Annotated in this window: 39 protein-coding genes (1 of these 39 cut by a window edge); 23 read left to right on the top strand and 16 right to left on the bottom strand. The window is 62.4% G+C overall.

All coding sequences use genetic code 11. The features are described from left to right. The first annotated feature begins 179 nt into the window (after positions 1-179). Positions 180-1223, top strand: a complete 1044-nt coding sequence (locus tag C1N62_RS20950; RefSeq protein WP_137765661.1) for a type II asparaginase — start codon at positions 180-182, stop codon at positions 1221-1223. Between the two features lie 117 nt (positions 1224-1340). On the opposite strand, the gene C1N62_RS20945 is transcribed toward C1N62_RS20950, so the two are convergent. Next, complete coding sequence (locus C1N62_RS20945; protein WP_137765660.1) at positions 1341-1583, bottom strand: hypothetical protein; 243 nt, start codon at positions 1581-1583, stop codon at positions 1341-1343. Between the two features lie 535 nt (positions 1584-2118). On the opposite strand from C1N62_RS20945, the gene C1N62_RS20940 reads away from it, so the two are divergent. After that, a complete protein-coding gene (locus tag C1N62_RS20940; protein ID WP_370465614.1) occupies positions 2119-3222 on the top strand; it encodes a porin in 1104 nt (367 codons plus the stop codon). Between the two features lie 42 nt (positions 3223-3264). Here the strand turns inward: C1N62_RS20940 and C1N62_RS20935 are convergent, their stop codons facing one another. Continuing rightward, positions 3265-4152, bottom strand: a complete 888-nt coding sequence (locus C1N62_RS20935) for a LysR family transcriptional regulator (RefSeq protein ID WP_137765658.1) — start codon at positions 4150-4152, stop codon at positions 3265-3267. Between the two features lie 108 nt (positions 4153-4260). Between C1N62_RS20935 and C1N62_RS20930 the strand changes: the two genes are divergently transcribed. Beyond that, positions 4261-4644 carry a DUF4440 domain-containing protein gene (locus tag C1N62_RS20930; RefSeq protein ID WP_137765657.1) on the top strand — a complete coding sequence of 128 codons (384 nt, stop codon included), beginning with the start codon at positions 4261-4263 and terminating at the stop codon, positions 4642-4644. 1 nt (position 4645) lies between these two features. On the opposite strand, the gene C1N62_RS20925 is transcribed toward C1N62_RS20930, so the two are convergent. Both C1N62_RS20925 and C1N62_RS20920 read right to left on the bottom strand, forming a co-directional pair. Further along, positions 4646-5263: a LysE family translocator gene (locus C1N62_RS20925; RefSeq protein ID WP_137765656.1), complete on the bottom strand. Its 618-nt coding sequence runs from the start codon at positions 5261-5263 to the stop codon at positions 4646-4648. Positions 5264-5347: 84 nt separating this feature from the next. Continuing rightward, a complete protein-coding gene (locus C1N62_RS20920) occupies positions 5348-6007 on the bottom strand; it encodes a TetR/AcrR family transcriptional regulator (protein ID WP_137765655.1) in 660 nt (219 codons plus the stop codon). A 224-nt stretch (positions 6008-6231) separates the two neighbouring features. Here C1N62_RS20920 and C1N62_RS20915 point away from each other — a divergent pair, with 224 nt between their 5' ends. From C1N62_RS20915 to C1N62_RS20870, 10 genes are all read left to right on the top strand, one after another. Then, positions 6232-7383: a Gfo/Idh/MocA family protein gene (locus C1N62_RS20915; protein WP_137765654.1), complete on the top strand. Its 1152-nt coding sequence runs from the start codon at positions 6232-6234 to the stop codon at positions 7381-7383. Between the two features lie 10 nt (positions 7384-7393). After that, positions 7394-8227 (top strand): sugar phosphate isomerase/epimerase, encoded by an 834-nt coding sequence (locus C1N62_RS20910; protein WP_137765653.1) that lies wholly within the window; start codon positions 7394-7396, stop codon positions 8225-8227. 65 nt (positions 8228-8292) lie between these two features. Next, on the top strand, positions 8293-9534 hold the full coding sequence (locus C1N62_RS20905) for an MFS transporter (protein WP_137765652.1): 1242 nt from the start codon (positions 8293-8295) through the stop codon (positions 9532-9534). 26 nt (positions 9535-9560) lie between these two features. Further along, positions 9561-10730: a dihydrodipicolinate synthase family protein gene (locus C1N62_RS20900; RefSeq protein ID WP_137765651.1), complete on the top strand. Its 1170-nt coding sequence runs from the start codon at positions 9561-9563 to the stop codon at positions 10728-10730. A gap of 174 nt (positions 10731-10904) precedes the next feature. Beyond that, positions 10905-11444 (top strand): sugar dehydrogenase complex small subunit, encoded by a 540-nt coding sequence (locus tag C1N62_RS20895; RefSeq protein ID WP_137765650.1) that lies wholly within the window; start codon positions 10905-10907, stop codon positions 11442-11444. A 22-nt stretch (positions 11445-11466) separates the two neighbouring features. Beyond that, positions 11467-13095, top strand: coding sequence for a GMC family oxidoreductase (locus C1N62_RS20890; RefSeq protein WP_137765649.1), 1629 nt, complete (start codon positions 11467-11469; stop codon positions 13093-13095). Continuing rightward, positions 13092-14492 carry a cytochrome c gene (locus tag C1N62_RS20885; protein ID WP_137765648.1) on the top strand — a complete coding sequence of 467 codons (1401 nt, stop codon included), beginning with the start codon at positions 13092-13094 and terminating at the stop codon, positions 14490-14492. The genes C1N62_RS20890 and C1N62_RS20885 overlap by 4 nt, the downstream gene beginning before the upstream one ends. 52 nt (positions 14493-14544) lie before the next feature. Then, positions 14545-15048, top strand: a complete 504-nt coding sequence (locus C1N62_RS20880; protein WP_137765647.1) for a sugar dehydrogenase complex small subunit — start codon at positions 14545-14547, stop codon at positions 15046-15048. A gap of 18 nt (positions 15049-15066) precedes the next feature. After that, a complete protein-coding gene (locus C1N62_RS20875; RefSeq protein ID WP_137765646.1) occupies positions 15067-16671 on the top strand; it encodes a GMC family oxidoreductase in 1605 nt (534 codons plus the stop codon). Further along, on the top strand, positions 16664-17983 hold the full coding sequence (locus tag C1N62_RS20870) for a cytochrome c (RefSeq protein WP_137765645.1): 1320 nt from the start codon (positions 16664-16666) through the stop codon (positions 17981-17983). The genes C1N62_RS20875 and C1N62_RS20870 overlap by 8 nt, the downstream gene beginning before the upstream one ends. 150 nt (positions 17984-18133) lie before the next feature. On the opposite strand, the gene C1N62_RS20865 is transcribed toward C1N62_RS20870, so the two are convergent. Continuing rightward, a complete protein-coding gene (locus C1N62_RS20865; protein ID WP_137765644.1) occupies positions 18134-18343 on the bottom strand; it encodes a DUF1508 domain-containing protein in 210 nt (69 codons plus the stop codon). A gap of 322 nt (positions 18344-18665) precedes the next feature. Between C1N62_RS20865 and C1N62_RS20860 the strand changes: the two genes are divergently transcribed. After that, positions 18666-19472 (top strand): MBL fold metallo-hydrolase, encoded by an 807-nt coding sequence (locus tag C1N62_RS20860; protein ID WP_137765643.1) that lies wholly within the window; start codon positions 18666-18668, stop codon positions 19470-19472. Positions 19473-19590: 118 nt separating this feature from the next. Here C1N62_RS20860 and oxlT read toward each other — a convergent pair whose 3' ends face one another. From oxlT to eat, 3 genes are all read right to left on the bottom strand, one after another. Next, complete coding sequence (oxlT, locus tag C1N62_RS20855) at positions 19591-20880, bottom strand: oxalate/formate MFS antiporter (RefSeq protein WP_137765642.1); 1290 nt, start codon at positions 20878-20880, stop codon at positions 19591-19593. 83 nt (positions 20881-20963) lie between these two features. After that, the gene (locus C1N62_RS20850; protein WP_137765641.1) at positions 20964-22304 is read right to left on the bottom strand and encodes an aspartate aminotransferase family protein; all 1341 of its coding nucleotides are present in this window, start codon (positions 22302-22304) and stop codon (positions 20964-20966) included. A gap of 70 nt (positions 22305-22374) precedes the next feature. Further along, the gene (eat, locus tag C1N62_RS20845; RefSeq protein ID WP_137765640.1) at positions 22375-23736 is read right to left on the bottom strand and encodes an ethanolamine permease; all 1362 of its coding nucleotides are present in this window, start codon (positions 23734-23736) and stop codon (positions 22375-22377) included. A gap of 212 nt (positions 23737-23948) precedes the next feature. On the opposite strand from eat, the gene C1N62_RS20840 reads away from it, so the two are divergent. The 4 genes from C1N62_RS20840 (at position 23949) to C1N62_RS20825 (ending at position 28740) form a co-directional block, all read left to right on the top strand. Beyond that, positions 23949-24980 carry a phosphotransferase enzyme family protein gene (locus C1N62_RS20840; RefSeq protein WP_137765639.1) on the top strand — a complete coding sequence of 344 codons (1032 nt, stop codon included), beginning with the start codon at positions 23949-23951 and terminating at the stop codon, positions 24978-24980. A 132-nt stretch (positions 24981-25112) separates the two neighbouring features. Next, entirely contained in the window at positions 25113-26186 is a 1074-nt protein-coding gene (locus tag C1N62_RS20835) for an AraC family transcriptional regulator (protein ID WP_137765638.1), read from the top strand. Between the two features lie 127 nt (positions 26187-26313). Next, a complete protein-coding gene (locus C1N62_RS20830; protein ID WP_137765637.1) occupies positions 26314-27828 on the top strand; it encodes a sodium:proton antiporter in 1515 nt (504 codons plus the stop codon). Between the two features lie 72 nt (positions 27829-27900). Next, positions 27901-28740: a PhzF family phenazine biosynthesis protein gene (locus tag C1N62_RS20825; protein ID WP_137765636.1), complete on the top strand. Its 840-nt coding sequence runs from the start codon at positions 27901-27903 to the stop codon at positions 28738-28740. Here the strand turns inward: C1N62_RS20825 and C1N62_RS20820 are convergent. Next, on the bottom strand, positions 28737-29678 hold the full coding sequence (locus C1N62_RS20820; protein ID WP_137765635.1) for a LysR family transcriptional regulator: 942 nt from the start codon (positions 29676-29678) through the stop codon (positions 28737-28739). The genes C1N62_RS20825 and C1N62_RS20820 overlap by 4 nt on opposite strands. Before the next feature lie 129 nt (positions 29679-29807). Between C1N62_RS20820 and C1N62_RS20815 the strand changes: the two genes are divergently transcribed. Continuing rightward, complete coding sequence (locus C1N62_RS20815) at positions 29808-30197, top strand: tautomerase family protein (protein WP_137765634.1); 390 nt, start codon at positions 29808-29810, stop codon at positions 30195-30197. A 46-nt stretch (positions 30198-30243) separates the two neighbouring features. Here C1N62_RS20815 and C1N62_RS20810 read toward each other — a convergent pair whose 3' ends face one another. The 7 genes from C1N62_RS20810 to opgC all read right to left on the bottom strand — a co-directional run bounded on the left by C1N62_RS20810 (position 30244) and on the right by opgC (position 41105). Continuing rightward, a complete protein-coding gene (locus C1N62_RS20810; protein ID WP_137765633.1) occupies positions 30244-32079 on the bottom strand; it encodes an ABC transporter ATP-binding protein in 1836 nt (611 codons plus the stop codon). A 190-nt stretch (positions 32080-32269) separates the two neighbouring features. Then, positions 32270-36058 (bottom strand): FAD-dependent oxidoreductase, encoded by a 3789-nt coding sequence (locus C1N62_RS20805; RefSeq protein ID WP_137765632.1) that lies wholly within the window; start codon positions 36056-36058, stop codon positions 32270-32272. A gap of 650 nt (positions 36059-36708) precedes the next feature. Then, entirely contained in the window at positions 36709-37155 is a 447-nt protein-coding gene (locus C1N62_RS20800) for an ATP-binding protein (protein ID WP_137765631.1), read from the bottom strand. A 10-nt stretch (positions 37156-37165) separates the two neighbouring features. Further along, entirely contained in the window at positions 37166-37507 is a 342-nt protein-coding gene (locus C1N62_RS20795; RefSeq protein WP_137765630.1) for an STAS domain-containing protein, read from the bottom strand. After that, a complete protein-coding gene (locus tag C1N62_RS20790) occupies positions 37504-38796 on the bottom strand; it encodes a PP2C family protein-serine/threonine phosphatase (protein WP_370465613.1) in 1293 nt (430 codons plus the stop codon). Before C1N62_RS20790 ends, C1N62_RS20795 begins: the two co-directional genes overlap by 4 nt. A 10-nt stretch (positions 38797-38806) precedes the next feature. Continuing rightward, positions 38807-39670 carry a hypothetical protein gene (locus C1N62_RS20785; RefSeq protein WP_370465619.1) on the bottom strand — a complete coding sequence of 288 codons (864 nt, stop codon included), beginning with the start codon at positions 39668-39670 and terminating at the stop codon, positions 38807-38809. Between the two features lie 223 nt (positions 39671-39893). Beyond that, positions 39894-41105 carry an OpgC domain-containing protein gene (gene opgC / locus C1N62_RS20780; protein WP_137765629.1) on the bottom strand — a complete coding sequence of 404 codons (1212 nt, stop codon included), beginning with the start codon at positions 41103-41105 and terminating at the stop codon, positions 39894-39896. A gap of 352 nt (positions 41106-41457) precedes the next feature. Here opgC and C1N62_RS20775 point away from each other — a divergent pair, with 352 nt between their 5' ends. The 4 genes from C1N62_RS20775 to C1N62_RS20760 form a co-directional block, all read left to right on the top strand. Beyond that, entirely contained in the window at positions 41458-43284 is a 1827-nt protein-coding gene (locus C1N62_RS20775) for a glycosyltransferase (protein WP_137765628.1), read from the top strand. A gap of 1 nt (position 43285) precedes the next feature. Continuing rightward, on the top strand, positions 43286-44647 hold the full coding sequence (locus C1N62_RS20770) for a DUF3131 domain-containing protein (protein ID WP_137765627.1): 1362 nt from the start codon (positions 43286-43288) through the stop codon (positions 44645-44647). 65 nt (positions 44648-44712) lie between these two features. Continuing rightward, positions 44713-46230 (top strand): DUF3131 domain-containing protein, encoded by a 1518-nt coding sequence (locus C1N62_RS20765; protein WP_137765682.1) that lies wholly within the window; start codon positions 44713-44715, stop codon positions 46228-46230. Next, positions 46215-46300, top strand: partial view of a DUF3131 domain-containing protein gene (locus C1N62_RS20760; RefSeq protein WP_137765626.1) — the beginning only. 1315 nt of this gene lie beyond the right edge of the window; the window shows 86 of its 1401 coding nt (coding positions 1-86); it begins with the start codon at positions 46215-46217; the stop codon falls past the right edge of the window. Before C1N62_RS20765 ends, C1N62_RS20760 begins: the two co-directional genes overlap by 16 nt.

Here is a 46300-nt window from a genome sequence, read left to right as displayed (position 1 = left end):
TGTGTGATCCCTCGCCAAAACAAAAAACCATAGTTATGGCTTTTGCGCGGAAGGTCAATCTTTCTGCCGTCCGCCCGCGCCCATAATGAAATTTCCAGTGAATAACTGGAATATCAAAGACCTGGCCTGATTTTTGCTGGGCTTATTGACCATAACTGGAGTTTTTAAGAGGGAACACAATGAAATTCACATCACTTCTTGCCGCCGCACTGCTGGCGCTCACCTCCTGTGCGTTTGCCGCCCCCCAGCAACCCCATATCGTGATTCTGGCGACCGGCGGCACCATCGCTGGCTCTGCGGCCAGCAACACCCAAACCATCGGCTACAAGGCCGGGGCGATCGGGGTGCAGGCGCTGATTGACGCGGTGCCGGAGGTCAAGTCGATCGCCAGAGTCGATGGCGAGCAGATTGCCAATATCGGCAGCAATGACATGACCAGCGACATCATCCTGACCCTGTCCAAACGGGTGAATGCCCTGTTGGCGCGTGACGACGTGGATGGCGTGGTGATCACCCACGGCACCGATACGCTGGATGAGACGCCCTACTTCCTTAACCTGACGGTCAAAAGCGACAAACCGGTGGTGTTCACCGGCGCGATGCGGCCAGCAACGGCGATCAGCGCCGATGGGCCGATGAACCTGCTGGAGGCGGTCACGGTGGCTGCCGATCCCAACGCCAGGGGACGCGGCGTGATGCTGGTGATGAATGACCGCATCGGCGCGGCGCGCTTCATCACCAAAACCAACGCCACCACGCTCGACACCTTTAAGGCACCGGAGCAGGGCTATCTGGGGGTGATTGTCGGCGGCAAGCCACACTTTGAGACGCGGGTGGAGAAGATCCATACCCTGCGCTCGGTGTTTGACGTGCGCGATGTGAACAGCCTGCCGAAGGTGGTGATCATCTATGGCTATCAGGATGACCCGGAATATATGTATGACGCCGCGATCGCGCACCACGCGGACGGCATCATCTATGTCGGCACCGGCGGCGGTTCCACCTCGGTACGCAGCGAAGCGGGCATCAAGAAAGCTGAACAGGCGGGCATTGTGGTGGTACGCGCCTCACGCACCGGCAGCGGCGTAGTGGCCCCAGACGACAATATGCCGGGGCTGGTGGCGGACTCCCTGAACCCAGCCAAGGCGCGTATCCTGCTGATGACCGCCCTGACCCAGACCCACGATCGCGCCCTGATTCAGGACTATTTCCAGAATTATTAATAGGCGGCCGCCCTGCCCATTCGCGGCGCATCAGGCAAAAGCCTGCACCGCGCCGGTGCGGCAGAGAGATAAACACAAAAAACGGTGGCAGTGGGCGAGAACGCCCACTGGCCGGGATCAGTGGTAGGTCACGTCCTGAATGTCATCCCTGGAGTAGCCCTCACGCTCCAGATGGATCTTCGCCTCCTGCAACATCTCCTCATCAGAGTAGTTCTTGGGCAGGGTGTTCTGCATCAGGCACTCGCCCTCCAAACGCTTCTCACCCTGCTCTTCGGTCGGCGTGGTGAAGATCTTATAGGTGCGGCCGGTATGCTCATCGACTGAATAGATCTCAACGCGAATATAAGTAGATTCTGGCATTTAACTCCCCCATCAATAGGTTAGGTATGAGTAAACCGTAGTCGTGATCGGCGGGTAAATCAATGTCATGGCCTTCTCAGGTAGCGAGCATCCATCCGCGTGCCCCCCTTTAACCTGCTTTTGCCAACCGGGCACCAAGGTGTTAACCAGACGCCCTATTCTGAATCTGCCAAACCCCATTTTTAGGCTTTCCGGTGTTGATGCTATAGATAGAGGGCAAAAGCAATGGCTTAAAAAAACATCAGCTCAAATTTTGCTTAAGTTCATTTTCTGACTTAAGCCAAATTAGCCTTTTTTATTCTACACTTAACCAAAATAAGCCAAAAAATCGCCAGAGTTGTTAATTCCTGAAACAAAGGAAACATTTATTTAATCTTTCTACCGCAACAAACCCCAAATAGGGCCTCTTCAAACGATTTTCTGTCATGATTCTCACGCTATTATCCGCCCGCGATACACAAAGCAATTTACACAGGGCTACTTAATGTTAACAACAAAGCAAAAAAATCTGTCCCTGGCCATTGGCCTGGGTCTGATGATCGGCAGCGCATCTTTTGTGACGAACGCTGAAGTCACCTTGATTAAGCAAGATCCGCAGGCAGGCAACCCGCTGAGCCGCCTGAACTTCACCGTCGGCGGCAGTATCCGCCCGCAGTTCGACAACATGACCGGTGATGGCGATAAAGGCTCCTATAAGCGCAACGGCTTTGACGGCGGCACCCGCTTCCGTTTCCTGGCGGACTACTACCTGTTTGATGACGTAAGCTGGGTGGGTTACTACGAGCTGGGCGTGAACATTCCGGCACTGTTTGACTGGGATCACCACTACGCCGAGGGCGCGCACGACACCAGCCGCCGTATGCTCTACACCGGCTTCCAGAGCAAAACCTGGGGTAAACTGACCTTCGGCCAGCAGAACAGCGTCTACTACGATGTGATCGGCTCCAAGACCGACATCTGGGACTACGACATGAAGGCGCAGGCACCGGGCAACGGCATCAACGGTGACTACGACGGCTCCTACCGCTCCCGCAAAATGCTGAAGTACAAAAACACCTTCGGCGACGCGGATGTTTACGCCTCTTACCTGTTCGCGGACAACGAGTACCTGCCGGGCAAAGGCCTGCGCTACAAGCGCAAGGGCGGCGGCTCACTGGGCGTGGATTACCACCTGAGCAAAGACCTGACCTGGGGCGCGGCCTGGAACTACACCCGTGCTGACATGCGCAACCCGACCAGCGGCGACTCCAAGAACTACGACCAGAACATCTACGGCACCTCCCTGACCTGGAAGCCGGACAACTGGACCTTCGCCTTCGGCGGCGGCTACTACCAGAACTTCCTGACCACCAAGAAAGCGGACGTGAATAACTACTTCGCGGGCGACGCGTGGGGCATCGAGTATCTGGCCGGTTACACCATTCCGGTTCGCCAGTATGGCCTGAAGTCTGTCATGCCTTACTTCATGGGCGACCGCCTGGAGTACGTCAACGATCGCAACTACCAGCGCATCGACAACGGCGTCGGCGTCACCTTCCAGCTGGATTACGGTTTCCGTGTGGACTACGAGCACGTCTTCACCTCCAGCACCGACAACCTGGGCGACATGAACGTGGTGCGTCTGCGCTACGACTTCTAATCCCTCACCCGGTGATTCAGGCGCGCACTCTGCGCGCCTTTTTTATTTCTGGTGCGTGCGCAAAAAGTCGATGAACGCCCGAACCTTCTCCGGGACGTGGCGGGTATTCGGGTAGAGCGCATAGATCCCCTGCTGCGGGAAGGCAAAACCGGGCAGCACTTCACACAGCGTGCCCGCCGCCAGCGGTGCCGCCACCAGCCATGCTGGCAACAGCGCCACCCCACTCCCCGCCAACGCAAAGCTCATCAGCGCCTCTGCGCTGTCCGCTGAGACATGCACCGGGCCGGTGATGTCAAAGTCCACCTGTTGTTTGTCCGGTGTCGTCACCCGCCAGTGCAGCGGCGTGCGCAGGCGGCGGTGGATAATCCACTCGGCCTCCGCCAATGCCGCCAGCGAGGCGATCGGGCGATCGGCCAGCCAGCCGGGCGAGGCCACCGGTAGCACGGCGAAGTGGTCAATCAGCGCCGCATGGTAGCTGGAGTCGGTGAGCGTGCCGAGCCGGATGGCGACGTCAAAGCGCTCAGAGACCAGATCCGCCAGATGGGAGGAGGAGACATGGCTGATGCGCAGGGCCGGATGCAGGCGCGCGAAGGCAGCCAGCGCCGGGATCACCCGTTGCACGCCATACTCCGGCGTGCTGGTGATGCGCAGCTCGCCCGTCAGCCCGCGGTGGTTGCACTGGACGTCATGCAGCAGGCTTTGCGCCTCCTGCACCAACTCCCGGCTACGCCGATAGAACGTCTCGCCGGCATCGGTCAGTGCCAGGCGGCGGGTGGTGCGCAGCAGCAAGGCGACCCCCAGTTCCGCCTCCAGCTGGCGCACATTAAAGCTGAGCACCGCCTTGGTCTGCCCTTGGGTGGCCGCCGCGGCGGTAAAACTGCCCGCCTCCACCACGGCGATAAACATCGCCGCACGTTGTAAATTGAGCATCGCGTCCCTGCCTATTGTCAAAATCAGTTTGACAGTATATCAGCCGCGGCGCGGCTTATGCGCGCCCGGCCAGCGGGGTAGATTAGCGCCTCACCCAAAGGAGAGACGATGAACCGCTATTTCATGGAAGTGATGGACGCGCACACCGCGATTGAACAGTGGCTCGGCGAGGGCGCGGGCGAGCAGCAGGCGCTGCTGGGTCGTTTCAGCCAGGGATTTTCGATGGTGACGCTGGGCGGGCAGTTGCTGGATTTCAGCGAGCTTAGCGCCTTCTTTGGCCGCCAGCGCGGCGCGAAGCCGGGGCTGGCGATCCAGATAGATTGCCTCTCCCTGCTGGCGGAGTGGGAGGGCGGCGCGGTGGTGACCTACCGCGAGCGGCAGCAGCAGCCGGGTACGGAGGCGACCACCCGCTGGTCATCGGTGGTGTTCGCGCTGGAAGAAGAGCAGCCGCGCTGGCGGCACCTGCACGAGACGCTCCAGCCGCTCGGCTGACTCAGCGTTTGCTCAACGCCAATTTGGCGGCAAACAGCATAAACAGCACGCCGGTGGATCGATCCATCCAGGCCACCACGCCGGGGCGACGCAATACCGCTGAAAGGCGGTGGGTCGCCAGAATCAGCGTGGATGACCAGAGGGTGCCGATCAGCACATGCAGCGCCACCAGCAGGAAAGTCCAGAGCACCGGGGAGTGGCCCGCCGGGATAAACTGCGGCAGGAAGGAGACGTAAAACACGCCAATTTTTGGGTTCAGCACATTGCCTAGCACGCCGCGCAGGAAACCGTTGCTGCCGGTTGCGCCAGCCGTTCCGGTTGCCAGACTTTGGCGCGGCCGCAGCAGCATGTTGAGGCCAAGCCAGCAGAGATAGGCCGCCCCACACCACTTCAGCAGGTCATAGGCCAGTTCAGAGACGGCGATCAGCGCCCCCAGCCCGAAGGCCACCAGCGCCCCCCAGATAAAACAGCCGGTATTGATCCCCATCGCCGCCTGAAATGCCCGCTTGCCGCCCTCGGCGGTGGCCGTTCTGAGGATCAGCGCCGTATCCAACCCCGGCGTGAGAGTCAGCAGGGTAACGGCAAAGGTATAGGCCAGCAGGGAGTCCGTGATGCTCATGTTGCTTCTCCGAAAAGCAAAATTTTGCCAGCACGGCCAAGATTTAACAAATGTTTTACAGGGTGATTGCGATAAACATGATGATCAATGTTGAGGAATTTCTCCCACCGGCCTGATCCACGCAGCGATGCACTCTTTCATCACCGCCAGCCGTTCTGCCAGTGCCGCCGGTTCGCCCAGATCGCGCTGGTAGACGATAGAGAGCGTCGAGAGGTTGATCAGGTAGAAAAAGCCCAGCGCCGAGATGTTGATATTGAGCTGCATGGCGTTGATATCCGGCCGGACGTTGCCCTCCTGGCGACCCCGGTCGAGCAGCCCCTGGGTGATGCTGATCCAGCTACGGTTGATGTCCACCACCGCGGCGTCCGAGGTTTTCAGGTGGCGCGCCTTGAGCTGGTTCTCGCTGTTGAGCAGGCGGATAAAGGCCGGGTTCTTCAGGTAGTAGTTCCAGGTAAACTCCACCAGTTGCAAAATTGCCTCGTTGGCCGGCAGTGCGTCCAGCCCCAGCGCGGCCTCCTGCTGGCGGATGTCCCGGTAGGCCTCCTCCAGCACCCGCGTAAAGAGCACGTCTTTATTGGTGAAGTAGTAGTAGATGAGCTGTTTGTTCGCGCGTGCGCGCTCCGCGATGCTGTCAACGCGCGCGCCGTCAAAGCCTTTCTCGGCAAACTCCGCCCGCGCGGCATCCAGTATCCGGCTCTGGCGGTCAGCCGCTTCGCCCTTGTCCTTCGCAACCCTGCTCGCCACGCTGCCTCCTTGTTTCTCCGCTGAAAGTGCTAAGCATTATAGTGCCTAAGCCCGCCAACTCAACGCTCCTGAAAAAAATCAACTAACTGGTTGGTTATGTGAAAGGGATCAACCCTGCGATGAAATATTTGGTCTAGGATGATGTTATCAACCAGATGGTTGAAAACCGGCTGGACGATGAAAACCAGCCTGCTCCCCTTCACTCCGTAGCCCGAGGTCACTACATGGCGCAAATCCCTGTCGGAATCATTATGCATGGCGTCACCGGACGCATGGGAAAAAACCAGCACCTGATCCGTTCGATTGTCAAAATCCGTGAGCAAGGCGGCGTTGCGCTGGCAAACGGCGATCGCTTAATGCCAGATCCGATCCTGATTGGCCGCAACGCGGAGAAAATTGAGGCGCTGGCCAAGGCCCACGGCATTACCCGCTGGGGCACCGATGTGGATCAGGCGCTGGAGAACCCAAACGACACCATCTTCTTTGATGCCGCCACTACCCAGGCGCGCCCGACGCTGCTGAAAAAGGCCATCAGCAAAGGCAAGCATGTCTACAGCGAGAAACCGGTGGCGCTGGGGCTGGATGAGGCGCTCGATCTCTACCACTATGCCCGTGAAAAGGGCGTCTGCCACGGCGTAGTACAGGACAAGCTCTGGCTGCCCGGCTTGCAGAAGCTGCGCCTGCTCAATGAGTCCGGCTTCTTTGGCGATCTGCTGTCGGTGCGTGGCGAATTCGGCTACTGGGTGTTTGAGGGCGATCTCCAACCGGCACAGCGCCCCTCCTGGAACTACCGCAAAGAGGATGGTGGCGGCATCATCCTCGACATGATCTGCCACTGGCGCTACGTGATCGACAACCTGTTCGGTGAGATCAAGAGCCTGAGCTGCATCGGTGCCACCCACCTGCCGCAGCGCTGGGACGAGCAGGGCCAACCCTACCCCGCCACCGCCGACGACGCGGTCTACGCCACCTTCGAACTGCACAACGGGGCCATCGTCCAGATCAATAGCTCCTGGTGCGTGCGGGTACGCCGTGACGATCTGGTCACTTTCCAGGTGGATGGCGTGAAAGGCTCGGCCGTGGCTGGCCTGACCGACTGCTTCACCCAAGCGGGGGTCAACACGCCCAAGGCGGTGTGGAACCCGGACATCCGCCAGACCCACGACTTCTTCGCCGACTGGGCAGCGGTGCCAGATAACCAGTCCTACGACAACGCCTTTAAGGTGCAGTGGGAGCTGTTCCTGCGCCACGTCTGGGGCGAGGGCGACTATCGCTGGAACCTGCTGGAGGGCGCGAAGGGCCTGCAACTGGTCGATCTGGCGCTCAAAAGCTGGAAAGAGCGCCGCTGGGTCGATGTCCCGTCACTGGAACGCTAAGGAGCCGATCATGGATCAGCCGGATGCCAATAAACTCTCCATCAACACCGCCACGCTGCGCGCGCAGTGGAAGCTGGAGCAAATAATTGATGGCTGCGCGCGCCACGCCATCCGTGGCATCTCGCCCTGGCGGGATCAGGTGCAGGCGCTCGGCTTGCAGGAGACCGCCCGCCGCCTGCGCAGCCACGATCTGACCGTCACGGGCTACTGCCGGGGCGGGATGTTCCCCGGCGCAACGCCGCAGGATCGGCAGGAGAGAGCAGCAGATAATCGGCGGGCGGTGGATGAAGCGCTGGAGCTGAACGCCGCCTGTCTGGTGCTGGTGGTCGGCGGGCTGCCGGCCGGCTCGAAGGATCTGGCCGGGGCGCGCCAGCAGGTGCGGGATGGCCTGAGCGCCCTGCTGGAGTACGCCCGGCCGCTGGGAATGCCGTTGGCGATTGAGCCACTGCACCCGATGTATGCCGCAGATCGCGCCTGCGTCAACACTCTGGCACAGGCCAATACGCTGTGTGATGAGCTGGGCGACGACGGGCTGGGCATCGCGGTGGATCTCTACCACACCTGGTGGGACCCGCAGTTCCTGCCAGAGGTGGCGCGTGCCGGTCGCCAGCGCATTCTGGCGTTCCACATCTGCGACTGGCTGGTGCCCACCCGTGACCTGCTGATGGATCGCGGCATGATGGGCGATGGTGTCATCGACATTCGCGGTTGCCGTCAGGCGGTGGAGGCGCAGGGCTATCGCGGTTTCCACGAGGTGGAAATTTTCTCTGAACACAATTGGTGGAAACGGGACCCGGACGAGGTGCTGCTGACCTGCAAGGCCCGCCACCTCGAGCACGGCTGAGCCTTCACTTACCCGACAGAGCCGTCACGGCTGTTTTCGTCGCGATCCAGAATGTCGAGGACACTATGACTACAGAGACCCGCAAAATGATCCTGGTCACCGTGCTGTGCGGGCTGGGATACATGATGTACTCCGTTGACCGGATGACCGTCTCATCGGCGGTAGGGCTAATCAGCGCGGACTTCGGCCTTGGCCGGGGCGAAGCCGGTATCCTGCTCTCCTCCTTTTTCTTTGGCTTTATCCTGTTCCTGTTCGTCTCCGGCATCATCGCCGACAAGCTGAGCGGCAAACCCGTGTTGATCCTCGGGCTGGTGATGTTCTCCCTTGCCACGGTGTTCACCGGTCTGGCGGGCAGCCTGACCTCCCTGATCTTCTACCGGGTGCTGACCGGCATCGGCGAGGGGATCTTCTGGCCAGCGGCGTCGCTGGAGGTCGCCAACGTCACCACCGAGAAGCAGCGCACCACCGTGATGTCGCTCTACTGGATGGGTTACCCGATTGGCGGTTTCCTCGGCACCTGGATGGGCGCGATGTTGGGGCCAGTATTTGGCTGGCGCGTGGTGTTCTATGTGGCGGGGGCGATGGGGCTGGTGGTCGCCCTGCTCTATGCACTGCTGGTGAAAAATGAGCGCAAGCCGGCGGATCTGCGCCAGACGCCCACTGAGAAGATCCCGGTCTCCTCGCTGTTCCGCCGCTGGCCGGTGATGCTGATGGCGCTCTACTACTTCGTGCTGCTGGCCGGGTGGTGGATCGTGCTGCTGTGGGCACCCAGCTACCTGATGCAGGTGAAAAACCTGTCGATGGGCGTGGCTGGCACCATCGCCAGTTTGCTGGGGCTGACCGGCGCGCTCGGCGGCTTCCTGCTGGGGCGCTACTGCGACAAAGGGGATTTCGCCCGGCGGCGCGCCATCCTGATGGGCATTACGCTGGTCAGCGGCGCGGTGATGGCGGCGATGACCCTGCCGCTCTCCACCCCGCTGATCATCGTGCTGGTGCTGATCCTCGGCTTCCTCGGCTACCCGATTACCCCGCTGGTGCTCTCCTTCACGGCGGAGCTGGTGCCGCCAGCGTTGCGCGGCTCGGCGATTGGGCTGGTGATGAACATGGGCATGGCGGCGGGCGGCATCTCGCCGATTGTCGCTGGCTATTTCGCCCAGCACTACACCCTGCACCCGGTCTGGCTGGTGGCGGCGGCGGTGATTCTACTGAGCAGCCTGATCCTGCTGGGGGTGAAAAAAGCCCCCGCGCCGCAGGCCGACCCTGCCGGGCAGCCACTGCCGCCCGCCGGGCAGATGCTTAAACCTTAATTGACCCCTTCACAAGGAGAAACAGGATGACGGCAACCCACCAGGTGCGTTTGCTTGACGACAACGGCCAGTCCAGCCTCTACACCCTGCGCGGCGAGCGCCAGTGGCAGGCACCGGCCACCCCGGCCTTCAACCGGCGCGCCTTTGCCGCCGCCCATGTGGTCACTGACCCCCGGCAGGTGCGCGATCCGCGCACCGACATCGTCCTCGACTGGGAGGCGACGCTGCGCTACCGCCGCCACCTGATGTCCTTGGGTTTCAGCGTGGCGGAGGCGATGGACACCGCCCAGCGCGGCATGGGGCTGGACTGGCCCACCAGTCTGGCGCTGATCACCCGCAGCGTCGAGCAGGCGCGTGATTTCCCCGGCGTGACGGTCGCGGGCGGCGCCGGCACCGATCACCTGACCGATTTCCGTGGGCTGCGTCTGGAGGATGTGATCAACGCCTACGAGGAGCAGGTGTCAGCGATTGAGGCGTGTGGCGGGCGGCTGATCCTGATGGCGAGCCGGGCGCTGGCCGCCGTGGCGCGTGGGCCGGAGGATTATCTACGTGTCTATGACACGGTGCTGCGGCAGGTGCGCGAGCCGGTGATCCTGCACTGGCTGGGCGAGATGTTTGACCCGGCGCTGAGCGGGTACTGGGGCAGCAGCCAGACCCGCGAGGCGATGGCGGCCTGCCTGTCGGTGATCCGTGACCATGCGGCGAAAGTGGATGGCATCAAAATCTCCCTGCTCGACAAGGAGAAAGAGATCGAGATGCGCCGCCAGTTGCCAGAGGGGGTGAAGATGTACACCGGGGATGATTTTAACTACCCGGAGCTGATCGCGGGCGATAGCGAAGGCTACTCCCACGCGCTGCTTGGCATCCTTGACGCCATCGCCCCGGCGGCCTCGGCGGCACTGAATGCGCTGGCACAGGGCGACCGCGCGCAGTATGAGCGCATCCTCGCCCCGACGCTGCCGCTGGCACGCCACATCTTTGCCGCGCCCACCCAGTACTACAAAGCTGGCATCGTGTTCCTCGCCTGGCTGAACGGCCACCAGCACCACTTCTCCCTGCTGGCGGGCATGGAGAGCGCCCGCAGCCTCCGCCACTACTGCCAGTTGTTCCGGCTGGCCGATGAGGCGGGCCTGCTGGAGCAGCCGGAACTGGCCGCTGAGCGCATGGCCCGCTTTGGCAGCGTCCACGGTCTGTAAACTCCAACGCCTTCCGTAACAGGAAGGCGTCTTTTTTCAACCAGTTCCCGTTTTTGTTTAACCTAGGTTTAACTTTTCTTTGATAGCTTGCTAAGAGTTTTATCCAAGAATAAACAAATTCGAAACATCCGATTCTCCTTTTTGTGCGCGATCGTCAACCAATGTGGTTATCCCATGAATAGAAAAGATGCCTTATCGGGCCTCAACGTGACGCTGTCACGTCGGCAGGTGCTGTTTGCTGGCCTCGTGATGGCGGCTGGCACTGCGCTTACCTCGGCCCTGCCCGCCTTTGCGCTGCCTGTCAGCAACGGATCGTTTGCCAACTTCATGGCACTCTCACGCCTGTTGGTCAACCACCAGCTTGATGAGGGCGTTGGCCTGCGGATGATGGCCCAACTGGAGCAGGAGCAGCCCGCACTGGCAAGCGCGGTCAGCCAGATCCTCGCCATCGCCACGGCGCACAATGCCACCACTGTTGAAGAGTTCTTTCCGGCCATCCCGGAGGGCAAGCTGAAGGCGCTGGCCCACACCATTATTTTCGGTTGGTATACCGGTTGCCTAAGCCCTAAGCGCGGCGTGAAAGCCTTCGCTTTTGAGCAGGCGCTGACCTACCACACCACGCTGGATGTGATCACCATTCCCTCCTATGGGATCAGTGGCCCCAATAATTGGAGCCGGCCCAATGCGCCGGTCGCCGCCATGCCCCGTTTTTGATCCCTTTTGAGACAAGTTCATTATGGCAATCCCTTCTGAATCAACCGTGGTGATCGTCGGCACCGGCGTGGTGGGTGTGGTGATCGCGGAACAGCTTCTGGACGCTGGCATTCCAGTGCTGATGCTGGAAGCTGGCCCGCGTGTGCCGCGCGCCGAGATCGTTGAGAACTACCGCAACCTGCCGCTGGCCGCCAAAGGCAACCCCATTGAGTGCTATCCGTCGCGTGACTGGGCACCGCACCCGGAACCGGCCGGTGCTGGCAAGGGCTATCTCCAGCTCTCCGGGGCGGACTCCTACGCCCAGAGCTACGTGCGTTACGCCGGTGGTTCCACCTGGCACTGGGCTGGCACCTGCTGGCGATTGACGCCAGCGGACATGCAGCTCCACTCGCGCTATGGCGTGGGCCGTGACTGGCCGTTTGAGTACGCCACGCTGGAACCTTACTACGCGCGCGCCGAGCATAAACTTGGCGTCTGCGGGCCGGACGATCCGGCCCTCCAGTGGCCACCGCTGCGCTCCCGCCCTTACCCGATGCCCGCGCTGCCCTTTGGGCCGGGCGAGGCGCGCTTCACCGAGGTGGTGAAGGAGCTGGGCTACCACAACATCCCGTGTGCGCAGGCGCGCAACAGCGGTATGCCCTATGATGACCGCCCGGCCTGCTGCGCCAACAATAACTGTGTGCCAGTCTGCCCGGTCGGCGCGAAGTATGACGCCGCCACCGCGCTCAGCCGACTGGAGGCCAAAGGCGCGGTGATTGTGGAGAACGCCGTGGTGTGGCGGGTGGAGACCAACGCCCGCAACCAGATTGAGGCGGTGCACTACTACGATCCGCAGAAGCAGAGCCACCGCGTGACCGGCAAACTGTTCGTGCTGGCCTGCAATGGCCTGGAGAACCCCAAGCTGCTGCTGATGTCCGCCGATGCGCGCAACCCGAACGGGCTGGCCAACAGCTCCGACCAAGTGGGTCGCAACATGATGGATCACCCACAGATCACCATGACGGTGACGCTCGAGGAGCCGTACTGGGCTGGCGTTGGCCCAGTGGTCAACAGCGGCATCATGGAGACTTCGCAGGGCGACTTCCGCTCGGAGCATGCCGGGGCCTACTTCCGCTTCAACAACTTCGCCCGCAATCGCTTCGTCACCTTTGACGCCCTGAAGAAGGGGCTGGTGGGCAAGGCGTTGGATGAGGAGATCCGCCGCATGACCGCCTGTACCGCCGACATCGTGGCGGCCCATGAGATCCTGCCGGATGCCAACAACCGCCTGACGCTCTCCAGCCAGAAAGATTGGCTCGGCCTGCCGAAACCGGCCATCCACTATGATGTGGGCGACTACGTGCGCCGCTCGGCGCGTGACTACTCGCTGCCGATTGCCCGCAACATCGCCGCCGCGATGGGCGCGACGGACATGGCCTTCTCCAAGCAGTTCAACCAGAGCAAGCACATCATGGGCGGCACCATCATGGGGCTGGATCCGGCCACCTCGGTCGTGGATGCCGATTGCCGCGCCCATGACCACCGCAACCTGTTCCTGCCGGGCGGCGGCGCAATGCCGAGCACCGCCTGCGGCAACAGTACCCTGACAATGGTGGCGCTGGCCTTCAAGGCCGCCGACGCACTGGTGGCGCAAGCCAGGGAGGCCGTATGACGCGCCGCCTTCCCCGCCTGTTACCAGCCGCCCTGCTGATCAGTGGACTGGCCGCGCTGATGCCAGCGCAAGCCGCGCCGGATGCCCAGTTATTGCAACAGGGCGAGTATCTGGCGGTGGCCTCAGACTGCACCGCCTGCCATACCGCCACTGCCGACAAGCCCTTCGCCGGCGGCAAGGTGATCGCCTCGCCGGTGGGCGAGATTATCTCCACCAACATCACCCCCTCCACGCGGGATGGCATTGGCGGCTACAGTGAGCAGCAGTTCTCGGATGCGCTGCGCAATGGCATCCGCGCCGATGGTGCCCGGCTCTACCCAGCGATGCCCTACACCGCCTACGCCACGCTGACGGATGAGGACATCCACGCGCTCTACACCTACTTTATGCAGGGAGTGAAGCCGGTGGACGCGCCCGTACCCGAGACGCGGCTGCCCTTCCCGCTCAACCTGCGGCTCTCAATGGCGGTGTGGAATGCGCTGTTCCTCAAGACACCGGGCTACCAGCCCGATCCGGCCCACTCGGCCAGTTGGAACCGTGGCCGCTACCTGGCCGAGGGCGCGGCACACTGCGCCACCTGCCACACCCCGCGCGGCTTTTTGATGCAGGAGAAGGAGAGTGAGGCGTTGACCGGCGCGCAGGTCGGGCCGTGGTACGCGCCGAACATCACCGCCGATCCGGTCAGCGGCATTGGCCAGTGGTCGCGGCAGGAGTTGGTTACCTACCTGCACACCGGGCGCGTGGTGGGCAAGGCGCAGGCCGCTGGCAGCATGGCGGAAGCGATTACCCACAGCTTCCACTACCTGACCGATTCGGATCGCGCCGCCATCGCCGAGTATATCCTCAGCGTGCCGGACACCACCGCCACGGCGGGGGCGTCGCGCTTTGGGCAGGGAGAGCCGGGCAACCCGCTCGCCGCCTACCGTGGACAGCCCTTCAATGCCGCCACCGACGAGGAGGGCGCACGCCTCTTCTCCGGCAACTGCGCCTCCTGCCACGGCAGCCACGGGCAGGGCACGCCAGATGGCTACTACCCCAGCCTCTACCACAATGCCGCTACCGCTGACGTCAATCCCTCCAACCTGATTGCCGCCATCCTGTATGGCGTGGAGCGCGAGACGCAGGAGGGCAAGGTGCTGATGCCGCCGTTTGGCGACCAACCGAACGCCCTCAACCACCTGAGCGACCAGCAGGTGGCGACGCTCTCCACCTGGCTGCTGAAACAGTATGGCCACGGTGGCCACGCGGTCAGCGCGGCGCAGGTGGCAGAGATCCGCGCCGGTGGGCCAGCCTCGCCGCTGGTGTGGCTGGCGCAACTGGGCGTCGGGGTAGGCGCGTTGGCAGTGGCGACGGTGGCCTTCCTGCTGTGGCGTCGCCGCACGCGCCGGACGCTCTGAACCTTTTTCGCCGCTGGCCTTCGCCAGCGGCTTTTTTGTGAGAATGTTTGTAATGACTGACTACACACGCAGGCGCGTGATCAAGATGGCTGGCGTTTTGGCGCTGACCACGCTGGCGGGCGAAGTGCTGTGCCTGCCAAGCCTCCAGGCTGCCATGCCAGCGCGCACCGCCGCCGGGCTGGCGGACTTTACCCAGCTCTCCCAACAACTGACGATGAACGCGGCGCTTGATGACGCGGTGGCACAGGCGCTGTTCACGGCGCTGGCGCTCAACCGGCCACGGCTGGCGGATGAGCTGGCGGCGCTGGCCTCCCTGCTAACGGCCCAGCCGACCCTGCTGGAGCAGCCGCTGCTGGCCTTCCCGGCCGGGCATGAGGCTGAGGCCGCGACGGCCAAGGCCATCCTCACCGGCTGGTATACCGGCGTGGTCGGCAAGGGCAATCAGGCCATCTATGTCACCTACGTCAATACCCTCGCCAATCAGGCAGTCAGCGACACGCTGGTACCGCCGAGTTTCTCCTACGGCCCGTGCGGCAGTTGGGCAAAACAACCTTAAAATAAGAGCAATTGTCACATGAGTAACAACCTTTCTGCCGACGTGGTCGTGATTGGCGCGGGCGTCTGCGGCTCGCTACTGGCCACCCGACTGGCCAATTCCGGCAAACGCGTGCTAATGCTGGAGTCCGGCCCACGGGTGGGCCGCGCGGAGCTGGTGGAGCGTTTCCGCGCCTCCGCCTTCAAGTCTGACTTTATGTCGCCTTACCCCTTTTCGCCGCAGGCACCGCACCCGCGTTATACGCCGGAGCCGAACGGCTACCTGCATCAGGCCGGGCCACACCCCTTCAACGCGCAGTACATTCGGATGCTGGGCGGCACCAGCTGGCACTGGGCGGCGCAGCTGTGGCGCTTCGTGCCCAATGATTTCCGCCAACAGACGCAGTATGGCGTCGGCAAGGATTGGCCGATCGGCTATGACGAGCTGGAACCGTACTACTATCAGGCCGAAGTGCTCGCCGGGGTCGGTGGCTCGCCAGAGAATGGATCGCCGCGCGCCAAACCCTTCCCGATGGAGCGCGTGCCCGCTTCCTGGCTGCAACAGCGCGTCACCGAGCGCCTCGCGCCCGATTTCCAGGTGCTGGATGACAGCACCGGGCGTAACAGCCGCAGCTATGATGGCCGCCCGGCCTGCTGTGGCAACAACAACTGTATGCCGGTCTGCCCGATTGACGCCCAGTACCACGGCGGCATTGCCGCGGCCCACGCCGAACAGGCCGGGGTGGAGGTGGTGACGCAGGCGGTGGTCTACAAGCTGGAGCATGACAGCCAGGGCCGCATCACGGCGGCGCACTACTACGACTGGGAGAAGGTGAGCCACCGGGTCACCGGCCAGACCTTCGTGCTGGCGGCCAACGCCATCGAGACGCCGAAACTGCTGCTGATGTCCACCAGCGACCGCTTCCCGCAGGGCATCGCCAACGCCCGCGACAACGTTGGCCGCAACCTCACCGACCACCCGGCCATCGGCATCACCTTTGATGTGGATGAGCCGATCTGGCCCGGCCGTGGCCCGGTCAGCCCCTGCTCCATCGGCCAGTTCCGCGACGGTGCCTTCCGTGCCGACCATGCGCCGTTCCGCATCGACATCTCCAACGCCTCACAGGTCGCCTCCGTGACCAAGGAGCTGTTGCAGGAGGGTTACTACGGCAAGAAATTGGAGGAGGAGATCCAGTTCCGCGCCGCCCGCCGCCTCAGCATCAAGAACGCGCTGGAGCAGCTTCCCGATCCCAACAACCGCGTGACGCTCAGTGACCAGCGTGACGCGCTCGGCCTGCCAACGCCCAGCCTGCACTGGGACGTGGATGACTATGTGAAAAAAGGCACCGAGGTGGTGCACCAGTGCTACGACCAGATCGCGGCGCGACTGGGCGGCAGCCACATCAAGCACAGCAAGGCGGGGGCGTTCTCCAACCGCCAGCACATCACCGGCACCCTGTCGATGGGCCATGATCCGGCCACCAGCGTCACAGATAGCTGGGGGCGCGCCCATGACCATGAGAACCTCTACATGGCTGGCACCGGTGTGATGCCGACGGTAGGCACCTGTAACGTGACCCTGACGGCGATGGCGCTGGCATTGCGCACCGCCGACCACATTCTGGAGGTGACGCGTCATGGCTAACTCCTGGATCTCTGCCCTGCCGCTCAGCGTCCTCTGCCTTGGCATCGGCGCGGCGCAGGCCGCCGACACCCCTTCACCGGAGCTGATCGCGCGTGGCGAATATCTGGCGATTGCCGGTGACTGTGGTGCCTGCCATACCGAGGCCAATCATCCCGCCTTTAGCGGCGGCCACCCGATTGCCAGCCCGCTGGGCACCATCTACAGCACCAACATCACCCCGTCAGTGCAGGCCGGGATTGGCGGCTATAGCCAGACCCAGTTCGCGGACGCGGTTCGCCTTGGCATTCGCGCCGATGGCAGCCACCTCTATCCGGCGATGCCCTACACCGCCTATGCCAAACTGACGGACGAGGACATGGCCGCGCTCTACGCCTACTTTATGCATGGCGTCGCGCCGGTGGAGAGCCAGCCTGAGAAGACCGCGCTGCCCTTCCCATTCAACCTGCGCTTCTCAATGGCGGCCTGGAACCTGCTGTTCCTTGACACCACGCCGTTCACGCCCGATCCACAGCAGTCCGCGGCCTGGAACCGTGGGGCCTATCTGGTGCAGGGGCTGACGCACTGTAGTACCTGCCACACCCCACGCAACGTGCTGATGGCGGAGAAGGGATCGCAGGCGCTGGCTGGCGCTTCCCTCGGCACCTGGTACGCACCGGACATCACTACCGCTGGCCTGCATGACTGGAACCGCGACATGCTGGTCACCTACCTGAAGACCGGCCACGCCAGCAATGGCGCGACAGCGGGCGGCCCGATGCTGGAGGCGATCGACAAGAGCTTCACGCGCCTGACGCCTGAGGATCGTCAGGCCATCGCCACCTACCTGCTGCCGGAGCGCGCGGCCGCGGTGCCTGCTACGCCAGTCAATCACCGTATTCATGGCGATGACACGCCAGCCGCCCTCGCGGCGTTGGGCGCTGGCGGGCGCATCTACCGCGATAACTGCGCCGCCTGTCATGGCCTGCATGGCGAGGGCCTGCGCGGCCTGCCAGCGCTGGCCGGTCACCCGGTGCTGGACAAGCCCACTACCGACAATGTCGCGATGGCGGTGCTGGAGGGGGTGTGGCCAGAGGAGGGCCAGGGGATGCCGGGCTTTGCCCATGAGCTGACGGACAGCCAGGTGGCAGAGGTCACCAACTATGTGGTGGGCACCTTTGGCCACAGTGACGTGACGCTCAATGCGGATCGGGTCGGGGAGTTGCGACAGGGTGGCGCGGCTTCGCCGCTGATGCTGCTGGCGCGCGGCGGGATGGCGCTGGCGGGCGTGATAGCCGCCGTCGTGCTGTTCCGGCTCTGGCGTCGCCAACGTTAACCGGTGGCTGGGGCATCGCAAGGTGCCCTGAGGGTATCCGTTACCCGTGGTGGGGCGTCGGGGCGGGGTTCGCTCCGCTCCAGGCGTCCTGACGGTCAGCCTGGCAGCCCTGTTCGGCAAGGGGGTAACGGATAATTTTGTACTGCCGATCTACAGACTCAGCGGGCTATAGTGGGTATCACCGATGGTGACCGCCCCCGCTGTTTCAGCCATCAACATGTGAACTTTGCTTTCACACTTCGCCAGCTCTTTGTATCCCTTCGGGCTGACCGCAATCAAACCGCCATCACTTGCCATAAAACGCCAACGCCACTCACCGTTTTTGCATAGATAGATATAGAAATAGGGAATGGAATGCATCACGACCTCCTTATATCTTCACCTTGCCTAAACTGCGCAAGTAAAACGGTCTTTTTAGCATACGTGCTCCCCCTCCATTTTCCCCATCACATGGCCGACAAATGAGGACAGTGGGAAATCATGAGGAACCCCTGCCCGCGACACCGCTTGCCACTGCGGAGAGATGAGAAAACATGAGGCGGGGCAGCGGCGTGGTGCAATCGCGCCACATTGGCTGATTCATCAACTATTCTTATGCAGGTGGCGTTGGTTTCGATGCGAAGGGACAAACCGGTGCCAATCTTGCGGCAGCCGCCGCACCGTTGACCTGAGGGAGCGATGCATGAACCATTATGTATGTTCAACCTGTGGTACTTCCTACCCCGCCGTGCACACTGCCCCGGCGCATTGCCCGATTTGTGAGGATGAGCGCCAGTGGGTGCCGCCGGGTGGGCAGACGTGGAGCACCTCGGAGCAGATCGACCAAAGCCACGCCCACGCCTGGGCGCTGCACGAGCCGGGGCTGTTCAGCCTGCACCCCACCCCGGAGCTGGGCATCGGCCAGCGCGCCTTCCTGCTGCGCACCCCGGCTGGCAACGTGCTGTGGGACTGCACCGCCCTGCTGGATGACGCCACTAAGGCGCTGGTGGAGAGCCTCGGCGGGCTGGCGCACATTGCCGTCTCCCACCCGCACTACTACACCCGGATGCAGGACTGGAGCGCCGCCTTTGGCGATGCGCCGATCCACCTGCACGCCGCCGACCGCGCATGGGTGGTACGTCCCAGCCCGGCCATCCGTTTTTGGAAGGGCGAAACGCTGGAGCTACTGCCGGGCGTGCAACTGGTCTGCCTCGGCGGCCACTTTCCCGGCGCGACGGTGCTGCACTGGAGCGACAGCCACGACCGCAACGGCGTACTGCTGTGCGGCGACACCCTGCAAATCACCCCCGACGGCGAGCGCATCTCCTTTATGTGGAGCTACCCCAACCTGCTGCCGCTCGGCGTCACCGATGTCAGCCACATCGGCACCCGGCTCGAGGCGATCCCTTTCAGCCGCATCTATGGCGCTTTCCCCGGTCAGCAGGTCAAGGCCGACGGCAAGAAGATCGTACAGCGGGCAGTGAAGCGTTATATCGAACTGCTGAAGTAGCGGGGCCGACAGATGAGGTTTTTCATGTAACCGAGCGACCTTATGCACCTTAAAACGTGCACTAAGCCGTTAATGTCCGTTTTAAGGTGCAATGGGCCAGCGAGCTGGCCCGAAGATATTAATGGGAGGCGGGGGCGGTTTGGGGCATTGTCTTGCCCTGTCCGCCGAGGAAGCGGGCGCGCCAGGGTTTCAGCACCCACATCGCGAGGGCGGCGGTGATGAAGTCGAGGGAGATGGCGCAGCCGAAGACGATGTCCCAGCCGCCGCTGCGTTGGTAGATCAACGCCGCCAGCGGCCCGCCGAAGATGGAGCCGACGCCCTGCGCCATATAGAGCCAGCCGTAGTTGCTGGTGGCGTGGCGGGTGCCGAAGGTGTCCGTCAGGGTCGAGGGGAAGAGCGAGAAGATCTCACCCCAGCCGAAGAACACCAGCCCGGAGAGCAGTACGAACAGCACCGGATCGTGGCGGCACATCAGCCAGAGCGTCATCGCCACGCCCTCCAGCGCGAAGGCCCAAAACATCATCTTCTCCCGACCAATGCGATCGGAGATATAGCCGCACAACGGGCGGGTCAGGCCGTTGGTGAAGCGGTCAATGGTCATCGCCAACGGCAGCGCCGCCAGCCCGAACACCGTCACGCCGGTCATGCCGAAGTCCTGGGCAAAGATCGCCATCTGCGAGGTGACCATCAGGCCGGAGGTGGACATCATGGTCATCATCAAGAACATCAGCCAGAACAGCGGCTGGCGCAGCATCTCACGCGGGGCGAACTGCCGTTGCTGCGGCACCCCCTCCAGCCCGCTGCCTTGCTCCGCCTCGGCTGGCGGCAGGCGCAGGCCCTGACTGGCAAGGAACCCCACCGCCGCGAAGGCCAGCCCGAATAGCCAGAGGGTCTGCGTCAGGCCGTGGGCGGCCAGCGACTGGGAGATCGGGAAGGTGGTGATGATGGCACCCATGCCGTAACCGGCCGCCACCATCCCGGCCGCAAAGCCGCGCCGCTGCGGGAACCAGCGCACCATCAGCCCCACCACGCCGACATAGACAATGCCGGTGCCCAGCCCGCCCAACCCACCGTAGACCAGATAGAGCATCGGCAGGCTGGCGACCTGTGCGGTCAGCACCCAGCTCAGCCCGGCCAACAGCGTCCCGATGGAGATGAGCAGCCGCGGCCCAAAGCGATCAATCAACCGTCCCTGAAAGGGGGAGAAAAAGGTCTGGAGGATAATCAGCAGCGAGAAGGTGACCTGCAACTCCGCCAGCGGCACATTGAGCTGCGCGGCCAGCGGCTTGGTGAGCAGCGTCCAGACATACTGCGGGCTGGAGATGGCGGCCATGCAGACCAGCCCAAGGAGCAGTTGCAGCCATTTGGTGCGCGGGGCGACCTGAACGGGTAGTGAAAGTGCAGTCATGCTTATCGGTTCCTTACAAACAGCGGCCCGTCACGGGCCGCAAAGGGGAGATAAGCGAATAATGCAGAAAGCGTGCCAGCCCGTTAGCGCGCCAGTGCCGCCAGGCTCTTGTCGAGCGCGCCCACCAGCCAGTCGATGTCGCCGCTCTGGAACGCCAACGGCGGCCGCAGTTTCAGCACGTTGCCGTAGGGGCCAGCCACCGAGGTGAGTACCCGCTGCTCGCGCAGGCGCTCGGTGACATCCAGCGCCAGCGCTTTGTCCGGGGTTTTCGCCGCCCGGTCGCTGACCAGCTCAAAGCCGATGAACAGCCCCGCGCCGCGCACGTCGCCGACGCACTCATACTTCTCCGCCAGCCCCTGCAACTCGCGCAGCAGCTGCCCACCCACCGCCAGACTGTGCTGCTGCAACCGCTCCTCCTCTATCACCCGCAATACCGCTTGCGCGGCGGCGATGGCCACCGGGTTACCGCCAAAGGTGTTGAAGTAGGGGATGGTGTCGCTGAAAGCCGCCAGCACTTCGCTTTTTGCCAGCATCCCGGAGATCGGGATGCCATTGCCCATCGGTTTGCCGGTGGTGACGATGTCCGGCACGATGCCGTGGCGGGCGAAGCCCCAGAAGGCGTCACCGGTGCGGGCAAAGCCGGGTTGCACCTCATCGGCGATGTAGATGCCGCCGTTCTTGTGCACCACATCAATCACCGGTTGCAGGAAGCCCGCCGGGTTTGGCAATACGCCGTCCGAGGAGAAGATGGAGTCGGCGAGGAACCCGGCAAACTTGATGCCGTGCGCCGCCATGTCATCGATCTGCTGCTGGATCTGGCCAGCGAACCAGTGGCCGAGATCGGGGTCAGTGACGCGGTAGTAGTCTGGCGGCGGCACCAGCCGGGTGGTGGCCGCCAGCGGCTGGCCAGTGCCGAGCGCGGGCGACGCGCCGGAGGTCAGCTCGCTGGTGCCGTGGTACGCCTCCTGCGTCACGATGATGCCGGTGCCACCGCTGTAGGCCTTCGCCACGCGCATCGCCAGATCGTTGGCCTCGGAGCCGGTGCACATATACATGGCGCGGTCGATCTCTGGCGGCAGGGTGGCGAGCAGTGCCTCCGAGTAGTCGAGGATGTTCTGGTGCAGGTAGCGGGTGTGGGTGTTGAGCTGCTGCATCTGGGCGGTCACTGCCTCCACCACCGCCGGGTGGCAGTGGCCGATGCTGGCGACGTTATTGTAGACGTCGAGATACTGGTCGCCAGCCGCGTCCCACAGGTACTGCCCGCGCCCCTTCACCAGATGCACCGGCTTGCGGTAGAAGAGGCGGTAGGAGTCACCCAGCACCCGGCCGCGCTGCTCCGTCAGGCGGCGGGTCTCGCTGTCGAGCTGAGCGGCATGTTCCGCCCGGAAACTGTTGGTGTCCATGATGGTTGAACGTGTAGCCATAATGTTCCCTTCTCCTGCTTGGCGGGGCGCGCCCCGCCGTCTCAATGATGGATGTCAGGCGGCCTGACGGTTAATCCTGGGTCAGCATACGGTCTTTGGGCGCGCTGGCGCGCTGGGCGTGGGTCAGGCGGAAGTAGCCGTAGCCGACCAGCATCAGGGCAATGAACAGCACTCCCACCTCGGTGTTGAACCAGAACATGGCGACCAGACAGCAGATCGCCAGCCCAAGCGCGATGCCCGGCACCAGCGGGTAGCCCGGCGCCCGGAATGGCCGCGCCAGCCCCGGCTCGCTGCGGCGCAGGCGGAACAGGCTCAGCATACTCATGATGTACATCACCAGCGCGCCGAACACCGCCAGGGTGATCATCGCCGCCGTCAGGCTCATGCCCTGCAAGTTGATGCGCCCATCCGCGAGGATGGCGAGGATGCCCACCGCGCCACCGGCCAGAATGGCGCGGTGCGGGGTAGAGAAGCGTGACAGCCGCGCCAGCGAGGGCGGCAGGAAGCCAGCGCGGGCCAGCGCAAAGCCCTGCCGCGAGTAGCCGAGGATAATGCCGTGGAAACTCGCCACCAGCCCGAACAGCCCGATCCACACCAGCATATGCATCCAGCGCGAATCATTCCCTACCACGCGTTTCATCGCCTGCGGCAGTGGGTCGTTGATGTTGGCGAGGCTGCCCCAGTCGCCGACGCCGCCAGCCATCACCATCACGCCGACGGCCAGCACCACCAGCGTCAGGATGCCCGCGATGTAGGCGCGCGGGATGGTGCGTACCGGGTCTTTGGCCTCCTCGGCGGCCATCGCGGTACCCTCAATCGCCAGGAAGAACCAGATGGCAAACGGGATGGCGGCAAAGATGCCGGAGAGTGCCTGCCACGAGAAGTGGTCGGCCCCGGCCCAGCCGTGGCTGGTGAAGTGCGCCATGCTGAAGTTCGGCGACACCACGCCCATGAACACCAGCAGCTCCACCACCGCCAGCACCGTCACCAGCAGCTCAAACATCGCCGCCAGTTTCGCGCCCAGGATATTCAGCGTCATAAACACCAGATAGGCGCCGATGGCCGCATAGCGCGGCTCCAGCGCCGGGTACTGGATATTGAGGTAGGCGCCGATGGCCATCGCAATCGCCGGCGGGGCGAAGACGAACTCAATCAGCGTCGCCATGCCCGCGATGAAGCCGCCGGTCTCGCCCCATGCACGGCGGCTATAGGCGAACGGCCCGCCCGCGTGGGGAATGGCGGTGGTCAGCTCGGTGAAGCTGAAGATAAAGCAGCCATACATGGCGGCGATGATCAGGGTGGTGACCAGAAAGCCCAGCGTACCGGCCACGCCCCAGCCGTAGCTCCAGCCAAAATATTCGCCGGAGATTACCAGCCCGACGGCAATGCTCCACAGGTGCCAACTGCCTAACGTGGGTTTTAACTGACTCATTGTGCGACTCCGGAATGGACGGGATGGCTACGATAATGCACGCCTGTCAGCGTGCCGACTTGACCGCAGCGCGCCTGCCGCCCTCCCCTAAAGTCAACTTTGCCCCGGCTGCCGCTTTTTTGCGCCCTGCGGTCAACTTCCCGCGCCCCACGGTCAGGTAAGCGCACGGCCCCACGCCGCATCCTAACGCCATCAACCGTGAGGAGACGCCTATGACCGCCCAACAGTATGACTCGCTGGACAACGCCGCCCTGATCCGTTTGGCCGGGCAGGCGCTGGCCAGTTGCCCCCATCTGGACTCACCCCGGCCGGCACTGTTCTGCCGCTCGGAGAATGCCACCTTCCAGGTGACCGATGCCCACGGCACGCGCTATGCGCTGCGCATCCACCGCCCCAACTACCACCAGCAGCAGGAGATTGAGAGTGAGTTGCAGTGGCTGGATGCGCTGCGCGCGGCTGGCATTGAGGTGCCATTCGCCCACCGCAACGGCGCGGGCGAGCGGGTCATTCCGCTGCGCACCGATGCGGGCGAGACGCGCTACGCGGTGCTGTTTGACTGGATCGCCGGTGAAGTGTTGCAAAGCGATATCAGCCGGGTGTCGCGCGCCGACTTTATCGAACTGGGACGTACCACCGCCCGGCTGCACCAACACAGCCGCCAGTGGCAGCGCCCGGCAGGCTTCCGGCGCTTGCGCTGGGATCACGCCACCATGACCGGCGCAACCGGCCACTGGGGTGACTGGCGCGCCGCGCCGGGGCTGGCGGCGGCGGATATCCCACTGGTGGAGCGGGCGCAACGCCAGGCGGGCGCGGCGCTGGCGGCCTTCGGCGAGGGGCCAGACCGCTTCGGCCTGATCCATGCCGATTTGCGGCTGACCAATTTGATGCGCCACCAGCAGCAGACGCGGGTGATTGACTTCGATGACTGCGGTTTCGGCTGGTATCTGCACGATCTGGCGGCGGCGATCAGCTTTGTCGAGCATCACCCGGATGCCCCCAACTGGGTGGAGGGGTGGCTGGAGGGCTACCAGCAGCTCTGCCCGCTGACGCCGGAGGAGCGGGCAATTATCCCGGCGATGCTGATCCAGCGCCGCATCCAGCTGCTGGCGTGGGTCGGTTCCCATGCGGAGACGGAGCAGGCCCGCTCGCTGGGCGCGGACTGGGCGCAGCAGAGCGTGCGCCTCTGCCGACTCTACCTCTCCCAGCAGTGCCTGCCGGTGGGGGCGGCAGAGGCGGCGGCCTGATTCAGGCGGGCGTGCCCACTTGTGGTGCAACAAGACGCGCATGGGCGCGGGTGATCGCCCGCCCCATGCACTCCTTGGCTGGCACGGTTTTTGCTGTATTCCTGTCAGATCCCTTTTTGACAGGAGCACGCCATGAACCTTGCCGAGGCGCTTACCCATCCCGACACCTTTCCTGCCCTTGCCCAACCGGCCTTTTCCGGCCATCAGGGCATTTTGGCCGCCGCCGCCAGTGGGCTGGAGGCATTTATCGCCCGGCAGGGTGGCGACCCGGAGCGTGTGCTCGGCGTGTGCCACATCCCGCCCTCCCTGCTCAACCAGCCGACCCAAAGCCTGACGCTGCCCGGTTACTGCCGGGTGATGGAGGAGGCCGCGCGCCAGACTGGCTTTGACAACTTTGGCCTGCACTATGGTTTGCAGTTCAAGCCACAGCAACTCGGCCTGCTGGGCTATGTCGGGCTGTGCTCCGCCACGGTCGGGCAGGCGCTGCACAATGTGGCATTCGCCTTTCCCTGGCACCAGCACGCCACCCTCACCCGGCTGGTGGAGCTGGAGGGGTGCGTGCGTTTTGACTACCAGATCCGCCACGGCGCGATTGTCTCCCAGCGGCAGGACGCCGAACTGACCATGGGCATGGTGCTGAACCTGCTGCGCCATGCGCTGGGGCCACAGTGGTCGCCCAAAGAGGTGCACTTTGAGCACCCACGGCCTGAGAACTGGCACGAGCACTGCAAATACTATGACGCGCCGGTCTACTTCGACCAGCCGGTTAACTCACTGTTTATCCCGCGCGCCGACCTGCTACGGCCAATGCCCGAGAGTGACCCGGTGCTGCTGATGGTGATGCAGGATGCGATGCGGCGGCTCAACCAGAGCAGCCAGCCGCTCTCCGTGGTGGAGCAGGCGCGCTCCGCCGTGCGCCAGCACCTGCCGCAGGGTGAGCCGGTGTTGGAACAGGTGGCGGAGGCGCTCGGCATGTCCGGCGGTTCGCTGCAACGGCGGCTGGGCGAGGCGTCGCTTAACTTCAGCCGACTGGTGGAGGGCGTGCGCCAGGAGCTGGCGACCCACTATCTGGCGCAGCGCCACCTGCCCATCTCCGAACTGGCGTTCCTGCTGGGTTATTCCGAAGTCAGCGCCTTCTCGCGCGCCTTCCGCCGCTGGTTCGGCAGCAGCCCGCGCGCCTGGCGCCAGCAGTGCCCGCCTGCCTGAGCGGCGGGCCGCTTTTTTCCTCATCGCCCCAGCTAACTTGCCGCGCCTGCTACACTTTTAGGGATTTCACCACAGAGTGCCGCTTACAGGCACCCCGGTTTAACTCTGGACGATGAGGATAGAGGTTATGGATTTTTTAGGCTGGACAGCGGCGACAGGCGGGTTGCTGTTGCTGATGTCATTGGCATCAGGGTGGATTAACCGCAGCCCGGTCAGCACTTTCGGGTTGTATCTGGCGGCAGGCATCGCCTGTGGCCCCTGGGTGTTCAACTTGTTGCGCATCGACGTGGTCGATCACTCGGTGCTGGTGGGGCGGGTAACGGAGATTGCGATGGCCGCCTCGCTGTTTATTACCGGCCTGAAGCTGCGGCTGCCGTTCAAGACGCGCAGTTGGCGGATGGGCGCGCGGCTGGCCTTCCCGGCGATGGTGCTGACGGTGGGCGGCGTGACGCTGGCGGCGCACGCCATGCTCGGCTTTAGCTGGCCGCTGTCGCTGGCCTTTGGCGCGATTGTCGCGCCGACCGATCCGGTGCTGGCCAGCTTGATCTCGGTGAATGACGCCAGCGACAACGATGACCTGCGCGTGGCGCTCTCCAGCGAGGCGGGCATGAATGATGGCTCGGCGCTGCCGTTCCTGATGCTGGCGTTGATGCTGATGGCTTCCAGCGGCGACCTGACGCTGGCGGAGTGGGGCCACTGGGCGCTGGTGGATGTGCTGTGGGCGGTGGCTGGCGGTCTGGGCATCGGTTTTGGCATGGGCCGACTGATTGGCCTGCTGGCGACCCTGCTGCGCAGCAAGCAGCGTGACGTGGCACCGAATGATTTTCTGGCGCTGGCGCTGATCGCCCTGAGCTACGCCGCCGCGCAGGGTCTGGGCGCGTCCGGCTTTTTGGCGGCCTTTGCCGCTGGCGTCGGCCTGCGGCGGGCCGAGGTGGTGGTGATCAACCGCCATCCGCCCGATGAGGTCAGTGATCATGACGCCTACCCACCTGCCGAGGAGCTGGTGAACCCCAACCGGCGGCATATGATCGATGACGGCGGCCCGGCCAAGTCGGTGGGGCTGGTGGTGGGCGACGCGCTGGCCTTTGGCGACATCATGGAGCGCATCTTTGCCGCTGGCATCGTGATTGTGCTGGGCATCACGCTGGCGCAGCACTGGCACTTCCAGGGGCTGCTGATGGCGGCGGTGCTGTTTATTGTCATCCGCCCGCTGTCGGTCTACCTCGTCAGTATCGGCTCGGAGATGCCAGCGCTGCGGCGCTGGCTGATTGGCTGGCTCGGCATCCGTGGCATCGGCAGCATCAACTACATCGCCTACGCCTATACCCACGGGCTGGGCAACAGCCCGGACGCCACCCGCATGGTGGACATCGCCTTTACGGTGATTGCCGCCAGTGTGATCGTGCACGGCGCCACCGTCACGCCGTTGCTGAACCTGCGGCAGGCGCGGCGCGCGGCGGCAGAGGAGCGCGCCCGGCAGATTGATGAGGAGCGTGAACGGGAGGAGCAGGCACGACAGGAGGCACGACAGGAGGCCTGTGAGACCCGGCAGCACGAGGAGATGGAGAGCGAAAGCGAGGCACAGGCGCGGCAGGAGGCACAGCAGGATGCCTGTGAGACTCGGCAAAAGGATGAAAAATAGTGCAGCCCCGCGCCTTTTCTTGCGTTCCACGTTACTCTGATCCTCTCTTACCCAGTACTGAGGCGTGAAACCATGGAACATCAAACTATAAAACGTATCGCGGCTTTTTCAGATGGCGGACAGGGCGGCAACCCGGCGGGTGTACTGATCGCGGAAACCCTGCCCGGTGAGGCGGAGATGCAGCGCATCGCCGCCGAGGTGGGCTACTCGGAGACCGCATTCCTCGCGCCCCATGAGGATGGCTGGCGGGTACGCTACTTCGCGCCAGAGATCGAGGTGCCCTTCTGCGGCCACGCCACCATTGCCGCCGGTGCGGCGCTGGCGGAGCAGTTCGGCGGCGGCCGCTACCGTCTCTACCTTAACAATGGCGATATCAGCGTGGAGGGCGAGATACAGCAGAGTCTGGCCGCCGCCAGCCTGCAATCGCCGCCAACCCGCAGCGAGCCAGTGCCGGAGGCATTGCTGGCGGAGGCGCTGGCGCTGTTTGGCTGGCATGAGAGCGATCTGGACACCCGCCTGCCGCCAGCGATGGCCTACGGCGGTGCGAGCCACCTGATCCTGCCGGTGCGCCACCGCGCGACGCTGAAGGCGATGCAGTACGATCAGGCGCAGGGCAAGGCGCTGATGGAGGCGCACGGCATCACCACGTTCTGTCTGGTACATGCCGAAAGCCCAACCCGCTTCCATGCGCGTAACCCGTTTGCCATCGGCGGGGTGTATGAAGATCCGGCCACCGGCGCGGCGGCGGCAGCGCTCGGCGGTTACCTGCGTGATCGCCAGTGGCCGCACCACGGCGAGGTGGAGATTATTCAGGGCGAGGATATGGGCGCACGCTCCCTGCTGCGCATCCAGATCAGCGACCAGCCGGGCGGCAGTATCCGCGTCTCTGGCACCGCCCGCACCATCAGCTAACCCGGCTCGCGGCGCGCCTCCGGGCCAAAGGCCTCGCGTAGGAAGGCGGTGAACGCCGCCACCGCGCGCGGCACTTGGGCGCTCCAGGGGCGCAGGATGTAGAGGCTGTCGGCAAAGGCCCCCACCGGCCGCCACGCTGGCAGCAACGGCGCCAGCGCCCCGCTCTCCAGCGCGGCGTGGGCGCTAAAATCCGGCAGCAGCGCGATGCCCATCCCAGCCACCGCCGCATCCCGGATCGACTCACTGTTGTTGGTGGCGAAATTGCCGCTGATGGGCACCGTCACCCGCTCGCCCCGCTCTCCCTGCGGCACAAACCCCCACTCCGGCAACTCCACGCCTCGCGGATAGTAGAGGCAGCGGTGCGCTGCCAGCGCCTGCGGTGTCTCGGGTGTGCCGTGGCGGCGCAGGTACTCGGGCGCGGCCACTACCAGCGTGCGGGTGGCGCACAGCCGGTGGGCAACGTGGGTCTCCGGCAGGCTGTCGCTGTGGCGGATCGCCAGGTCATACCCCTCCGCCGCCAGCGACACCAGCCGGTCGCTCACCTCCAGCTGGACGCGTACCTGCGGGTAGCGCGCCATAAACTCAATGATGTGCGGCACCAGCTGCTGGCGGGAGAAGGCCACCGGCGCGGTGACGCGCACCAGCCCACGCAGCGGCCCCTGCGCGTCACGCACGCTAATAAAGCTCTGCACAATCTGCGAGAGCGGCGCCTTTAGCTCCTCCACCAGTTTCTGGCCAGCGCTGGTCAACTGCATGGTGCGCGTGGTGCGCCGCACCAGCGGCACGCCAGCCAGATGCTCCAGCTCCTTGATCTTCTGGCTGACGGCCGCCTTGCTCACCTCCAGCCGCTCCGCCGCGCGGGTGAAACTGCCCTGCTCCGCCAGCACTGACAGCCAGTGCAGGTGCGTCCAGAGGGCATCGGGTTTTAGCTCTTTCATCGGCATTGTTCAAAATAGTGAATAATCATTTCAAGCATAGCGCTTTTTCCCACCGCCGTATTGCCTTAGTCTGATCCTCAGTGACGAGGCACGCCTCGTTGAAACCCGGATCGACCTGTGAGGTGAGCCATGCCATTATTGACCTTTGATATTCTCGAGGGACGCAGTGAACAACAGATTACCCAGATGCTGGACGCCGCCCATCGCGCAGTGCTGACCGCCTTTAAGGTACCAGAACGCGACCGCTACCAGATTGTTCACGAAAACAAGCCCTACCAGATGGTGATCCAGGATACCGGGCTGGGGATTGAGCGGACGGACAATATTGTGGTGTTACGGGTGTTTACCAGCCCGCGCAGCGAGGAGCAGAAGGCGCTGTTCCTGACCGAACTGTGCCGCGAACTGCATGAGCAGTGCGGCATTTTGCCGAGTGACGTGATGGTCTCATTTATCAGCAATACGCGCTCGGACTGGAGTTTCGGCAACGGCGTTGCGCAGTATGTGACTGGCGAACTCTAGGCATGAAAAAGGGACGGCGTACCGTCCCTTTTGGCGATCGGGCCACTTAACGCGCGCCGACAAACCCGCCGGTCTGGTGACGCCACAGGCGGGAGTAGAGGCCCTGCTCCCCCTGCAACTCGTCGTGGCTGCCCAGCTCGGCAATCTGCCCCTTCTCCATCACCACCAGTCGATCCATCTTGACGATGGTGGAGAGGCGGTGGGCAATCGCAATCACCGTTTTGCCCTTCATCAGCACGTTCAGGCTCTCCTGAATGGCCGCTTCCACCTCGGAGTCGAGGGCGGAGGTCGCCTCATCCATGATCAAAATGGGCGCATCCTTCAGCAGCACGCGGGCGATGGCGATACGCTGGCGCTGGCCGCCGGAGAGTTTCACGCCACGCTCGCCGACGTGGGCATCCAGCCCGGTGCGGCCCTGATCGTCCACCAGCGACGGGATGAACTGATCGGCGTGCGCCCGTTTAATGGCGCGCTGCAACTCCTCCTCGGTGGCATCGGGCTTGCCGTAGAGCAGGTTGTCGCGCAGTGAGCGGTTAAGCAGCGCGGTGTCCTGGGTGATCATGCCGATCTGCGCGCGCAGGCTCTGCTGGCTGACCTGGGAGATGTCCTGCCCATCAATCAGGATGCGGCCGCCATCCAGGTTGTAGAGGCGTAGCAGCAGGTTGACCAGCGTGGACTTGCCGGAACCCGAGGGGCCGACCAGCCCGATGCGTTCGCCTGCACCGATGGTCAGGTTGAAGTCAGGGATCAGCGGCGTCCCCTCGCGGATGTAGTTGAACTTGGCGTGCTCAAAGGTGATTTCGCCGCGGGTGACGATCAGCTCTGGCGCGTTTGGCTCGTCGCTGACGGTGACCGGCTGGGTCAGCGTCTCCAGCCCATCCTGCACCATGCCGATGTTGCTGAAGATGCCGTTGACCACCCACATGATCCAGCCGGACATGTTGACCAGCCGCAGCATCAGGCCGGTTGACAGGGCAATCGCGCCGACGGTGATCAGGTTCTCCGTCCAGAGCCAGAGCGCCAGCGCGGTGGTGGCGACAATCAGCATCCCATTAAGGATGTTTACCGTCACGTCCATGCTGGTCACCATGCGGCTGGTGAGTTGCGCCTTGTGGGTCTGTTCGCGCAGCGCCTCGCGGGCGTAAGCCTCCTCCAGGTCACGCTGGGCGAACAGTTTGATGGTCAGGATATTGGTGTAGTTATCGACAATCGCCCCTACCAGCCGGGAGTTGGCATTGGAGGCGGCCACCGAGCGCGCCTTCACGCGCGGCACAAAGTAGTTAAGGCTGATGGCGTAGGCGACAATCCACACCAGCAGCGGGATCATCAGCCGCCAGTCGGTCTCGAGGAACAGCACCATCGCGCCGATGGAGTAGATCAGCACATGCCAGATGGCATCCACCGCCTGCACCGAGGAGTCACGCAGGGCGTTGCCGGTCTGGGTGATGCGCTGGGCAATGCGCCCGGAGAAATCATTGGTGAAGAAGCGCAGGCTCTGCCGCAGGATGTGGTTGTGGTTCTGCCACAAAATCATGCTCGACATGCCGGGGTTGATGCACTGGTGGATCAGCAGGTCATGCAGGCCGATGAACAGCGGCCGCAGGATCAGCGCAACGATCAACATCCAGAGCAGCTCATGGAAGTGCGCCTCGAAAAAGTTGGCCGGCGTGGTGCCGCGGGTCAGGTCAATCAGTCGGCTCAGGAAGTCAAACAGGATCACCTCCAGCAGCGCACTGACCAGCCCGACAAACATCAGCGCCAGGAAGGTCGGCCAGACCTGCTTGAGGTAGTAAAAGTAGAAAGCCCATACCCGATTAGGCGGCGTTTCCTTCGGAGCTGGCTTGAAAATGTCGATCATTTTTTCAAAGCTGCGGTACAACATATGACGCCTCTCATCTCATCAAGCGGATTCCGGCCGGCACAGCGCCCGGCCAAGGTGACACTGTCACATAAAGTGTAGCCATATTTATCAATTATGAAGCGTCCATGTGCCGTTGCCGGTACTGCCGGTGTGGCGGGAGGGGGGAAAGCCGGAAGCCGGAAAGGCGCCCCGCGTGCGGGGCGCCCCACTGTCAGCTCCCTGTACCATCCTTACGTTGCAGGGCTTTCACTTTCTGCGCCGCGTTCTTGCCGGCGACAAAGGCATGATCTGAATTGTAGTACTCCCACTCACTATAGCGACCCGACAGCACGATATCGTGCTTCGCCAGCCAGCTGCGCACCGTCGAAACGTGTTTGGCGCGGGTGTGGTCGTAGATCACATAGGCATACGGCATATCGACGATGTTGGCCGCCAGCACCTTGTCCTCTTTGGTGAACATCCCAACCTGGATGCACTCCTCGATGCAGCGGTCAATCAGCGCCTGCCCATCGACCGGCAGCGGTTTATGCGGCGAGTAGGTGATTTCGCAGGTGATGCCGAAACCGCCCGGCGGGTTGCAGTGCGGGCTGGCGTTGCCCTGCACAAAGATGCGGTGGAAGATGGTCTCTTCCGGGTAGTAGATCCAGTGCTTGTCGGTCAGGTTTTCGCGGCCAATCCCCAAGTTGACGCACTTGACGGAGATGTGTTGCAGCCCTTCGGCGGCCTCACGGATCTCCGCTGGCGCGGCGTCACCCATCATGCGGATCAGCTCTGGCAGCGGCAGGGTGCTGATCAGGTGGTCATAGCGGTAGCGGCGGCCATCGGCCAGCGTCAGGATATGCTCACGCGGCTGCACCTGGATGATCTTCGCGCCAGTCTCCAGTTGCCCGTCGATGTGCGGCAGGAAGCCCTCCATCAACGCCTGGAAGCCGCCACGCAGCGGATAGCCGAAGCGCGCGTTTGGCCCCATCGGTGCGCCGACTGGCTCCAGCGCCCCCTCAATGATCTGCTCCAGATCCGGCAACGGCACGCGGCCACCCAGCCAGGAGGTTTCCATCTCGGAGAGCGGCACCGTCCACAGTTTTTTGTTGTAAGGGATGGCGAAGTGCTTGCCGATGCCCTTGCCCCACACCTTGTGGATGAACTCTTCGAAGTTTTTCGGCTCGCAGCCCGCGCCATCCACCACCGTGGTGTTCTCATCCGGCGCGCTGCCGTCAGCGCAGCAGTCATCCAACGGTTTCACCACCGCGCCCGCTGGCTGTTCGGCCGCGCCGTAACGCGCCTCGATTGCCCCGACGATGCACTCTTTGATCACTTCCGGCGGCAGGCCGTAGAGCGCGCCCTGGAACGGATAGCGGGTGTAGACGTTTTTGCTGTAGACCCACGCCTCACGGTTCTGCCAGTGCAGGTTGTCCCCCAGCAGCATCTCGTAAAGCTCCAGCACATAGGGGTCATTGGAGAACATGATGTGGCCGGCGAAGTCAAAGGTGAAGCCATTGTCTTCAATGGAACGGCACCAGCCGCCGACGCTGTCATGGCGCTCCAACAGCAGCGCGCCGGGGCCATAGTGGTAGGCGGCGCTCAGGCCGGTTGGGCCAGCACCGGCAATCAGGCAGGGAATGCGTACCGCGTCATTCGGGCTGGTGGTGCTCAGCACTGAGACGTTGGAAGCGTCCATCTCGGTGCGGGAGACCGGCGCAATGTCCTGATGAACCGGGTGGCGTTTATGCAGCAGGGACTCATCCATCAGCGTCGCCATCTGCTCCGCCGTGGCATCCCACGAGGTGGCGGCGATGCGCCCGCGCATCTGCTCACCGCTTTCCGCTTTTTCGGCATCTGTCAGCGCCAGGGCGCGCTCACAGGCGGCGATAAAGCCCTCGGTATCGTAGCCGATGGCCACCACGTCACCATGCGGCTCCACCACGTCCTTAATGGCGGTACTGACGATCGGCAGCTCGGCGGCCATGTACTCCAGCACTTTGGTCGGGCTGATGAAGCGGGTGGACTCATTCAAGGCGAACGGCAACAGGCAGACATCCCAGTCAGCCAGGAAGTGCGGCAGCGCCTGATAGGTCTGCTGGCCGTAGTAGTGGATGTTCGGGCGCTGCGGCAGGCTGGCCGGGTCGATTTTTACCACTGGCCCTACCATGCAGAGTTGCCACTCGGGGTGGCGGTCTGCCATCGCCGCAATCAGGTCGAGGTCGAGGCGCTCGTCCAGTACGCCGTAGAAGCCAAGGCGCGGGTGCGGCAGGTGCTGCTGGTCAGGGTGGCCGTTATTGCGGTCGCGCGCCTGCTCAAAGTGCACCGCGTCCACGCTGCTCGGGAAGCAGTAGCTGTTGTCATGGCGGCCCTGTTTGGCGGCATGAAGGCTCGGCCCGCCGGTAAACAGCAGGTCAGCACGCGCCAGCAGGGCGGACTCACGTTGCAGCAACTGTTTCGGCGCGTTTTTGAAGGCGGCCAGTTCATCCATGCAGTCATAGACCACCAGACTCGGGGTCAGGGAGTTGAGCAGCGGCAGCGCCATCGGCGTATAGAACCACGCAATGGGTTCACTGCCATCTTTGATCAGGTTCTCCAGCAGGGGTTGCAGCACGGCGATCTGGTCGTCGTGGAAACCGGGGGCGTGGACCGGCGTATGCGGACGGTAAACGGTGATGTTTGGGGCGGGAGTCGAGGTTTCCAAATAGGGCGCCCCTTCGTCAAACACGGGCTCCTCAATAAAGAGGATCCGATGAAATTGTGCCAGCCGGCTCAGCAGCTGCTGGGGCCGTTGATAGACAAAATCCCAACGCAAATGACAAAACACAACGATAGTCGACATAGAGCTTTCCTGGCCCGGTGGGCTGTTGGTGAAACACAGTTTCGAATGGAGCCGATGCAACATGCCCTGCGCGCGGCGCAAGGCGGTTGCATAGTGAGGAACCAGCACCCTGGCATGGGGATCGGGGCCAAGGTAGTCCAGATCCCACAAACCGCTGCGGTGCCAATGTGCAACGTTGTCCCAATCGGGACGATCAATAATCGGATAGAGGCAAATGCCGCGGACATCCACGCCGATCATTTGGGCCTGCGCCACTTCAGCGGTGATGTCATTGATCCAGGTGCCGCGGCCACTGCCAACATGGCTGGTTTCAGCCAGCAAAACAGGACGGCCATAACGTTGATGCAGTTCCAGTAACATCTGGTAGAGCGGTTTGCGCCGCTTGTCGCCCAGATGCCACCACAGTCGGGCTTCAGTACCTCCCTCCCACTGGTTACTGTGATAGTAGTTCGCGCCAATCAGATCCAAATAGCGCGGCGAGCCGCCCAGCTCCGGTGCCAGGCGGCCGCAAATCATGTCCCAGGCGGCGTATTGCGCCTCACGTAGCCCCGCCACGGCCCCCTCCCACAGCTCCGGGTCAACCTCTGGCGGCACCAAATGGATGATCGGGTCACATTGCAGGATGCGCGCGCGTGGGTCAGCCGCCCAGATGGCGTCGCAGCCGGCCAGCGTGGCGCGCACCATCTGGCGTTTGGCAGCGTCGCCAATGCCAGCCTCCACGCCGGGCGGCGGCGGGAAGATGCCGTTTTCCATGCCCCAGCTGGTGAAGGAGATTTCATTGATGGGTGAATAGATGGGAATGTCAGAGAAGGGGGCCAGGTAGCGCGTCACCGCGTCGCAAAAGCGGGCAAAGCGCGTGATGAACTCCGGCGAGAAGAACGCCACATCCTCCGGGTAGCCATAGTGGCAGAACGTCCAGCAGATCTGGATGCCCAGCTCCTGCGCCACCCGGGCGCGCTCCTCCAGCGAGCTAAAATCAAATTCGCCATCCTTTTCAACCAACCGCCAACCAACCGTTTCACGCACGGTGCGGATATTGAACGGTATCAGTGCGGCATAATCTTCCCTTACCCGATTGAGGTGGCCTGTCGCCTCGTTCATTGACAGCGCCTCGCCCTGGGGGTTGATATGATCCGCACCTTCATATCCGGCTTGCCAGAAACTGGAAAATGGGGTCATCACTCACTTCCTTCTCGTCATTAACAGCCGCCCTGTACCGGCCAGCCTGTGACTACCAGACCACCGGGCAGTTGACAGCCCTTTGGGACAGCCGAACCCGATCACGCAGGTTTAAACGGCATGAATCACAACGGTAATGCTGTGTGGTGAGTGCTGGACAAAAGCAGCCAGCAAAAAAGAAGAAAGCAGAGAGGCCCCTTGGCAGCAAAACGCATCACCGCTCGCCACCGGGTCTCAGGCACTGGAAATGAACCCTGGGAGATTTGTAAGGCAGACGTGCCCTACTCCCCACTGATAGTTAGGATTTTTTAAGTATTGACGCACTGGGGATTTATGCACGAAATATGAAACAAAATAGGGCAATAAATTAAATAAAAATTATTTTATTCAAATTATTGCTCATCGTAAGAATTTTTAACTAGATGGAGGGGATTTATCACCGGAAATGACGAACAAATGCTCAGCGGTTATTTTCGCGGCCGCCACTGCGGTCAGGTCATTAATTGAGCAAAGTCTACCATGCCCCGTTCTGGCCGGGTAATAAAATACGCGGGCCACCGGGCTTTAGGAACAATGCCAGTCGGCGGGCGTCAGGCGCGTTACCATCCCAGGATGCCAGGATGCTGGAATCCCAGGATACTGTGCCACACCTACGCCAGCCGCTTGCAGAGCGTCAGGGTATTTTCGCCGTGGTCACTCTGGTAGCGCACCTCATCAACGCTGGCCTGAATAAACATGATGCCCATGCCATTCTCCGGCCAGCTCTCCATATCATCCGGGTCAATCGCCAAATGCTTCTCCTGTTGCAGCAGCGCCGCCGGGATGGGGGTGCCGCTGTCCACCAGCCCAATCTCCAGTACCCTCTCCTCCTCGCGGTAGCGCAGCGAGAGGCGCAGCGTGCGCGAGGCATCGTAGTGGTAACCGTGCTTGATCACGTTGGTCATCGCCTCACTCAGCGCCAGATCGAGCGGGAACAACCCCTCGTCCCCCAGCGTCAGGGGGCGGGCAAAATCGTCCAGGGCCCGGCTGGCAATCGCCAGGCTGTCGGTGACAGCGGGCAGCGTCAGCTCCACGTCCTGGGGCAAGCTCTCATACATGGCCGCATACCTATCGGTTGAGCAGTTTGTTCAACGCCTCTTCCTGAGTGGGGAACGTCATGAAGATCCGGTCCATGCGCGTCAGTTTGAACAGGTTGAGCAGGTTGGCGTTCATGGCGCACAGCGCCAGCGTGCCCTTGCCGTTGAGCGACTTCAAAATCGACACCAGCGCGCCGAGGCTGCTACTGTCGATGAAGTCGACGCGGCTAAAGTCAATCAGCAGCTCCGTGTCACCGCCGCGGATCATCTCCTGCACCGTCTCCTTGAATTTGTTTGATACTGACGCATCCAGCCGCCGCACCACCGGCATCACCAGGGTGACATGTTCATGTTTCGCTGTTTCGACAATCATGGTTTTTCCTCTTGCTGCACAAAGGAGGATGTCCGCTCTATCACCAGCAGCGAGACATCATCATTCAGGTTGCTGTTGCCATATTTGACGCCGTTCTGCGGGTCTACCGCATCCAGTTGCACATTGCGCCACTCCAGCAGCGCCAGCTCCAGCTGGAGGAAGCGCTCGGCGCGCGGCAGGGCGTGGTTGTCGCCCAGCAGTGCGCGCAAGCGCGCCTCGCCAAACTGCTCGCTCTCCTCGTTTTCGCACTCGCTGATGCCATCGCTGTAGAGGCAGAGGCACTCGCCCGGCTGGAGGGTAAAGGCGCAATCCTCCCAGCTCAGGGTGTCAAACAGCCCCACCGGCCCGCCCCCCTCGCCGATGGAGGTGGTGGCCCCATCCGCATGGACGATGAACGGGGTCGGGTGGCCCGCCTGACAGAGCCGCCCGCGGCCATCCAGCGTATTGATCACGCCGTAGATCATGGTGAAGTAGCTCTGCACGTCATCATTTTCGTAACAGAAGCGCTGGTTGAGCAGGCTGACCACCTCATGCGGCGGGGTGATCACGGCCCGCCCGGCGTCGTCGGTGCGCGCCAAAAAGTTCTCCACCGTGCGGCCATGCATAAACTGGCGGCCCACCGCCAGCGAGTGCATCGCCGCCGTGACGCCATGCCCGGCGACGTCGATGCAGTAGAAGCCAATGTGGTGGTCTGGCAGGGCGAAGAACTGGAACATGTCCCCGGAGACATAGGCGGAGGGAATGAAAAGCCAGTCGATGCTGAACCCTTGCAAGCTGACGTTGCGCGCCGGTAACAGCGAGTGCTGGAGCCGTGCCGCCGCCTGCAAGTCCGCCTCCATCTGCTGCCAGGCCTGCACCAGCTTGGCGTTGCGCAGCGCGAGGTTGGCCTCCAGCTTCAGGATGCGCTGGCCAGCATAGAGCCGCGCCTGCAACTCGCTGGCGTTGACCGGCTTGCTGAGGAAGTCATCGGCCCCCGCCTCAATGCCAGCGGTCAAATCCTCCACCGAGTGGCGCGCCGTGACCAAAATCAGGTAGACGTAGGGGGTGGCGTTGCGGTGGCGGATCGCCCGGCAGAGCGCCAGACCATCCATCACCGGCATCTCCCAGTCGCTGATGACCATATGGATCGGCTGCTGCTGCAACACTTCCAGCGCCTTCTCCCCTTGGTCGGCCTCAAACACCCGGTATCCCCACTTCTTCAACAAACTGGAGAGCAAAAACCGGTAACTGGAGGAGTCATCCACCACCAGAATGGTGGTTGGCTCGCGCTCGGCGCTCATCACTTGCATAGCACGCTCCTCAAAACGGGATGTAATAGATCAGGCTGATGGTGCCTTCGCGGAACAGGGCGTTGGCGTTGCTGCGCCACGGGTAGCGCGTCCCGCTGTAGTTGGTGTACTGGATGGAGAACGAGCCGGGGGTGTAGCCCGAATACCCAAAGCTGTAGGTGTAGTCGGAGTCCCACGGCTGCTGCTGCCGGCTATCAGGATAGTAGAATGCGCTGAACCGGAAGAACCAGTGCTGCACAAAGCTGTAACCACAGCCGCCCAGCAGGATACTTTTGTTGATTTTGCGATCGTTGTCCGCCAGCGAGTAGTAGCGCGGCACCCAGGTATAGCCCACCTGGCAGGTCAGCGCATCGCCCTTTTGCAACAGCAGGTACTTCTCCAGCTCCTTGGGCAGGCTGAACTTATACGCGCCCGTCCAGGAGCCTTGCTCCGGGTAAGTGCGCCGGTTGTTGGAGGTCGGGAAGAAGCGGTTATCGCCATAGTTGCCGTATACCAGACTGAAGGTGTTGGGGTGCCAGTCGTCATAGCCAAAGCTGTAGCGGAAATCGGCGCTGTATTTGTTGATGTCGCGCAGCGGCATACGGAAGGTGACGTTGGCAAACCAGTAGCTGAAGGGCGAGTATTGCAGGCTCAGCAGCAGCCGCTGGTTGATCTCATTCTTCTGGGACGCCGAATCCTGCCCGGTGGGGATGCTGACCCACTGATCCTTCAGCCCGCTGTTGAAAGAGAGCGCGCCAGAGAACTTGGCATCATCGCCATAGAACAGGCGGCCCCAGCGGCTGGTGAAAACGCGCACTTTCTCCGTGCTGCCGCCGCTGTTGACGGTGGGCTTCTGCGCGGCGGAGCCGACGTTGTCCGGCACGCTGCCGGGCACGGTTTTTTTGGTGGGATCGGGCGGCGGCTTGACGGCGGCGGCATGGCCAGAAAAGGGGTTGCGCCCCTGGCTCTTTTTGACCACCGGCGTGCTGGCCGTCTCCGCCGCCCCGCAGGCAGCCGCCACCGCCAGACAGCACAAGCCGCCCAGCCACCGGCTGCCCCTCCCCCGAACCCGTTTGCTCAAAGCCCCCATATCACCTCTGTCACGCTGCCACATCCACTCAATTTGGAATAAATTTGCCGCCCACCTCATACTTCGCCATCAGCCATAGCGCCATCAGGATGGCGGCATGTACCACGGTGTTGCGTATCCATGCCTGCTGCCACAGGTCAAAGTGCACCAGCTGGCTGGCCATCAGCACGAAGTAGACGTGGATGATGAAGGTGTAGAGCGAGTGCTGCCCCAGGGGGATCAGGAACCAGCCAACCGCCCGTTCAATGGGCCGCCACAGGTAGGTCAGCACCAGATAAACCGTAATGATCAGACAGAAGTCATCCAGCACCCGCATCGGCCCCAGTGCGTTTTTCGCCGCCAGCGTGCGGTAGAACCAGTTGAAGTCCGCCGGCGGGATGACATGCATCATCAGCGCTGGCGGCATGAAGGGGTTAGTGTGGTTCTGGGCAATGAACATCATCCCCAGCGCGAAGATCACCATCACCACGATCACAAAGTGGCCCATGCCGGTGCGCGCCAGCGAGGTCAGCTCATCCTTGTACCAGCCGCAGCACATGCCGAGCACATAGATCAGCTGCCATGCCAGCAGCGGGAAGGCGAACTCAAATTGTGACACCGTCAGGCGCACATGGTTGAACTGGTAAAATACATACAGCGCCAGTGAAATCAGCAATAACCAGGCGACCCGCCCGCGTGACAGCATCCAGAGCATCAGGGGGCTGGCGAGCAGCAAAAAGATATAGAGGCCGAGGATTTGGGTCTGGTGCGGCCCTATTTGTAGGTAGAGAATAATATTGAACCACGTCTCGCGAATTTGTGGCGTTACTGGAATTAGCGAGTAGGAGATACCGGCGTAGCGGTCAGTAAAATGGGTAATTTCAAAGGTATTAATAAAGGGCACCTGCGCCAGCAGCAGCACCGAAAGAATAATCACCAGATTCACCTGGTATATTTTCCACGCGCGCCGCACCAGGTTATAGGAAATAGTCAGCAGGTACTCTTTCTGCAAGCGTATACGGTTCAACATCCCCAGCATAAAGCCGGACATAATGACAAAGCCTTCCGCACCGGTGGTTAATCCCAGCCGCTCCCAGGTAAATATATTGAAAACCGACATCACCTCGGTATGGGCGACCACCATCATCACCAACGCAATGCCGCGTAGCATATCCACCCGCAAATCGCGGCGGCCCGGCACCGCATAGCGCCAGGAGACCCGTTCGGAAACGCCTGAAATGACTGTATCTTGTGCTGCCATACTCGCCCCGCGCACTCCGCAGATTTAGGTTAGGGAGATTACTGATTTCTAGAGTGTAGACGAGTTCCCCCGGCTAATCGGTGGGAAACTGCTTCGCGCCAAATTACGTGAGTCCTCTCACAGAATAGTAGGTGAAATTTGCGCTATGTCGCGGTTGTTTCGATAAAAAATAGCCTTGAAACCTTTTTTAGCTGCACTAGACTCAAATGACATTGCGCCATTGCCGCTTATCGGTAAAGAGCGCGAGGCCAATCAATAATACTTTATAATTCAGTAGCATTTCTGTTTTTGACACCAGGAAACGTAGCGCCTTTGCGCATTTATTCTTGTGAAACGATGAACAGGAATGCCCATGGCTTTCTATTTTTCCAATTTTGAACACCGGAAACCGCCAGAACCACTAAAAACCCCCTGGATAATCCAGGTGCTGTGGCAATGCCTTGCGGTGGCGGCGCTTATTCTGGGCGCCAACTATATCCGCTGGAGATGGATGTCATCGCTCAATTACGATGCGCTCTGGTATGCCATTCCACTGGTGCTGGCAGAAACACTGGCCTATATCGGCACGGTATTTTTCACCATCAATCTCTGGAAAGAGTGGGATGTCCCGCAGCGCCCGGCACCGACCGATATTAATGAGTGCTTGGGGGCGGATGAACAGACAGAAACCCGGCCGCTAAAGGTCGATCTGTTTATCGCCACCTATTCGGAGGATGTGGAGCTGGTGCGCATTTCGATTCAGGATGCGCTGAAAGTCACCTACCCGGCGCCGATTGATTTCAAGATCCATGTGCTGGATGACGGCCGCCGCCCGGAGATGCGCGCGGTGTGCGAGCAGGAGGGGGTGAACTACATCACCCGCGAGACCAATATCGGCTACAAGGCCGGTAACCTGCGCAATGGCATGGAGCAGACCGACGGCGACTTTCTGGTGATCTGCGATGCCGATACCCGCGTCTTCCCGACCCTGCTGACCCACACCATGGGCTACTTCCGCGACCCGGATGTTGCCTGGGTGCAGACGCCGCAATGGTTTTATGACCTGCCGGAGGGGCGGCGGCTGCCGGATGCCCTGCGCCGTCGGCTGGGTGTGGTGGGTTACGGCCTTGGCAAGGTAACCGAGGCGGTGGTTGGCCCAGTGACGCTGGGGCGCGATCCCTTCTTCAATGACGCGCGGATGTTTTATGAGGTGATCCTGCGCCGCCGCAACTGGGCCAACGCCTCGTTCTGCTGTGGCGCGGCCTCCATCCACCGGCGTGAGGCGGTGATGCAGGCGGCGCTGCGCAGCTATGTCTGGGCGGTGGATGAGGAGGTGGCACGCTTCACCCGCGACATCCCGGACGCCGACGCGCGCGAGGCGCTGGAGCAGGCGATGCGGCCGCATGTCATCATGGACACCGAGCTGACCCCCTACAAATTCCACGTCTCGGAGGATATCTACACCTCCATCGTGCTGCATGGCGATACCGAGCGGCGCTGGAAGTCGGTGATGCACCCGCGCACCGAGTCTAAAATGCTGTCGCCGCAGGATCTGCTCACCTGGATGATCCAGCGCTTCAAGTATGCCGCTGGCTCGATGGATATCCTGCTGCATGACCCGATTTTCAGCCGCAAGCGCTTTCGCCTGAGCCTGCCGCAGACCCTGATGTATGGCACCACCTTCTGGTCCTATCTGGCCTGCCTGTGGAACACGGTGTTTTTGATCTCGCCGCTGATCTATCTGTTCACCAATATCCCGCCGGTGTCGGCTTACTCCCAGCCGTTCTACCTGCACTTCCTGCCGTTCTTCATCGTGTCGGAACTGGCGTTTATGTTCGGCACCTGGGGGCTGTCCGCCTGGGATGGGCGCTCCTCCTATCTGGCGCTCTACTCGATGAACTTGCGGGCGCTGGACACGGTGCTGCGCGGCGAGAAGATCAAGTTCCACGTCACGCCGAAAGAGCGCCAGCAGGGGATGTTCCTCTATCTGGTCAAGCCCCAGTTGGCGATCGTCGCCCTGACGCTGCTTGGACTGATCTGGGGCGGCATCAAGGTGGCCAATGGCGATATTGAGGACCCTTCCGGTTACATCATCAATATCTTTTGGGGCGGGGTGAATATCGCCGCCATGATGCCGATGATCCTGGCGGCGATGTGGAAGCCGGACACGGCTGCGTCTGATGAAGAAGAGGGCGTCTGATATGTCATGGAAAGAGAGCCTGTTGCCGGCCCGCAGTTATGTCACCATCCTGCTCGGTTTCCTGATTGGCTTTGGCATCGTGCTCTATGTGGAGAAACACATGCCGCCGGTGGTCGAGGAGAAAGCGGGCTATACCCTGAGCAAGGATTTCCCGCCGCTGCCCCAGCAGCGCGACCTGACCTTTGATGAGGCGGTGTGGGCGCGCGTCGCGTGGCAATACTTCGCCAACAATACCCAGCTGACCGGGCTGGCGAACGCCCAAGACCAGCGCCCCTACACCTCGCTGTGGGACACCGGCAGTTACCTGATGGCGCTGATCGCCGCCCGCCAGCTCGACATTGTCACAGCGGAGGAGTTTGACCAGCGGATTTCCAAGGCGCTGACCGCCCTGAGCCTGCTGCCGCTGCTGCCCTCTGGCGTACCGGGCAACTGGTACCAGACCCAGACGCTGGAGCTGCTGCGCGACCCGGCCGATACCGAGGCCCCCACCACCCCGGCGGTGGACATGGGGCGGCTGCTGGTACCACTCACCGTGCTGATGTGGCGCTACCCCTACCACGCCGCACAGGTGCAGGAGGTGCTGGCGCAGTGGAACCTCAACAGCCTGTTTGAGAGCAGCACGCCCGCCACCGCCACCAGCATCCAGGTCGCCCACTGGGATCTGGGGGCCAACACCAACCGCAGCGGCTATGGTTTCCGCCTCTACACCGCTGGCACGCTGCGCATGGTCAGCCCCTCCGCTGGCATCGCGGTGACCCAGCCGCCGGAGGGGGTCAAGCTGGTGCAGATTGATGGTTACGCCATCCCCAGCGACGGCTTCCGCCGCGGCGTTGATCAGGAGGCGCCCACCATCATCACCCTGCCCTATGTGCTGACCGGGCTGGAGATGGGCTTTGACAGCCGTAGTGCCGAGTTCGCCTGGCGCATCGTGCGCATCCAGCAACGGCTCTATAAGGCCACCGGCAACTACACCTCGGTAAATACCGACTACGCCGAACAGGCACCCGACTTTATCGCCAACCTGCCCGGCCAGCAGCCGGTGCAGGACGCCACCGTACAGCGCAGCGACCTGCCGCCGCCGCGCATCCTCTCCACCCGCTCCGCCTTTGGCTGGTACGCGCTGTTCCGCAACGCCTGGAGCGAAACCCTGCGCACGCAGGCCGTCCCGCTGCTGGCACCGGGCAAAGGGTGGTATGAGGGCTACAGCGGCAATCAGGCGGTGAACCAGATTATTAGCGCCGACACCAATGCGGTGGTGTTGGAGAGCCTCAGTTATATCGCGCATGGACAACTGTTATGCCTGGCCTGCGTCCCCCCTTCATCCATGCCGATGAACGATCGGAATAAAGGAGTACTCCCATGAGACCATCGTCCGCCACTGTCTCTTCTGCTGCCCGCCCGGCGCGGCGCTGGCTGGCATGGCTGGCCATGCTGGCAGCGCTGTGGCTGCTGGCGGGCGGCGTGCAGGCCGCCACCACTGAATTGCCGTCGCAGCACTACCCGGTGCGCCACGGCGAACTGACGCCGCGCGAGCGGGCCATTGCCGTCAATGCCTGGCAATACTTCGTCGCCAACTACCAGCCCACCACCGGGCTGGTGAACGCGGTAAACAAATACCCCTCCACCACCATGTGGGATACCGGCTCCTATATCGGCGCGCTGGTGGCGGCGCGCGAACTGAAGATCATCGACAAGGCCGAGTTTGACCAGCGCATGATCAAGCTGCTCAAAACGCTCAACACGCTGGTGCTCTTCCAGAACGAGATGCCAAACAAGGCCTACAACACCATCACCGCGCAGAAGGTGAACTACCTGAACAAACCGGGCGACATCGGCTTCTCTGCATTGGACATCGGCCGCATGTTGCTGTGGCTCAAGATCGTCAAGGAGCGCTACCCGGAGTATGGCAACAGCATCGACAACATCGTGCTGGGCTGGGACTTCACCCACACGGTGGATGACTGCGGCACCCTGTTTGGCGCTTACGTCGGCCCGGACAAGAAGCCGGTCTATGTGCAGGAGGGGCGACTAGGGTATGAGGAGTACGCCTCGGCGGGCTACCAGCTCTGGGGCTTCAAGACCTGCCAAGGCTCCCGGCCGGAGCCTTACTCGCTGGCGAATATCTACTGCGTGCTGGTGCCCTATGACACCCGCGACCCGCGCCTGACCAGCCAACACAACTATGTGGTGACCGAATCCTACCTGCTGCACGGTCTGGAGATGGGCTGGGACAAGTCAGATGACCGCGAGGATCGGGTCAATGAGTTCTCCCACCCGTGGATGAAAAACTTTGCCGACCGTGTCTATCAGGCACAGGAGAACCGCTACCTGATCACCGGGGTGCTGACCGCCCGCTCGGAACACCAGCTCGATAAAGCGCCCTACTTCGTTTATGACACGGTTTTCTCTGATGGCTTCAACTGGAACACCATCACCGACAAGGGCAAATATGTGCCGGAAGTTTCCGCCATCTCGCTGAAAGCGGCGCTCGGCATGTGGGTGCTGTGGGATTCGGCCTATACCGACCGGCTGCTGGATACCATTGAGAACGCCAATGAGAAGGGACTGGGCTACTACGAGGGGATCTACGAGAACGGCGACGGCCCAATCCGCGAGTTCACCGGCAACAACAACGGCATCATGCTGGAGGCGCTGCTCTACAAACAGGAGGGTCGCCTGCTGAAGTTCAATACCGACAAGCCGAAGGCGCACGACTTCGCGCCCTCGCTGTGGGAGAAGCGTCTGGTGGATGCCTTCGAGGAGAACAACACCAAACGCAACCGGCCCTTCATCAGCTCCACGCCCGGCGTGAAGAACTGGTGTGAGCAGACCGGCGTGGCGCAGCGTACCGAGCCATCCTGCCAGTCCTGTAAATGCGCGGCCTGCCAGAATGAGGATGCGCCGATCAAACTGCCTCCGGTGGCGATGTCATGCTTAAAACCGTAAGCCTGATCAGGCTTGGCCTGTTGCTACTGATCGCGGTGGCGATCGCGCTGGTCTTCTCCTCTTTTCAGGA

It is taken from the genome of Nissabacter sp. SGAir0207 (assembly GCF_005491205.1).
Taxonomy (GTDB): Bacteria; Pseudomonadota; Gammaproteobacteria; order Enterobacterales; family Enterobacteriaceae; genus Chimaeribacter.
Note: the sequence above shows the minus strand (reverse complement) of the source record. Positions and strands in the feature narration are given on the sequence as shown.

Excerpts from the sequence above, each read along its gene's own strand:
- C1N62_RS20950 (WP_137765661.1), top strand. The coding sequence starts at position 180 with ATGAAATTCACATCACTTCTTGCCGCCGCACTGCTGGCGCTCACCTCC.
- C1N62_RS20945 (WP_137765660.1), bottom strand. The coding sequence starts at position 1,583 with ATGCCAGAATCTACTTATATTCGCGTTGAGATCTATTCAGTCGATGAG.
- C1N62_RS20940 (WP_370465614.1), top strand. The coding sequence starts at position 2,119 with ATGATCGGCAGCGCATCTTTTGTGACGAACGCTGAAGTCACCTTGATT.
- C1N62_RS20935 (WP_137765658.1), bottom strand. The coding sequence starts at position 4,152 with ATGCTCAATTTACAACGTGCGGCGATGTTTATCGCCGTGGTGGAGGCG.
- C1N62_RS20930 (WP_137765657.1), top strand. The coding sequence starts at position 4,261 with ATGAACCGCTATTTCATGGAAGTGATGGACGCGCACACCGCGATTGAA.
- C1N62_RS20925 (WP_137765656.1), bottom strand. The coding sequence starts at position 5,263 with ATGAGCATCACGGACTCCCTGCTGGCCTATACCTTTGCCGTTACCCTG.
- C1N62_RS20915 (WP_137765654.1), top strand. The coding sequence starts at position 6,232 with ATGGCGCAAATCCCTGTCGGAATCATTATGCATGGCGTCACCGGACGC.
- C1N62_RS20910 (WP_137765653.1), top strand. The coding sequence starts at position 7,394 with ATGGATCAGCCGGATGCCAATAAACTCTCCATCAACACCGCCACGCTG.
- C1N62_RS20905 (WP_137765652.1), top strand. The coding sequence starts at position 8,293 with ATGACTACAGAGACCCGCAAAATGATCCTGGTCACCGTGCTGTGCGGG.
- C1N62_RS20900 (WP_137765651.1), top strand. The coding sequence starts at position 9,561 with ATGACGGCAACCCACCAGGTGCGTTTGCTTGACGACAACGGCCAGTCC.
- C1N62_RS20895 (WP_137765650.1), top strand. The coding sequence starts at position 10,905 with ATGAATAGAAAAGATGCCTTATCGGGCCTCAACGTGACGCTGTCACGT.
- C1N62_RS20890 (WP_137765649.1), top strand. The coding sequence starts at position 11,467 with ATGGCAATCCCTTCTGAATCAACCGTGGTGATCGTCGGCACCGGCGTG.
- C1N62_RS20885 (WP_137765648.1), top strand. The coding sequence starts at position 13,092 with ATGACGCGCCGCCTTCCCCGCCTGTTACCAGCCGCCCTGCTGATCAGT.
- C1N62_RS20880 (WP_137765647.1), top strand. The coding sequence starts at position 14,545 with ATGACTGACTACACACGCAGGCGCGTGATCAAGATGGCTGGCGTTTTG.
- C1N62_RS20875 (WP_137765646.1), top strand. The coding sequence starts at position 15,067 with ATGAGTAACAACCTTTCTGCCGACGTGGTCGTGATTGGCGCGGGCGTC.
- C1N62_RS20870 (WP_137765645.1), top strand. The coding sequence starts at position 16,664 with ATGGCTAACTCCTGGATCTCTGCCCTGCCGCTCAGCGTCCTCTGCCTT.
- C1N62_RS20865 (WP_137765644.1), bottom strand. The coding sequence starts at position 18,343 with ATGCATTCCATTCCCTATTTCTATATCTATCTATGCAAAAACGGTGAG.
- C1N62_RS20860 (WP_137765643.1), top strand. The coding sequence starts at position 18,666 with ATGAACCATTATGTATGTTCAACCTGTGGTACTTCCTACCCCGCCGTG.
- oxlT (WP_137765642.1), bottom strand. The coding sequence starts at position 20,880 with ATGACTGCACTTTCACTACCCGTTCAGGTCGCCCCGCGCACCAAATGG.
- C1N62_RS20850 (WP_137765641.1), bottom strand. The coding sequence starts at position 22,304 with ATGGCTACACGTTCAACCATCATGGACACCAACAGTTTCCGGGCGGAA.
- eat (WP_137765640.1), bottom strand. The coding sequence starts at position 23,736 with ATGAGTCAGTTAAAACCCACGTTAGGCAGTTGGCACCTGTGGAGCATT.
- C1N62_RS20840 (WP_137765639.1), top strand. The coding sequence starts at position 23,949 with ATGACCGCCCAACAGTATGACTCGCTGGACAACGCCGCCCTGATCCGT.
- C1N62_RS20835 (WP_137765638.1), top strand. The coding sequence starts at position 25,113 with ATGAACCTTGCCGAGGCGCTTACCCATCCCGACACCTTTCCTGCCCTT.
- C1N62_RS20830 (WP_137765637.1), top strand. The coding sequence starts at position 26,314 with ATGGATTTTTTAGGCTGGACAGCGGCGACAGGCGGGTTGCTGTTGCTG.
- C1N62_RS20825 (WP_137765636.1), top strand. The coding sequence starts at position 27,901 with ATGGAACATCAAACTATAAAACGTATCGCGGCTTTTTCAGATGGCGGA.
- C1N62_RS20820 (WP_137765635.1), bottom strand. The coding sequence starts at position 29,678 with ATGAAAGAGCTAAAACCCGATGCCCTCTGGACGCACCTGCACTGGCTG.
- C1N62_RS20815 (WP_137765634.1), top strand. The coding sequence starts at position 29,808 with ATGCCATTATTGACCTTTGATATTCTCGAGGGACGCAGTGAACAACAG.
- C1N62_RS20810 (WP_137765633.1), bottom strand. The coding sequence starts at position 32,079 with ATGTTGTACCGCAGCTTTGAAAAAATGATCGACATTTTCAAGCCAGCT.
- C1N62_RS20805 (WP_137765632.1), bottom strand. The coding sequence starts at position 36,058 with ATGACCCCATTTTCCAGTTTCTGGCAAGCCGGATATGAAGGTGCGGAT.
- C1N62_RS20800 (WP_137765631.1), bottom strand. The coding sequence starts at position 37,155 with ATGTATGAGAGCTTGCCCCAGGACGTGGAGCTGACGCTGCCCGCTGTC.
- C1N62_RS20795 (WP_137765630.1), bottom strand. The coding sequence starts at position 37,507 with ATGATTGTCGAAACAGCGAAACATGAACATGTCACCCTGGTGATGCCG.
- C1N62_RS20790 (WP_370465613.1), bottom strand. The coding sequence starts at position 38,796 with ATGCAAGTGATGAGCGCCGAGCGCGAGCCAACCACCATTCTGGTGGTG.
- opgC (WP_137765629.1), bottom strand. The coding sequence starts at position 41,105 with ATGGCAGCACAAGATACAGTCATTTCAGGCGTTTCCGAACGGGTCTCC.
- C1N62_RS20775 (WP_137765628.1), top strand. The coding sequence starts at position 41,458 with ATGGCTTTCTATTTTTCCAATTTTGAACACCGGAAACCGCCAGAACCA.
- C1N62_RS20770 (WP_137765627.1), top strand. The coding sequence starts at position 43,286 with ATGTCATGGAAAGAGAGCCTGTTGCCGGCCCGCAGTTATGTCACCATC.
- C1N62_RS20765 (WP_137765682.1), top strand. The coding sequence starts at position 44,713 with ATGCTGGCAGCGCTGTGGCTGCTGGCGGGCGGCGTGCAGGCCGCCACC.